Here is a 54,980-nt window from a genome sequence, read left to right as displayed (position 1 = left end):
ATACCCCGCAGCCCTGACGACGAGCCGCTCGAACTGCATGCGTCCGAGCCGGTACCGCACCGCGGCCTCCATCACGCCGAGCACCTCGCCGACGCCGGCCTGTCTGCGCCGGATGCGGTGGCCGGCGTGCGCCGTCGCGGTGAATCCGTCGACCAGGGTGCCGTCGAGGTCGAAGAACGCCCCCACCGTGGCGCCGCCCGGCCCGCCGCCGATCTCGGCCACCGACTCGGCCGGTGACAGCGGCCGGCCCACCACGTCCCGCTTCGGTTCTTCTGAGGAGTTCACGTCCGGCCCAGTACACCACCCCATGCCGACACCGTCGGTCGCCACTCATGGCGGTCGGCTTCCCCGACGCACCTCGCACGGGGTACCGTCGACAGAACTAGAACACGTTTCAGTTCGCTGACCGGTCCACCCTAGGAGCGCCGAATGCACACCGCCCTCTGCGACGAACTCGGAATCGACCTCCCGATCTTCGCCTTCACCCACTGCCGGGACGTGGTCGTCGCGGTGAGCAAGTCCGGCGGCTTCGGCGTGCTGGGCGCCGTGGGGTTCACGCCCGAGCAGCTCGAGATCGAACTGAAGTGGATCGACGAGCACATCGGCGACCACCCCTACGGCGTCGACATCGTGATCCCCAACAAGTACGAGGGCATGGATTCCACCGATCTGTCGCCGGAGGTGCTCAAGAAGACGCTCAACGATCTCGTGCCCGACGAGCATGTGGAGTTCGCCCGCAAGATCCTGGCCGATCACGGCGTGCCGGTCGATCACAGCGACGACGATGCGATGCAACTGCTGGGCTGGACAGAGGCGACCGCGACCCCGCAGGTCGAGGTGGCGCTGCAGCACCCGAAGTGCACGCTGATCGCCAACGCGCTCGGCACTCCGCCGGCCGACATGATCAAGCACATCCACGCCGAAGGCCGCAAGGTCGCGGCGCTCTGTGGTTCCCCGTCGCAGGCGCGCAAGCACGCCGATGCCGGTGTCGACATCATCATCGCCCAGGGCGGAGAGGCCGGCGGCCACTGCGGTGAGGTCGGGTCGATCGTGCTGTGGCCGCAGGTCGTCAAGGAGGTCGCACCGGTCCCGGTGCTGGCCGCGGGCGGGATCGGCAGCGGCCAGCAGATCGCCGCAGCACTGGCGCTCGGCGCGCAGGGCGCCTGGACCGGTTCGCAGTGGGTGATGGTCGAGGAGTCCGAGCACACCCCGGTGCAGCACGCCGCCTACGCCAAGGCATCGAGCCGCGACACCGTGCGGAGCCGCTCGTTCACCGGTAAGCCGGCGCGGATGTTGAAGAACGACTGGACCGAGGCGTGGGAGAACCCCGACAACCCGAAGCCACTCGGAATGCCGTTGCAGTACATGGTGTCCGGCATGGCGGTGGCCGCGACCCACAAGTACCCGAACGAGAGCGTCGACGTCGCGTTCAACCCGATCGGTCAGGTGGTCGGCCAGTTCACCAAGGTCGAGAAGACCGCGACGGTGATCGAGCGCTGGGTGCAGGAGTACATCGAGGCCACCAGTGCGCTCAATCAGCTCAACGAGGCCGCAGGCGTCTGACTCCCCCACCGCGACACGCGTTCGCGCTGCGCGGTTGCCGGCGCCGACCGGGTTAGCCTGATGAATGGCCGAAATGTCATCGTCGGCGCGCATCCGGTGCGGAACCGTCGGCGCATTGCTCTGCCTGGCCGCCGCGGCAGGCGCGACGTGGCCGGCTGCCACGGCGATCGCTGAGCCGGAGTCTGAATTCACCACCGACGAACGGGGTTTCGTCGACACGGCAGCGCACTGCCAGGGTGCCGCGGTGGCGGTCGCATATGGCCGGACCGCGGAGTCGCTGGTGGCGATCTGCGCGGGTGCGGGCGGTCAGCTCCAGTTCCGTGGCGTGCGGCTCGAGGACGACGCGGCGCTGATGCTGGCCGCGGAACCGACGACCGGTGGCTACGTCGCGGTGAACGACGGCGTCACCTACACCGTCACCCCCACCGCGCTGACGGTCGATTCGGGCGTGGACACCGTGATCCGGCAGCCGATGGTCGACTACCGCGGCGCCGGGCAACCCGGGTAGCAGCCCCACTCCTTCCCGTTCCGTCACCCCCGGCGGCGCCGGGTCTGGCGTTGTGCACTCCCGTTATGTAGGTTCACATACATAGCGGCGGAAGGAGCCGGTGTGTCCAGTCCTCGTGAACGCATGGTGGCCTCCGCGGCCCTGCTGATCCGGGAGCGTGGCGCGCACCCGACGGCCATCGCCGACGTGCTCGCCCACAGCGGCGCACCGCGCGGCTCGGCCTACCACTACTTCCCCGGCGGGCGGAATCAACTGCTCTGCGAAGCGGTCGACTACGCCGGTCAGTTCATGGCGGACCGGATGTCGCGGGCCACCAGCGCCGTGCAGATGCTCGACGCCCTGATGTCCGGATATCGCAGACAACTCCTCGACACCGACTTCCGGGCCGGCTGTCCGGTGGTCGCCGTCTCCGTCGAGGCGGGCGACCCCGCGCAGCCGGATCCGCAACGAGCGGTGATCGACCGCGCGGCTGCGGCGTTCGCCCGGTGGACCGATCTCATCAGGACCCGGCTGGAGCTCGACGGCGTGCCCGCGGGGCAGTCGGACGAACTGGCCATGCTGATCCTCACCGCCTTCGAAGGCGCCATCGTCGTCGCCCGTGCCGGTCGCGACGTCACACCGCTGGACCTGGTGCACCGCCGGCTGCGGGCACTGCTGGAGACTGCGACAGGAGACCACCGTGACGACGACTGAATGGCAGCCGACCGCCTGCATCCTCTGTGAGTGCAACTGCGGCATCGTGGTGCACACCGAAGACCGGACGCTGGCGAAGATCCGGGGCGACAAGGACCACCCCGCATCGCAGGGCTACACCTGCAACAAGGCGCTGCGCCTCGACCACTACCAGAACAACGCCGGCAGGCTGACCTCACCGATGCGCCGGCGCGCCGACGGCAGCTACGAGGAAATCGACTGGGACACCGCCATATCGGAGATCGCGGACGGATTCCGGCGGATCCGGGACGACTACGGCGGCGACAAGATCTTCTACTACGGCGGTGGTGGGCAGGGCAACCATCTCGGCGGCGCCTACAGCGGTGCGTTCCTCAAGGCGCTGGGGTCGCGCTACCGGTCGAATGCGCTGGCGCAGGAGAAGACCGGCGAGCACTGGGTGGACGCGCAGCTGTACGGCGGCCACACCCGCGGGGAGTTCGAGCACGCCGAGGTGGCGGTGTTCGTCGGGAAGAACCCCTGGATGTCGCAGAGCTTTCCGCGGGCCCGCGTGGTGCTCAACGACATCGCCAAGGACCCCGACCGCGCCATGATCGTCATCGACCCGGTGGTCACCGACACCGCGAAGATGGCCGAGTTCCACCTACGTGTCCGGCCCGGCACCGATGCCTGGTGCCTGGCGGCGATGGCCGCCGTGCTCGTCCAGGAAGACCTCTGCGACGAGACGTTCCTGGCCGAGCGCGTCAACGGGGTTGAGCCGGTGGTCGCGGTTCTGCGTGAGGTGCCGGTGAGCGAGTACGCCGCCCGCTGCGGTGTCGCCGAGGAGCTGTTGCGCGCCGCGGTGCGCCGCATCGCCGCCGCCCGAAGCGTCTCGGTGTTCGAGGACCTCGGCATCCAGCAGGCGCCCAACAGCACGCTGTGCTCCTACCTCAACAAGATGCTGTGGATCCTCACCGGGAACTTCGGCAAGCGCGGTGGCCAGCACCTGCACTCGTCGTTCGCGCCGCTGTTCGGCGCCGGCGGTGTCGGCCGCACTCCGGTGACCGGCGCGCCGGTGATCGCCGGGCTGGTGCCGAGCAACGTCGTACCGCAGGAGATCCTCACCGACCACCCGGACCGCTTCCGCGCGATGGTGGTCGAGAGCAGCAACCCGGCTCACTCGGTGGCCGACTCCACCTCCTGCCGCGCCGCATTCGAGGCACTCGAGCTGCTCGTGGTGATCGACGTGGCGATGACCGAGACGGCCCGGCTGGCGCACTACGTGCTGCCCGCCGCCACCCAGTTCGAGAAGCCGGAGGCCACGTTCTTCAACCTCGAATTCCCGCACAACACCTTCCACCTCCGCCACCCCCTCTTCCCGCCGCTGCCGGGCACGCTGCCCGAACCGGAGATCTGGGCGCGCCTGGTCCGTGCGCTCGGGATCGTCGGCGACGACGAGCTGCGGCCGCTGCGGCGTGCGGCAGAGGAGGGTCTGGAGGCCTACACCGAGGCGTTCCTGACCGCCGTCGGCGCCAACCCCGGGCTGAGCCGGGTGCTGCCGTTCGTGCTCTACGAGACCCTCGGGCCGACGCTGCCCGAAGGACTCGCCGGGGCCGCGGCGCTGTGGGGACTCGCGCAGAAGACGGCGATGGCCTACCCCGACGCGGTCCGGCGCGCCGGCCACGCCGACGGCAATGCGCTGTTCCGTGCGATCCTGGCCGGCCGCTCGGGTGTCACCTTCACGGTGCACGAGTATCTCGACGACTTCGGTCTGATCGGTCATGCCGATCACCGGATCGCCCTGGAGATCCCGGAGCTGCTCGACGAGGTCCTGGCCCTGCGTCCCGAACGAGACCCGCTGACGTCGGTCGACTTCCCCGTCGTGCTCTCGGCCGGGGAGCGCCGCGCCTACACCGCCAACGACATCCTGCGCGACCCGGCATGGCGCAAACGCGACGCCGACGGGGCCTTGCGCATCAGCCCGCAGGACGCCGTGGCGTTCGGCCTGTCCGACGGCGGACGGGCGAGGATCACCACGGCGGCCGGCACCGCCGAGGCCGGCGTCGAGGTGACCGACATGATGCTGCCGGGCCACGTGTCGCTGCCGAACGGCTACGGCGTCGACTACCGCGACGAGGGCGGCGTCCAGATCCCCGGCGTCGCGCCCAACGCATTGACCTCCACCGACTGGCGTGATGCATTCGCGGGCACGCCATGGCACAAGCACGTTCCGGCCCGCATCGAGCCGGTCGCCGAAGCGGTCGCCGCGGTCGATTAGGCCGGCGGTGAGGGCATCGGCGGCGGCACCGGCGCAGGGGCGGGTGGCGGCACGGCCGCGACAGGGGCCTGCGGGCCTGCGGGCAGATTTGGCGGCGGTGCCGCATTGGGATCGAGTGGCCGCTGGGTCAACAGGAGCAGCGCGTCACGCCCGCTGACCTCCTGCGTCTGCATCGCGTGCCAGAGGTCCTGCAGGTAGGACAGTCCGCGACCCGGCGCCGGGCCGGTGGGGACGTCGGATGTCCCGGGCGGCAGGTTCTCAGGGCTCGGCAGGTGCGGCACGCCTACGGCGGGCGCAGGCGCCGGCGCCGCAGCCGCCACCACGGGTTGGGCCTCGACGCCCGGCGCCGGTGGACCGGGTGGCGCGGGCGGTCCCGGTTGCGCCGCTGCCGGCGCCGACATCACGATGGCCAACGCCGCACCCGCGGCGACGAGCACTGCCCCACGCTCGAAGAGACCCATACCGACCGCCCTTTCCCTGCGTCCCGGTGTCATCTCATTGTCATCCCTGACCTTGATTTTGTTACCAAAGTGGCCGATGTTCTCCGGCGGACTGCGGCACCGACCGTCCACGGTGCGTCCCGGCCGGGATTCCCGGAACCAGGGGTGACCGTCGCATCCGTGGTGTAGCAATGGATTACCGGCCTGTAGACGATGTCGTTTCCGAGGGAGCCGCCCGTGACCATCAGCGTGCCCGTCCCCGGTCTGCCTTCCGGGTTCGACTTCACCGATCCCGACCTCAACCGCGATCGACTGCCGGTGCAGGAGCTGGCCGCGCTGCGGCGCACCGCGCCGATCTGGTGGAACGCGCAGCCCGACGGGATCGGCGGATTCGACGACGGCGGCTACTGGGTGGTGACCAAACACCACGACGTCAAGGAGATCTCCAAGCGCAGCGACGTGTTCTCCAGTCTCGAGAAGACCGCCCTGCCGCGCTATCCCGAGGGGTCGACGGGTGAGCAGCTCGAGACCGGGAAGTTCGTGCTGCTGAACATGGACGCCCCGCACCACACCCATCTGCGCAAGATCATCTCGCGCGGCTTCACCCCGCGGGCGGTCGAACGGCTCCGTGAGGACCTCGCCCACCGCGCCCAGAACATCGCCAAGAACGCGACCGCCGAAGGCACGGGCGACTTCGTCGAGCAGGTGTCGTGCGAGCTGCCGCTGCAGGCGATCGCGGGACTCCTCGGTGTACCGCTCGAGGACCGCAAGAAGCTGTTCGACTGGTCCAACCAGATGGTCAGCGACGACGACCCGGAGTTCGCCCACCACGACAATCGCAACGCCGCGGTCGAACTCATCATGTATGCGATGCAACTGGCCGCGTTGCGCGCCGAGCAACCCGGCGAGGACATCGTCACCAAGCTCATCGAGGCCGACGTCGACGGACACAAGCTCACCGACGACGAGTTCGGGTTCTTCGTGGTGCTGTTGGCGGTCGCAGGCAACGAGACGACCCGGAACTCCATCACCCACGGCATGATCGCGTTCACCGAGTTCCCGGAACAGTGGGAGGCCTACAAGAAGGAGCGGCCGGCCACCGCGGTGGACGAGATCGTCCGGTGGGCGACGCCCGTGACGTCGTTCCAGCGCACCGCACTGGTCGACTACGACCTGTCCGGGGTGCGGATCCAGAAGGGCCAGCGCGTCGTGATGTCCTACCGGTCGGCGAACTTCGACGAGGAGGTGTTCGACGACCCGTTCTCCTTCGACATCTTCCGTGATCCCAACCCGCACGTCGGATTCGGCGGCACGGGCGCGCACTACTGCATCGGGGCCAACCTGGCCCGGATGACGATCGACCTGATGTTCAACGCGATCGCCGACCACCTGCCGGACCTCAAACCGGTCTCACCGCCGGAACGGCTGCGCTCCGGCTGGCTCAACGGCATCAAGCACTGGCAGGTCGACTACACCGGGGGCGGCCCGGGCGCGCGCTGACGGGACGCCGTTGCGGCCGGATAGTCGATGATCGACCGCCAGTAGTCCTCCGGGATCTCGGTGTTCGATCGGAGCACCATCGCCAGGCCGGTGGCCATCGCCAGGCCGAGCACTCCGAGCCACAGTCCGGCGAGGCCGATGACCACCCACAGCGCCGTCGTGACCGCGGGCCACGGGGACACCAGCGTGAGTGCGGGCGCGAAGAAGAAGCCGGCGCCGATGTACCACGCGGAACCCGCGCGGTCGGACGCCAGCACGAAGCGCAGCCACCGCGGGATGGCACGGTCGGCACCGGTGGTGTGCGGCATCAGATCTGGCATCGGTGCTCCTGCGCTCGACGGGACACCGTCAACGGTGCCGCGTCCGGGTAAGCGGGGCAATTACCTCAGAGGTAGTCGCGGTTGGCGGCCTGCGCGGTGACACTGTGGTGATGACGAGCGCGCACACCTCGACACCGCCGTTCGGAACGCTGCTGCGGAGCTGGCGGGAGAGGCGCCGGCTCAGCCAGCTCGATCTCGCGAATGAGGCCGACGTGTCGGCACGGCACGTCAGCTTCATCGAGACGGGCCGTTCGGTGCCCAGCCGGGCGATGGTGCTGAAACTGGCCGACGCCATGGACGTCCCGCGTCGCGAGCAGAACCAGATGCTGACCGCGGCCGGCCTGGCGCCGGTGTACACCGAGCGGGCGCTCGAGGACCCCGACATGTCGGCGGTCCGCGCGGGCATCACCCGGGTGCTGGACGCCTATGACCCCTTTCCGTGCGTGGTGGTCGACCGCCGGTGGAACATCGTGGCGGCCAATGCGGGCGCCGGTGTGCTGCTCGACGGGGTCGCGGCACATCTACTCGCCGAGCCCAACGCCCTGCGCATCGCCCTGCACCCGGACGGACTGGCGCCCAGGATCCGCAATCTGGGTCAGTGGCGGCACCACCTGGTGACCCGGTTGCGCCGCGAGGTGGCCGCAGGCGGCTCCGCCGCGTTGACCGAGCTGCTCACCGAAATCGGGTCCTACGGCGCGGATTCGACGCAGGCACCCGACCTCGGCGGTGTCGCGGTGCCGCTGGAGCTGACCACGCCGCAGGGGGTGCCGCTGACCTTTCTGAGCATGGTGACCACCTTCGGCACCGCTCTGGACCTCACCGCCGCCGAACTGAGCATCGAGGCGTTTCTGCCGGCAGACGAGCAGACCGCCGCCGCTTTGCGCTGACCGACGGGGTTTGTCCGGCGACTGTGCCGGGAAAGCGCCCGTGCGGACGGGACGACGTGGATAAGGTGGCGACGTGGACAGCCGGATCATCGCAGTTGCTGGAGCAGTACTGGTCGCCGGACTCGGCGCGTGCTCGACCCCGCCGGCGGCGGTGGGCACGCATACCGCGCGGGTGAGCATCAACGGCAAGAACATCAGTCCCCCGCCGGCAATCCGATGCATCCAGCAGGGCTGGAACTGGCTCGTCGAGACGCCGGACAAAGAATCGGGTTTCCGTGCCGCGATCTCGACCGGCGACAAGATCACCGCGCAGTCGGTCGAGATCCGGGGACTCGACGGTTTCACCGGCGCGTTCTGGGAAGGCACGAACGGCGACGGCAAGGCGACCGTCGACAACGGCCGCATCACGATTTCCGGCACGGCGCAGGGCGAGTTCGAGGGCAATTCCGACGAGGCGACCGCCACGTTCGACATCGAGACGAAGTGCTGACTGGTCTGACCACTTGACCTCTGGTCAATAGCCATGCCAGGCTGGCAGCATGCCGCTGCAGCCTGTCCACCGCCGATCCGTCCCTGAGGACGTCTTCGACCAGATCATGTCCGGCGTCCTCACCGGCGAGATGGCGCCCGGAGACGCCCTGCCGAGCGAGCGGCGGCTCGCCGAGGTGCTCGGCGTGTCCCGGCCGGCGATCCGTGAAGCGCTCAAACGCCTCGCCGCGACCGGCCTCGTCGAAGTGCGGCAGGGCGACACCACCACCGTGCGCGACTACCGAAGACACGCCGGGCTGGACCTGCTCCCCCGGTTGTTGCTGCACCGAGGTGATGTCGACGTCTCCGTGGTGCGCAGCATCGTCGAGACCCGCCTGCACAACGGCCCGAAGGTGGCCGAACTGGCGGCACAGCGGCGCCCCGACGACCTCCCGGAACGACTCGACCAGGCGGTCCACACGCTGGACGTCGAGGAGGACCCGATCGACCGGCAGCGCCACGCACTGAGTTTCTGGGATCTGGTGGTCGACGGCGCGGACTCCATCGTGTTCCGGCTGATGTACAACACGCTGCGCGCCACCTACGAACCGGCACTGCCCGCGCTCGCCACCCTGATGGCCGACGAGGTCGGGCGTCCCGACGCCTATCGCGCCGTCGCCGACGCCGTCCGCCTGCGTGACCCGGCCGCCGCCGCGGAGGCGGCGCACCGGCTGCTCGAGCCGGCATCCACCGCCCTGCTGACCGCTCTCGACGCCCTGGAGGAGACACGATGAGCACCACCACCGGCCGCCGCCCGCGCAACGGGTTCACCCTCTCCGACGCCGCGCGGGAGTTCACCAGACATCCCTCGCCGTGGATGATCTCGGCGCTGCTGCTGTGCGCGGCCGTCGCCCGCGTCTCGACCGGCGACTGGCGGATCACCGACGCGGTCGTGCCCGTCGTGATGGTCGCGCTCTTCCCGTTCCTGGAGTGGGTGATCCACGTCTGCGTCCTGCACTGGCGGCCCAGGCGCGTGGGCCGGCTCGTCGTCGACCCCCTGCTGGCGCGCAAACACCGTGAGCACCATGTCGATCCGCGCGACATCCCTGCCGTCTTCATCCCGTGGCGCGCACTGCTGTGGGTGCTGCCCGCCGCCATCGCCGTCGCGCTGCTGGCGTTCCCGCGGCTCGGGATGGGGCTGACGTTCCTGGCCTGCCTCGCGGTGCTGGGCATCGGTTACGAGTGGTGCCACTACCTGATCCACAGCGATTACAAGCCCAGAACGGCCGTCTACCGGGCGATCTGGCGCAACCACCGCCAGCACCACTTCAAGAACGAGCACTACTGGTTCACGGTCACCAGCACCGGCACCGCTGATCGCCTGCTCGGGACGTATCCCGATCCGGCAGGCGTGCAGACGTCACCGACAGCCAAGAACCTGCACGCGCAGCGTGACGAAAGCGTCAGGCCTGCACGATGATCGGGTCGCCGATGCGGACCATGTCGAAATACCACGCGGCGTTGTCCGGGCTGAGGTTGATGCAGCCGTGGCTCACGTTGCTGTAGCCCTGCGATCCGACCGACCACGGAGCGGAGTGCACATACACGCCGCCCCAGGTGACCCGGACGCCGTACTCCCCCTTGATCAGGTAACCCTCTTCATCGTCGAGAGGAATGCCGATCGTGCGTGAGTCGAATGTGACGTTGCGCTGTTTCTCCAGGGCCGTGAACGAACCGACGGGCGTGGAGAATCCCGACTTGCCCATCGAGGCCGGCATCTCCCGCAGCACCTCGTCGTCCATACTCACGGTGAACGTGTGCGCATTGATGTCGGCGACACCCACCACCGCGGCCGCCGTCTCGAAGCTCATCGGCGCACCGCCCACGGAGAGCGAGATGGTGGAGTGCGCCGGCCAGAAGCCCTCCGGCTCCCAGGACACCACACTGTTGCTCCGCCAGACGAAATCACCTGAGGGAGTGCGCGGCGAGTCGAACACGATGGAGCGCTCCGCCGCCCGGCGGTCGGTGACCGGGGCATTGAAGGACACGACGACCGGATGCGCCACGCCGACCACGGCGCCGGGCGCGGGTTCGACCTTGGCGACCCGCAAGGTGGTGTCGACCGCCGCTGAACCGACGGAGACCGATCCGGCCAACGTGGTGATGGCAATGCCGGCAACCACGGCGAATCGTCGGACCGCTCTACGCACCGTCATGCGCCCAGTGTAGTTCGTCACGGGCGGCCCGGCCGAGAAGCGCTGGCCCGCACGTGGGTACACGCCCGCGGCGACGACATCAGATTCATCCACGTCTCCTTCATCGGCACACGCCGTCGAATCGTTTCACCCGGACCGCAACCGTGCTGGTGGCGCGGTGCGGCCGAGCGCCATCACGCCGTATCCCAGAGCCAGGAAAACGGCGGCGAGCAGGGCGATGTTGGCGACCACGATCGACAGCCCGACGCTCTGCGGGTCCAGGAAGTAATAGGGCGCGCGCCGGCCGGCGTGGTTGAGCACCGCGAGCGCCACGACCACATACACCGCCGGATAACCCAGCCAGACCAGCGGCTGCCACCACCTGATCCCGGACCGCGCCAGCAGCCACTCGGCCAGCACCAGCACCGGCACCACCACATGCAGCAGGAAGTTCGCCGGCGTGTAACCCATGCTGTAGTCGGTCAGCACGAGATTCCACACCAGCCCGGCGACCACCACGTAGACCACGACGGCGCCGCGCAGTCCGGCGCGGGCGTCGGCACGCGCCGACACCAGGGTGCACAGATAGAACGCCGCCGCCAGCAGGTTGGCCTGGTAGGTGAAGGTGATCAACCGCCACAGGACACCCGAGCGCGACGACAACTCCACCACGACCACCGCGGCCACCACGGCCGCCACGATGGCCACCCGCAGGACAAGCCGCACGATCTGCGGTCCGTGCCGTGTTCTGGTGCCCTCCACCCCAGCGAGGTTAGCGGCTGCCCGGCGTCACCCGCCGCCGCCGGGAGCGGGTTCCGATTCCCGCGCCCACCGGCCGGTGCCGTGGCAAGGTGTCGGCATGACAGCGGTGGACGAGGCCCAGGAGCGGCCGGCCGGACGGACGCTCTTCGGGCACCCCGTCGGCCTGGCCAATCTGTTCGGCGTCGAACTGTGGGAGCGGTTCTCCTACTACGGAATGGTCACCATCCTCGGCTACTACCTCTACTACGAGGTCACCGAGGGCGGGCTCGGCCTGCCGCAGGCCACCGCGACCGGCATCGTCGGCGCTTACGGCGGATTGGTGTATCTGTCCACCGTGCTGGGCGGCTGGGTCGCCGACCGGCTGCTCGGCATGGAGCGCACCGTCTTCTACGGCGGTGTGGTGGTGATGCTCGGGCACATCGCGTTGGCGCTGCTGCCCGGTCTCGCCGGGGTCGGGACCGGTCTGGTGTTCGTCGCACTCGGGTCGGGAGCGCTCAAGGCCAACGCCTCGTCGCTGCTCGGCACGCTGTACGCGAAGGGCGATCCGCGCGCCGACGGCGGGTTCACTCTCTTCTATCTGGGCATCAACCTCGGCGCATTCATCGGCCCGCTCATCACCGGCCTCCTGCAGAACAACCTCGGTTTCCACTACGGCTTCGGAGCCGCGGCGATCGGGATGGCCCTCGGGTTGATCCAGTACGTCGCCTTCCGCCGCAACCTGGGCACGCATGGACGTGACGTGCCGAACCCGTTGCCGCACAGCTCCATCTGGAAATTCGTCGCTGTCCTGGCCGTCGTGGCGCTCGTGGTCGCAGGCGCGTTCGTCGTAGGCCTGGTGACACTGGCGAACCTGTCGCAGGTCACCACGGTGGTCATCGTGGTGGCATCCGTCGGCTACTTCGTGGTGATGCTGACCAGTAAGAAGGTCGAGCCCATCGAGAAGACCCGGGTCCGGGCCTTCATCCCGCTGTTCATCGCCAACGCGGTGTTCTGGTCGCTGTTCCAGCAGATCTTCACTGTGCTCGCGGTGTACTCCGACGAGCGGATGAACTGGTCGATCTTCGGGTGGACCGCACCGTCGAGTTGGATCGGCTCCATCGAACCTGTGTGGATCATCCTGCTCTCACCGCTGTTCGCGGTGATGTGGACCCGGTTGGGCACCCGAGCGCCGACCACCCCCCGCAAGTTCGCCTACGGCGTGATGGGGATGGGCCTGGCGTTCCTGTGTTTCCTGCCGATGGCAGGCACCACTGGCCGGACGGTCCCGGCGCTGTTCGTGGCCGGAGTCCTCGCCGTGTTCGCGGTGTCGGAGCTGCTGCTGTCGCCGATCGGCTTGTCGGTCACCACGAAGCTTGCGCCCGAGGCGTTCCGGGCGCAGATGATGGCGCTGTACTTCTTCTCCGTCGGGCTCGGCACCGCGATGTCGGGCGTGCTCGCCGGATATTACGACCCGGCACGCGAATTCGCGTACTTCGGGATCCTCGGGTTGGTGGCGATCGCGGTCGGGGCGGTCGTCTTCGCCGTGTCAGGTCCGATCAGCCGGCTGATGGAGGGTGTGCACTAGCGGTCAGCCGGCCAGGATCTGTTGCAGCGCGGCGGGTTCGATGTTGCCGCCCGACACGACGACGACCGTCCGCCCGGGTGGCGCCACACGGCGGCGATGGGCGGCGAGGGCGACCGCGCCGCTGGCCTCGGCCACCAGGTGCGCCCGGAACGTCAGTTCCCGTACGGCGGAACGGATCTCGTCCTCGGACACGGTGAACACGTCGTCGAGTACGTGCTGCAGATGAGCGAAGGTGAGCTCGGAGGGCTGGGAGCGCAGACCGTCGGCGATCGTGCGGTTGCGGCGCTCGATGGGCCAGTCGACGCGGTGGCCCAGCCGCAGCGCCTCGGCCGTGTCGGCGGCCAGTTCCGGTTCGACGCCGAACACCCTGGCGTGCGGGCAGAGTGCCTTGATGGCCGTGCCGATGCCCGACGCCAGCCCGCCGCCGCTGACCGGGACGAGCACGTTGTCGACCTCGGGCAGGTCCTCGGCGATCTCCAAGCCGATGGTGCCCTGGCCGGCGATGATGTCCGGGTGGTCGAACGGCGGCACCAGCACGCCGCCGGTGCGCTCGACCAGCTCGGCGGCGACCGCCTCACGCCGGCCCGGTCCGCACAGCACCACCTCGGCGCCGTGGCCGCGGGTCGCCTCGACCTTGACCGCCGGCGTCTCCTCGGGCATGACGATGTGCGCCGGGCAACCGAATCGGGCGGCGGCGAACGCGACCGCCTGCGCGTGGTTGCCGCTCGAGTAGGCCACCACACCGCGGGCCCGCACGTCGGGGTCGAGGCGGCCGATGGCGTGGAAGGCGCCACGAACCTTGAACGCCCCTACGGCCTGCAGGCTCTCGGGTTTGAGCCACAGTGGGCGGTCCGGGTCGCCGGCCCAGCCGGCCGGCACCAGCGGGGTACGGAGGACGGCGTCACGGATCCGGTCGGCCGCGGCGCGGATGTCGTCGATGGTGACGAGTTGCACCCACCCAGTGTGCCCGCGACCCGGATCGGCCCGTGCGGCGGGCGTGAAGCCCGTGCCACGGCCAGGTCCCGTTGTCGCCGGAATGCCCGCCGGACCACGCGGTTAGGGTGAGCCCCGTGTCCACCGATCCTTCGCCACCGGGCTTCTCACTGCCGATCGTGCCGCGCTACGCGGAGGTCGACCAGCAGGGCGTGGTGTTCAACGGTCACTACCTCACCTGGTTCGACGAGGCATGTACGGGTTTCCTCGACCACCTCGACGCGACGGAGTCCGCACTGTTCGGCACGGGCCACGACCTGCAGGTGGTGCACACCGAAATCGACTACCTCGCGCCGATCCGGTGGCGCGACCGCGTCCGGGTGGCCGTGCGCTGCGATCGCATCGGTACGACGAGCTTCACGCTCGCCTTCACGGTGTTGCACAGCCGGCCGGATCTGGCCGAGCGGGCCGCCGTGCTGGGTCGCACCGTCTATGTCGTGGTGGCGACCCGGGATTGGGCCAAGCGGCCGGTTCCCGACGAACTGCGGGCCGCGCTGACGTGATCGGGCGCCGGCGCGCCGTCGTAGCGGTACCGTCGTCGAATGGGCGATGCCGGTTCCGGTGGCGGGCCGCGGCGCGAGCTGCCGCCCGGAATGGTCGAACAACTCGAACTCGCTTACTCGGGCATGGTGTCCTTCGGTCAGCGGCCGGTGCTGACCGAGACCGGTCAACTCGAGGAATGGCGACCAGACGTCGCCATCGTGGGGGCGCCCTTCGACATCGGCACCACCAACCGCCCCGGCGCCCGGTTCGGCCCGCGCGCCATCCGGTCCACCGCCTACGAGCCCGGCACCTACCATCTCGATCTGGGGCTGGAGATCTTCGACTGGCTCGAGGTGGTCGACTTCGGTGACGCGTACTGCCCGCACGGTCAGACCGAGGTGTCGCACAACAACATTCGAGAACGGGTGCACGCCGTCGCGTCCCGCGGGATCGTGCCCGTGGTGCTGGGCGGCGACCATTCGATCACCTGGCCGGCCGCCACCGCGGTGGCCGACGTGCACGGCTACGGCAACGTCGGCATCGTGCACTTCGACGCGCACGCCGACACCGCCGACGACATCGAGGGCAACCTCGCCAGCCACGGCACACCGATGCGCCGCCTGATCGAGTCCGGCGCGGTGCCGGGCACGCATTTCGTCCAGGTGGGCCTGCGCGGCTACTGGCCGCCGCAGGACACCTTCGAGTGGATGCTCGAACAGGGCATGACATGGCACACTATGCAGGAGATCTGGGAGCGGGGTTTCAAGGACGTCATGCGCGACGCGGTCGGCGAGGCGCTGGCCAAGGCCGACAAACTCTATGTGTCGGTCGACATCGACGTCCTGGACCCGGCACACGCGCCCGGCACGGGAACCCCTGAACCGGGCGGCATCACGAGTGCCGACCTGCTGCGGATGGTGCGGCAACTGTGTTACGAGCACGACGTGGCGGGGGTCGACGTGGTCGAGGTCGCGCCCGCCTACGACCACGCCGAACTCACGGTGAACGCGGCCCACCGGGTGGTCTTCGAGGCCCTCGCCGGGATGGCTGCGCGCCGCCGCGATGCCGCAGGCGCGACGCCGGGCCCGCCGTCGAGGTGAGCCGGTGGTGACCGTGCGCCCGGCGGTCGAATCCGACCTCGCCGCCGTCGCCGAGATCTACGCCCGGCACGTCCTCGACGGCGTCGCGACGTTCGAACTGGAACCGCCCGACAGCGCCGAATGGCGACGACGCCTGCGGACGGTCCGCAGCGCCGGTCTGCCGTTCTTGGTCGCCGCGGCGGCCGGGGAGGTCGCCGGGTACGCGTACTGCGCGCCGTGGAAACCGCGTCCGGCCTACCGGCAGACCGTCGAGGACTCGGTCTATCTGGCGCCGGAAGCAGCCGGTCGCGGCATCGGCGGCCGGCTGCTCGATCATCTCCTCGCCGACTGCTCGGCTGCGGACATCCGCCAGGTGATCGCCGTCATCGTCGATGCGGATGCGGCGGCTTCGGTTGCGCTGCACCGCAGCCGGGGCTTCGTCGAGGCCGGCAGGCTGACGGCGGTGGGCTTCAAGCACGGCCGGTGGCTCGACACCCTGCTGCTGCAGCGCGATCTCGGCGGGTGAGACGGCCGAACCTGGGTACTCCTGGCCTCGTCTCACCAACGACGGCAGGAGGCGGCCATGGGTTCGGGCACGATCACCACCGAGGTACCGGGACGGCTGGATCGCCTGCCCTGGTCCAAGTTCCACTGGCGGGTGGTACTCGGTCTGGGCGGGGTGTGGGTTCTCGACGGGCTCGAAGTCACCATGGTCGGCAACGTCGCCTCGCGGCTGACCGAGGAAGGCAGCGGCATCGAACTCGGCGCCGGTCAGATCGGCGTCGCCGCCGCCCTGTACATCGCGGGCGCCTGCCTGGGTGCGCTGTTCTTCGGTCAGCTCACCGACCGGTTCGGCCGCAAGAAGCTGTTCATCCTGACGCTCGCGGTCTACCTCGCCGCCACCGTGGCGACGGCGTTCTCGTTCGCGCCGTGGTACTTCTTCATCTGCCGGTTCCTGACCGGCGCCGGAATCGGCGGTGAGTACGCGGCGATCAACTCGGCGATCGACGAGCTGATCCCGGCCCGGGTGCGGGGCCGCGTGGACCTCGTCATCAACGGTTCGTACTGGCTGGGCGCCGCCGGCGGGGCGCTGGGGGCGCTGTTGCTGCTCAACACCGACATCTTCCCCGCCGACATCGGCTGGCGGATCGCGTTCGGGATCGGCGCGGTGTTCGGACTGGTGGTACTCGTCGTCCGCCGCCACGTGCCGGAGAGCCCGCGCTGGCTGTTCATCCACGGCCGCGAGGACGAGGCCGAGCGCATCGTCGGCGACATCGAGGCCGAGGTGGAACGCGAGACGGGACAGCAACTCGCCGAACCCGAAGGCTCGCTGCGCATCCGGCAGCGCAAGACCATCTCGTTCGCCGAGATCGCCCGGGTGGCGTTCACCCGCTACCCCAGGCGCGCTGTTCTCTGCCTGGCCCTGTTCGTCGGTCAGGCGTTCCTCTACAACGCCTTCACGTTCAATCTCGGCACACTGCTCAACGGGTTCTACGGCGTGGCCTCCGGTTCGGTCCCGGTGTTCTACGCCCTGTGGGCGGTGAGCAACTTCGCCGGACCGGTGCTGCTCGGGCACTTCTTCGACTCGGTCGGACGGAAACCGATGATCGCGGTGTCCTATCTCGGATCGGCCGCGGTCGCCGTGGTCCTCGCGGGTCTCTTCGTCATGGAGATGGGCGGCGTCTGGGTCTTCCTCGCCGTGCTGATGGTGTGTTTCTTCCTGGCCTCGGCGGGCGCAAGTTCGGCCTACCTCACGGTGAGCGAGATCTTCCCGATGGAGACGCGGGCCATGGCGATCGCCTTCTTCTTCGCGGTGGGCACCGCCGTCGGTGGCATCACCGGACCGCTGCTGTTCGGGCAGCTCATCGAGTCATCCGACCGCGGTCTGGCGGCCATCGGATTTCTCGTCGGCGCGGCGGTGATGGCACTCGGCGGCATCGCCGAACTCGTCCTCGGTGTGAAGGCCGAAGGCCGGCGACTCGAGGACATCGCCGCGCCGCTGACCACCGCCGACGACTCGCCCGAAGGGGCTACCGAGGGGGCACGCGCGTGACCGTCGCCTGCCGCGTCTTCGGTCACAACCCGAGCTTCAACGCCGAAGGACCGGTGATGCGCTGGGCGTGTGCGCGCTGCGGCGGCGATGCGGGCGAGAAGGAGTACCCGACCGCTGCGCACGCGACGCGGTACGCCACGGCGTTCAACCGGCGCGACGCCGACGACCTCGGTAGGCGCGCGCCGCTGCTGGGCCTGCTGCCGCTGCGGCTGTGGCGCAGGTTGCGCCGCCGCGACGGAACGGGTGGTTAGCCCTTGGTCAGGGTGAACTGGCAGACGTCGGTGTAGCCCTCGCGGAACAGGTCGGCGCATCCGGTGAGGTACTTCATGTACCGCTCGTAGACCTCTTCGGACTGGATGGCGATCGCCTCGTCCTTGCGGGACTCGAGTGCGGCCGACCAGATGTCCAGCGTGCGGGCGTAGTGCAGCCGCAGCGGCTGCACCAGCTTGACCTCGAAGCCGGCCTTGCGGGCCCGCTCCTCGACCGCGCTGACCTGGGGCAGGTCCCCGCCCGGGAAGATCTCGTCCATGATGAACTTGAAGAACCGCAGCTTGTTCATCGTGATCGGCAGCCCGCGCTCGGCGAACTCCTCGTTGCTGGGCTTGACGATGGTGTGCAGCATCATCACCCCGTCGGCGGGCAGCGCCTCGTAGGCCATCTTGAAGAACTCGTCGTAGCGGTCGCGGCCGAAGTGCTCGAACGCGCCGATGGAGACGATCCGGTCCACCGGCTCGTGGAACTGCTCCCAGCCCTGCAGCAGCACGCGCCGGTTCCTGGCGGTGTCCAGGCCGTCGAGCACCTTCTGCACGTGGGCCTGCTGGTTCTTGCTCAGCGTCAGTCCGACGACGTTCACGTCGAAGCGCTCGAGGGCACGCTTGATCGTGGTGCCCCACCCGCAGCCGACGTCGAGCAGCGTCATGCCGGGCTCAAGCCCGAGCTTGCCCAGCGACAGGTCGATCTTCGCGAGCTGCGCCTCTTCCAGAGTCATGTCGTCGCGCTCGAAGTAGGCGCAGCTGTAGGTCTGGGTCGGGTCGAGGAACAGCCGGTAGAACTCGTCGGACAGGTCGTAGTGGTGCTGGACGTCCTCGAAGTGCGGCTTCAGGTCCTGGGTCTCACTCGGTGTTTCTGGCAAGGTGCAACCTCTGAACGTTTGGTCTTCGTGATGTTGTCCGGCGCTCCGCTTGTCTCGAGAGCCGCCCCCGTTGACAGCGCAGTCTACGCACAGCACCCTCGGCGACCTGCATCGGTGAGCCGCGGCACTATCGTGGAGGCACGTCAGAGCAGACCGTTCGCAAGGTGAAGGGGGAACTGACCATGACCGATCCCGCATTCGACCGCGATGCCGCGGAAGCCGACGTCGCCGAACAGTCGATCCCCGTCGAGGTGAGCGACGACGATCCCGACCTGGCCGACGCGCGCACGGCGATCTCGCGCGACCAGGACGGAAGCGAGGCCGACCTGCTGGATCAGGCCCTCGCGGTCCCCCTGACCGACGACGAACCGGACGTCGACCGCTGACCGCCCGTACCGCGGCCGCGGGCCGCAGTCTCCGAATCGGCCTGTGCGCGGTCATGGTCCTACCGGTGGCCTGCGGGCTGTGGCCCGTCGCCACTGCGTCGGCGGACCCCAGGTCGCCGTTGACCGCCCTGGTCGACACCGCGGCGCAGCGGCTGGCGGTCGCCGAGCCGGTGGCCGCGAACAAGTGGCACACCGGTGGGCCGATCACCGACCCCGCCCGCGCACAGCAGGTGCTCGACCAGGTGGCCGCCGACGCCACAGCCCGGGGCATCGATGCCACCAGGGTCCGCCGCATCTTCACCGACCAGATCGACGCCACCGAGGCGATCGAGTACAGCCGCTTCGCCCAGTGGAAGCTCGACCCGGTGTCGGCTCCCGGGCACAGCCCGGACCTGGCGGCGTCGCGCGCCACGATCGACGGCTTCAACCGCGCGATGGTCGCCGAGTTGGCCACCCACTGGACGCTGCTGCGCTCCCCTGACTGCGCCGCCCGGCTCGGGGAGGCCAGGGCCGGAGTCGGCGACGCCCGCGGGCTGGACGGGATGTACCGGCAGGCCCTCGACGCCGCCACCCGGTCGTACTGCGACCGCTGAAGGCCTGGGCTCGCTCAGCTCAACGAGCGGGCGCCCGCGACGTCGTACTCGGCCACCGACGCGGACAGCATCGCCGCGCCCTGCGCCTCGCTGGGGCCGCTGCCGCGGAACGCCTCGACCGCCTCCTGCGATTCCCATCGTTCGTACACGTTCACCCGGCCGGCGTCGACGAGGTCCGCCGAGATCACGAAGTCCAGGCAGCCCGTCGCGGCACGGGCCTGTCTGACCACGTCGAGGCATCCGGCCAGGTAGGTGTCACGCTGCCCGCGCTGCACCGTCAGGTGTCCTGCCACGATGACCATGCGTCCTCCTCTGTTGCCGTCCATGTGCAGACCACGCTGCCGGGGCCGGCTCATCGGTGCCAGGATGATCTCCGACAGCGAGGTCGACACGGCGAGGAGCGGACGGATGCCGGCAGCGGAGAAGTCGATATTCATCACCGGCGCCGGTAGCGGGATGGGCCGCGAGGGCGCAAAGCTGTTCCACCGCGAGGGCTGGCGGGTGGCCGCGGTGGACCGCAACGAGGACGGGCTGTCGTCGCTGCGTGCCGATGTGGGTGCCGACCGGCTCTGGACGGCGAGGGTGGACGTCACCGACAGGTCGTCCCTGGACGCGGCGCTGGCCGAGTTCTGCGGAGGCAACCCCGACGGCGGGCTCGACATGATGTGGAACAACGCAGGCATCGGCGAGTCGGGGTGGTTCGAGGACGTGCCCTACGATGCCGCGATGCGGGTGGTCGAGGTGAACTTCACGGCCGTCCTCACCGGCGCCTACGGATCACTGCCCTATCTGAAGAGGCGGCCGGGCAGCCTGATGTTCTCGACGTCGTCGTCGTCGGCCACCTACGGCATGCCGCACATCGCCGTGTACTCCGCGACCAAACACGCCGTGAAGGGCCTCACCGAGGCGCTCAGCGTCGAGTGGCAGCGCCACGGGGTCCGGGTCGCCGACGTGCTGCCAGGGCTCATCGACACCGCCATCCTCGCCGAGACCCCCAACCACTCGGCCAACGGCCGGACCTCGACGCCGCAGGACGTGACCGCCTCCGCGCCGAAGAAGGGCATGTTCCGGCTGATGCCGGCGTCCAGCGTCGCCGACGCGGCATGGGCGGCCTACCGGCATCCGCGTCGGCTGCACTGGTACGTGCCCGACAGCATCCGCTGGATCGACCGCCTCAAGGCCGTCAGCCCGGAGTGGGTGCGCGGCCGGATCGTCAAGGAACTCCCGACCATCACCGAGCGGTAGACCCGGTGACCCTGCAGGCCGGGCTGTCCGCGGTGTTCGGACTCCGAGATCCGGAGTCGTGGCGCAGGCATGCCAACCCGTTCAGCGTCTACACCAGGATCCCGATCACCGTCGCCCTCGCGCTCGCGGTGTGGAGCCGGGTGTGGCTCGGCTGGTGGGCGCTCGTCCCCGTCGCCGCGGTGGTGGTGTGGACGGCGGTCAATCCGCGGGTGTTCCCGGCGCCCCGGACGTTCGACAGCTGGGCGTCGCGGGCGGTACTCGGCGAGAAGTACTGGGGCGAGCGGAAACTCAGGCCAGTCCCGAAGCGGCACCGGACGGCGCCGCTGGTGCTCGGTGCGCTCAGCGCTGCCGGGCTGCCGTTCCTGGTGTGGGGTCTGCTGGTGTACGACCCGTGGCTGACGGCCTTCGGCGTCGCCGTCCAGACGGCAGGCAAGCTGTGGTTCATGGACCGGATGGCGCTGCTCTGCGACGACATGACGGTCGTCGACACCGACGCCGGATAGCGGCCGCTCAGTTCTGCCGGGGCAGGAGTTCGGCGGCGAACCGGTCGACGAACGATGCGAGGTCGCCGCCGCCCGAGGGCCGGATCACGAACTTGCTCAACCCGGCCGCCACGTAGTCGTCGAGCTGGCGGTGCAGCTGCGGCCAGTCGGCGGCGATCAGCGCGGCCGGGTCGACGTCGGGCCTGCGCTTGCGCACCATCGCCGCCACGTCGTCGGGTATGGCGCCGTCGCACACCGCCAGGCTGATGCCGAAGTGGTCGGGTTCGATCTCGCGGCCGGCGGCCGCCGCGGCGCGCTCGATCTGTTCGCGGGCCTCGCGCGCCTCCGACGCGGTCACGAAGCTGCCCAGCCAGCCGTCGGCGAGCCGGCCGATGCGGCGGAAGGCCGCGGGGGCCGAGCCGCCCAGCCAGATGTCGAGCGGCGGGTCCGGCAGCGGGGCCACCGCCAGTGCACGCACCGTGTAGTGCTCGCCGTCGAAGGCGCCGCCACCCCGGAGCGCGTTGCGCAGCAGCAGCAGCGCCTCGTCGAACACCTCGGCGCGCTTGCCCTCGGGCACGACGAACAGGTCGCGCTCGGCGGGGATGGCCGATGTCAGACCGAATGCGGGCAGCACCCGCCTCGGCGCCAGGGCCGCCAGCGACGCCAGCTGCTTGGCGACCAGCACCGGATGGCGGCCGGGGAGGATGGCCACCGACGTGCCGACCTTGAGCCGGGTGGTGCGCCCCAGCGCGTAGGCCATCCCGACGAACGGGTCGACCGCCGCGGTGTAGACGAGTTCGGAGAACCACAGGGAGTCGATCCCGACGGCCTCCAACTGGTCGACGACGCCGGCAAGCCGGCCGGGGCCGGTGTCGGCGCCCAGCCCGACGCCGAAGCGGATCTTCACAGCCACCCCGACGATGCTACGGAGAGGGCACCGGGTCGTCTGGCACGCTGACTCTCGAACCGTCGACGAACACGCCTGGAGGGAAAGTCATGCACGCTGCTGTGACCGTGACGATGTCCGCACCTGCCGACCGGATCTGGGAGCTGGTCGCCGACGTCCGCAACACCGGCCGGTTCTCCCCCGAGGTGATGGAGGCCGAGTGGCTCGACGGCGCCACCGGCCCGGCGCTGGGCGCCCGCTTCCGCGGGCACGTCAAGCGCAACGAGATCGGTCCGGTCTACTGGACCGTCTGCCGCGTCACGGCCTGTGAACCGGGCCGCGAGTTCGGCTTCGAGGTGCTCATCGGTGACCGGCCGGTCAACAACTGGCACTACCGGTTCGACCCGGTCGACGGCGGCACCGACGTCACCGAGTCGTTCCGGATGACCGAGGGACCGCTGGCGACCGTATTCGGCATCTTCGGCGGTCAGCTCCGCACCCGGCGCAACAAGCGCGACATGCGCAAGACGCTGGAACGGATCAAGGCCGTCGTCGAAGAGCCCGCGACGTAGCGGAGCCGGGAGCGGCGCGATTGGCCGACGCGCGCACGGGTATCCGAACCGCTGTGAGCGAGCAGCCCGACACCCCCGCGGACATCGACCGAAGGCCCTCCGGGGTCAGCGACGACACCATCGAAGCGGTCGGGTCGGTCTCCGAGGCGCTGGAATGGGTGGAACGGGCCCGCGGCCACCTGTATGAGTTCCACCAGCTGATGGGGCATGCGGACCTGCTTCTCGGCGAGGCGTGCGACAAGCTGCGCGACGCCGGGCACGACGAGGTGGCCGACCGGCTGAGCACCGAGATGGTCGGCCGCAACGTGCTCTACGGCCGGTGGACGTTCCAGATCGTCGAGGACTTCGATGACAACTACTGGTCGGTGATGCGCGAGCACGAGCGCCGGGTCCGCGACGAGCTGCAGCAGGGCATGCGGCACGTCTTCGAGGCCAGGATGAAGGAGGACCGGCGCACCCGAGGCAGGTCCGGTCACGAGGGTCGTCCGCAGGACTAGGCTCGGTGCGGGACTCCATCATCGAGCGGCGGGCGACGTGAAACTGGGTGAAGCGCAGGTACCGGAGCGGGTCAACGGGGCGGCGCCACCGGACATCCCGCTGGCCGACGTCAACCTGGGTTCGTGGGATTTCTGGTCGTATGACGACGACATCCGTGACGGCGCATTCGCGACGCTGCGTCGGGAGGCACCGATCTCGTTCCATCCCTCGTTCGTCCTGCAGAACGCCGACCCCATCGCCGGCCACTGGGCGTTCACCCGCCATGACGACGTCTTCCACGCGAGCAGGCATCCCGAGGTCTTCAGTTCGGCGGGCGGCATCACCGTCGGCGACCAGTCGCCGGAACTCGCCGAGTACTTCGGTTCGATGATCGCGATGGACGACCCGCGGCACACCCGGCTGCGCAACATCGTCCGCAGCGCGTTCACCCCGCGGGTGCTGACCCTCATCGAGGACGCGGTGCGCGACCGCGCGCGCCGGCTGGTCGCGGACATGGTCGCGGCTCATCCCGGCGGCGAGGCGGACCTGGTGAGCGAGTTCGCCGGTCCCCTGCCACTGCAGATCATCTGCGACATGATGGGCATCCCCGAGAGCGACCATCAGCGGATCTTCCACTGGACAAATGTGATCCTCGGCTTCGGCGACCCTGACATCACCAACGACTTCGACGAGTTCGTCACGGTGGCGATGGACATCGGCGGTTACGCCACCGCACTCGCCGACGACCGGCGCAGCCATCCGGGTGAGGACCTGACCACCAGCCTGGTGCAGGCCGAGGTCGACGGCGAGCGGCTGACGTCGAGCGAGATCGCGTCGTTCTTCATCCTGTTGGTCGTCGCGGGCAACGAGACCACCCGCAACGCCATCAGTCACGGGGTCCTGGCGCTGAGCCGGTATCCCGAACAGCGCCGGATCTGGTGGGACGACTACGCATCGGTGGCGCCGACGGCGGTCGAGGAGGTGGTGCGGTGGGCGTCGCCGGTGGCCTACATGCGGCGGACGCTCACCCGGGACGTCGAGATGCGCGGGGTGCGGATGGCCGCCGGGGACAAGGTGACGCTCTGGTACGGCTCGGCCAACCGGGACGAGGCCAAATTCACCGACCCGTGGATGTTCGATGTGCGCCGCCACCCCAACCCGCACGTCGGATTCGGCGGCGGCGGCGCCCACTTCTGCCTCGGCGCCAACCTCGCGCGGCGTGAGATCACCGTCGCGTTCGAGGAACTGCACCGTCAGGTGCCCGACCTCACCGCCACCGCCGAACCGGACCGGCTGCATTCGGCGTTCATCCACGGCATCAAGCGGTTACCGGTGGCCTGGGCGCCGACGCGCTGACAGAGTTCGGCGAGCTCGGTCCGCGTCGGCCCGTCCGGCACATCGGGGCGCCAGCCGGACGCGAAGATCTCCCTCGCGCGCGGCTCCACCCGCGTCAGCGTCGCGGGCAGCGCGCGCATCGACTGATACGGCGCGACCACGTCGCGCAGCCGCGGGTCGGCGTCGGCGGCAGCGACGATCAGATCCGACGGCAGCCGGCTATGCAGGTCGACGTCGCCGCTCTTCCAGCGGCGCACCCGGGCGGCGTCGCAGAGCCGGTGGTCCTCGAACCACGGCCTGATGTGTTCGGTGCACCAGCTATCGAAATCCACTGTGGCCGAATCGATGTCGATGCCGTTCTGGTCGATCGCGGCGACCAGACGCCGCACCTGCAGCATCGCCAGTGCGACACCGCGCCCGGCCAGCGGCGTGGTGGTGCACACCGCGTCGCCCACCGAGACGAGTCCGGGCAGGACCGGACGGCCGACGTCGTCGAGTTGGCCGCGGTAGGCGTTGTACAGCCGGCCTCCCGCCAGGGCCGGCGAAAGGGGTTGTGCGCGTTCATCGTCGATCCACTCGGCGAGCCGGGGAATGGCGCGCACGGCTTCTTCGAACACGGCGTCGTGGCGGAGCAGCCGCAACCGCCGGTCGCCGCCGTCGTGGGTGACGGTCACCGAGAACGTGCGGTCGTCGTGCACGAAGGCGATCGCGAAGTGGGTCGGAAAGTTCAGTGACAGCCCGATCGGCGAGTTCGTCGCCCCCGGTGGCGCCCCGTCGCGCAGCCGGTACTGCCGGGTGACGTAGACGGCGCCGCAGTCCTCGCCCTCGGCGGGCGGACGGATGCCCTCGGTGAAGCGACTCGCCCGACCCGACGCGTCGACCACCACGTCGGCCGACACCACGCGACCGTCCACGACCACCCCGGCGGCCCGTCCCGAGCGGCGCCACACGGCATCGACGTGCCCGGTGCGCAGGGTCACGGCCGGCTCGGCGACGGTGTGGCGGCGCAGCACCCGCTCGAACGTCGAGCGGCGGCATCGCAGTGCGGCGGGACGGCCGTCGGCGTCTGCTGGCACCGACGCGCCTCCCGCCAGGAGGGTGGCGAGCACGTCGGGTGCCTCGTGCGAGAGGGCCTCGACGACCTGAGGCCGGAAGGTGTGGGCGTGTTCGAACTGCATCACTCCGCGGCGGCGCCACGGTCCGGAGGCCGGCGGCCCCGGATCACGGTCGACGACGGTTACCCGGAGGCCCCGCCGGGCCAGCGTCAGGGCGGTGAACAGACCGGTGGGACCCGCCCCGACCACGAGGACGTGCATTGGGCATCTCACTTCAGGTAACGTCTGGTGTAATGAATACACACAGAGTCACCTGAAATGGCCGGCGCTGTCAAGCGGGGCTATCACTCGGAGGTTCGCGCCGCCCAGGCACGCGAAACCCGCCGCGCCGTGGTCGCCGCCGCCGACCGACTGTTCGTGGAACGCGGTTACGGGGCGACGACCGTCGACGCCGTGGCCGCGGCGGCCGCCGTCAGCCGCAAGACGGTGTTCACCGCCGTGGGCGGCAAACTCGACCTGCTCAGGACGGCGATCGAGTGGGCTGTCGCCGGGGACGACCTGCCGGTGGCCGTCGCCGACCGCGCCGGCCTGCGGGATGTGTTGAACCACTCCGACCCCCGTGCGCTGCTGTGGGGTTGCGCACAGGTGAGTACCCAGATCAACGGCCGGGTGGCCGCCCTGAGCCTGGTGCTCGACGGTGCGGCGGGTGCTGATCCCGAGGCGCGGGCACTCGCCGACGAGGGCCACGCGCACCGCCTCGAGGACGCACGGACCGTCGTCGATCGGCTGCGCACCCTCGGCGCGCTGACGGGGCGCCTGCCACCGGAGGAAGCCGTCGACGTGGTCTGGTTGGCGATCGACCCCGGGCTGTACGACCGGCTGGTACGGATCCGCGGGTGGGCGCCCGCGCGTTTCGAGAGTCGGCTCGCCGACAGCCTGGTGGCCGCACTGCTCGACGAGTGACGGTTTGCCCCACGGTGTCGCGGGCACCCAGATTCGGAGACGAACAGGACGGAGGACCATGCACGCCGAGAGTTTCCGCACACTGACCGAGTCGAAGGGCCCGTTCGCATCGGTCTACTTCGACGACTCGCACGACACCGAGGACGCCGCCGCTCAGCGAGAGTTGAAGTGGCGCGCGATCCACGAAGAACTCGAACAACAGGGCGCCTCGACCGATGTGGTCGGCACGCTGCAACGCGCCATCCTGGACACCCCGCCCGCCGTCGGCCGCAGCGGCAGAGGTGTGGTGGCCAGTGCCGACGGTGTGCTGCTCAACGAGCACCTGATCCGCCCCGTCGAGACGCCGGTGGTGCGGGTGTCGACCCTGCCCTTCGTGGTGCCCGTGGTCGAACACGGGGCGCTGCACCCGACCTACGTCATCGTCGCGGTCGACCACGCGGGCGCCGACATCGCCGTACACCGCGACCGCACGGTGCAGTCGGACAGCGTCGACGGCGGTGGCTACCCGATCCACAAGGCGTCCGGCGCGGAGACGCCCGGCTACGGGGACCCCCAGCGGCGGAGCATGGAGGCAGGGCGCAAGAACCTGCGTGCGGTCGCCGACCGGCTGGCCACCCTGGTCGACGAGCTGTCCCCCGACGTGGTCTTCGTCGTCGGTGAGGTGCAGTCCCGCTCCGACCTCATGCCGACGCTCGAGCAGCGGGTCGCCGAACGGATCGTCGAACTCGAGATCGGCGCCCGGCACAGCGGCTTCGACGACGCCGAGTTGCACCGCGCGATCGACCAGGAATTCCTCAAGCGCCGGGTCGAGGTCATCGACCATGCAGCGCAGCAGTTCTCACAGGCCATCGGGCAGCAGTCCGGGCTGGCGGTCGAAGGACTGGCCGCGGTGTGCGCGGCGCTGCGCGCCGGCGCGGTGGAGACGTTGATCATCGGCGATCTGGGCGACGCGACGGTGGTGGCCGGAGAGGAACTCCTGACGGTCGCACCGAACGAGAACGTGCTGTCCGAACTGGGCACCGCGCCGACTCAGACGCTGCGCGCGGACGAAGCGCTGCCGATGGCGGCGATCAGCACCGCAGCGGCGCTGGTCCGCACCGACGAACGGATCACCCCTGACGACGGCGTCGCCGCGGTACTGCGCTATCCGCTGCCCTGATCCGTCAGCGTGGCGATGGGACTCCGGTCGATCTGCGCGAGCAGGTCGGCCGGATTCTCGAATACCGCACGCGCACCGGAGTTCTCGAGTTCCTCGCGGGAGACGCCGCCGCTGAGCAGACCGATCGCGGTCACCCCGGCCCGTTCGCACGCCACGATGTCCCAGACCGCATCGCCGACGAACACCGCCCGGTCGGCGTCGACTCCCGCTTTTTCGAGCGCCACCGCCACGATGTCGGGCTTGGGCTTCGCGGTCTCGACGTCCTCCGAGGATGTCACGGCGGACACCACGTCCTCGCTGTCGAGGACGTCGCGCAGGATCTCCAGTTCGTCCTCCGGAGCCGACGTGGCGAGCACGACCTGCAGGCCGAGCGCCTTTACGCGGTCGAGGAGGTCGCGCGTACCGGGCAGCATGCGCAGCAGCCCGGTGGTCTCCTTGTAGTACTTCGAATGCAGTTCCTTGGCCCGCTTGCGGGTGTCGTCGTCGACGTCGCCGGCCAGGGACTCGAGCAGCGTCGCGCCGTCCATCCCGATGCACCGGTGGATCCGCCAGGCCTCGACGTCGACCCCGGCCTCGGTGAAGGCCCGGATCCAGGCGTGCACGTGCAGATAGTTCGAGTCGATCAGCGTGCCGTCGATGTCGAAGAGCACCGCCGGCGCGTTGTCCCCCGCCGTCACCGCGGGCGGTGTTCGGCCGGCGTGCGGCCCTGGTCGGGCCGGCCGAACCGGTCGGCCTGCGTGGGACCGTCGTGATGCGGGCCCGCGGTCGTCGCGTCGGACTGGTTCCAGGAGTCCGGCTGCTTCTCCGCGACGGGGGCGTCGGGCTGCATGTCCTCGGCCTTGGGCGTGTGCGGGTCGAGTGCGTCGGCGTGCTCGCGGCGGGCGTCGAGTTCTTCCCGTGAGGTCGTCACCGCATCCCGGTGCGACGACGCGACGTCGCGCAGCCGAGCGGCTTCGGCGGCCTTGGCCTCGGCTTCGGCCGCGGCCGCACGGGCCTTCGCCTCGGCCTCGTCGGCGACGATGGCACGCTTCTCGACCCGCTGGCTCTTCTCGGCGACCTCTTCGCGGATCTGTTCGGCCTGCAGATGCCGCCGTTTGTGGCTTTGCTTGCGGGCCAGCACCGCGAGCAGCGCGATGACGGCCACGGCCACCACGACGGCGACGACGATCCAGATGACGGTGTTGGTGGCCACCACGGGCTCCTTCGTTCGGTGCGGGCGTGGTCACCGAATCTGACGATCCCGCTATTTCGCCGGGAGTGCCCCTCGTGGCGGCCCGCTAAACCGGCGCAGCCGTCAGGCGACGATCAGCGAACCCGTCATGTTCGGGTGGTACGTGCAGAAGAACTCATAGGTTCCTGGCTCGGTCGGCGCGGTGAAGGTGGCCTTCTCGTTGCCGTCGACGTGCACGTCGAACCGGTCCGGCGTCCGCGAGGTCACCGAGTGCTCCGCCCGGTCGGTGTTCGCCACCGAGATCAGCGCACCGGGCGGCACGGTGATCGGTTCGCCGAACGCCATGCCGCTGATGGTGATCGTCGGCGCGGTGCCCGCGCTGGCGTCGGTGGTCGCCGTCGCACTGGCGGTCCCCGCGTCGCGTTCCGCGGTCGAGGTGTCGCCGCTGGGACTCTCGGACTGCCCGCACGCCGCCGTCAGTGCGATCAGGCACCCGATCAGCAGGATCTTGATGGTCTTCATGGTCCGCCCCTCACTCGTGGACACTGATTGTCCTCGCCGTGCGGGGAGCCCGGGCGGCTTCGGCCGATCAGCGCAGCGCACGCCTGTCGACGATGAAGAGCACGAGCGTCACCGCCAGGAACGCCGCGGGCAACCAGACGGCGTGCACACCCAAGGCCCGGCTGGCGACCGCACCGGCCACGGCGCCCGTCGCGAAGGCGGCGATGAGCGCCCCGTACACGCCGAACGCCCGCCGCGATGCGGCCTGGCGCTCGACGAGTCCGTCGTACCCGGCCTCGACGAAGCGGTACAGGTTCCCGGTCGTCGCCACCGGAAGGTAGGCCAACTCGCCGATGTTGCGGAACAGGCCGATCTGCACGGCCGCCAGGAACGAGATCGGCACCGTCACATAGCTGTGCGGAACTGACGCGGGGACGAACCCGATCACGGCCAGCGCCACGGCCTGCACGGCCATGGTCCACCGCAGCGGGTGCGGGACGACGCGTTCCACCCGCCCGGACTTGATGTGGGCGGCGAGCACGATGCCGGCGATGAAGGCGAGCAACGGCCACACATGGGCCATCGCGGCCGCCCGATGATCGTGGGCGACGTCGATGGCGAAGAAGATCACGTTGCCGGTCTGCACATTGGCGAACACCCCGCCGCGGGACACATAGGTGTAGGCGTCGAGGAACCCGTTGGCGGTGGTCAACAGCAGTGCGAACCACAGCGTCCTGGACCGCTCGGTGTCTGCGGGTCCCGCTTCGACCATCCGGTCACGTTAGCGTGCGGCGCGTCCCGTCACCGGGCGCCGAGCGCGTCGAGCATCCCCGCGGCGGCGCGCGGCCAGGTGAACTGCTCGGCGCGGCGCCGGGCGTTGTTGCGGCGCAACGGTTCCGGTGTGCCGATCACCGAGGACACCGCGGCGGCGATGGCATCGGGGTCGTTGTCGGCGGTCGCGCCGCTGTCCGAGGTGAGGATCTCGGCGAGTGCGGAGGTGCGCGACACCACGGCGGGCGTTCCGCACGCCAGTGCCTCGAGTGCCGCGAGGCCGAAGGTCTCGTGGGGGCCCGGGGCCAGGGCGACGTCGGCGGAGGCCAGGATGGCCGCGACGGTGTCGCGGCAGCCGATGTAACCGGTGAAGGCCACCGGCAGCCGCGCGGCCTGACGCTCGAGCCGCGCCCGCATCGGCCCCTCCCCCACGACGACGAGCCTGGCGTCCACGCCGGAACGCCGCAGCGATGCGACCGTGTCGATGCTGCGGTGGGCGTGCTTCTCCACCGACAGCCGCCCGCAGTGCACCAACAGCGTCTGCCCCGGGTTCGCCCACTGCCCGCGTACCTGAACGGATCGCCGGCTCGGATGGAACTGGTCGAGGTCGACGCCCAGCGGAACCGTGACGACGTTGCGGGCGTCGATGCGGTCGAACTCCTTGCGCGCGAACGCCGTGGTGCACACCACCGCGTCGTAGCCGGCGGCGGTCCGGCGGTTCGCGACGTTCGCGACGGCACGCGCCATCGGGCCGGGCAGCAGCTGGCCGACGAGCCGGTCGAGCCGTTCGTGGGAGATCATCACGCTGGCGACGTTGTTGCGCCGTCCCCACCCGCCGAGCGAGCGCAGCGTCAGCCGGTCGGAGACCTCGATCGCATCGGGCGCCAGGTCGCGGAGCAGTCTGGTGACGGGGCCGGGCAGCACCGCCCGGTAGCCGCCGGTGAACGGAATCAGCGGCGCGGGCAACGAGATCCGGGTGACACCCGACGGCAGCGTGTGCTGCTCGGGATGGCGTCCGGGTACCACGAGATACACGTCGTGGCCTGCGGCGCTGTACTCCGCGCCGAGCCTGTCGACCGCGGTGCGCAACCCGCCCGACCGTGGACCGTAGAAGTTCGCCACCTGGACAACCCGCATGACACCGATGCAAATCGCAGCGCATGTGCGGTCAACAACGGCACCGGGACCGTTGTCTGAACGACGCGTGAACTCGGCGGCTCAGTCGACGTAGCGGGTGAACCAGTCCTGCACCCTGCGCCAGGCGTCGGCCGCGGCGGCGGGGTTGTAGCGGTCGCCGGTGTCGTTGAAGAACGCGTGGTTGGCTTCGGGTTCGGTGACGAGCTCGAACACCAGCCCGGCCTTCTCGAGCGCCGCGCGGGCGACCGGTTCCGTCGCGTTGACCCGCTGGTCCTGTGCCGCGTAGAGGCCCAGCACGGCAACGTCTTTGGAGCCGGCGAAGTCCGGGTTGTCCGGGGTGGGCCCGTAGAACGGCACCGCCGCCGCGAGCCGGGGTTCACCCGCTGCCAGCAGCCGCCAGACCATGCCGCCGCCCATGCAGAAGCCGACGGCGGCCAGCCGCTTTCCCGGCGCCCGGCGCGCGAGTTCGTCGAGTCCGGACCTGAGGTCGGCGACGGCCTCGGCCGGGGGCAGCTTGCTCAGGGCGGCGGTCGCCTCGGCCGGGTCGGCGAACGTCGCGGTGCCGCCCTGCCCGGACAGCAGGTCGATCGCCAGCGCGGAGTAGCCGATGCCGGCGAAGCGCCCGGCCACCGAACGGATGTAGTCGTTGAGGCCCTTGTTCTCGTGGATCACCAGCACGGCGCCGCGGGCGCCCTGCGCCTCGGCCCACGCCGCCTGCAACTCGCCGCGTGGCCCTGCCCAGGTGACCGGTGTGGTGGGCACGGCCTTGTCGGCTCCCGGAGGCGGCGCACTGGCGGTGACGGCTCCGCTCGACGTGACCGGTGCCTCGGCCGTCGGTTCCTTGTTCTCGCTGCACGCGGCGATCAGCGAGGTCGCTGCGGCGGTGCTCAGGCCGAGCAGTCCGAGCCTGCGCACGGCTTCACGTCTGGACACCAGGCCGTCGACGTGGTCGGTGGCGATTTCCTCGGCGATGTAGCGCTGCAGTGGAGTCACCCTGGCGAGTATGCGCCCGCGGTGCGAGCCGCGGCAGCGAGACCCGCCACGCGCATACTCGGCTGATGAGCGCCTGGACGCCCGATCCCGATGTGCTGCGCGGCCGCGTCGCCGTGGTCGCCGGTGCGACCCGCGGTGCGGGGCGGGGCATCGCCGCGGCGCTCGGCGAGGCCGGCGCCACGGTGATCTGCACCGGTCGCAGCAGCAGGTCGGGATCGGCCGGTCCCGGTGGTATCCGGTCGGACTACGACCGCCCCGAGACCATCGAGCAGACCGCGGAGTTGGTGACACGGCTCGGCGGCGTCGGCGTGGCCGTCCAGGTCGACCATCTCGACATCGCGCAGGTGCGCGCGCTCGCCGACCGGATCGCCGAGGACCACGGGACGATCCACGTCCTGGTCAACGACATCTGGGGCGCGGAACTGCTCAAGGGGCCGCCGCCGAGTTGGAACCGGCCGGTGTGGGAGCACGACCTCGACGCGGGGCTGCGCATCCTGCGCCTGGGTCTCGACACCCATCTCATCACCTCGCACTGCCTGCTCCCGCTGCTGGTGCGAGCGCCTGGCGGACTTCTCGTCGAGGTCACCGACGGCACGGCCGAACACAACGCCGACCGTTACCGGCTGTCGGTGTTCTACGACCTGGTCAAGACGGCGGTCAACCGGCTGGCCTTCGCCCACGGCCACGAGTTGTCGCCGTTCGGCGCCACCGCCGTCGCCGTCACACCCGGATGGCTGCGGTCGGAGATGATGCTCGACAACTACGGCGTGACCGAGGACGACTGGCGGGTCGCGCTGGAATCCGACCGTCCCGCGGGTCGCCCGACCGCACCGCCGGGCTTCTCGGACTCCGAGTCGCCCCGCTTCGTCGGGCGCGGGGTGGCCGCCATCGCCGCGGACGAGAACCGGGCGCGGTGGAATCAGCGCTCCGTCAGTGCGGCAGACCTGTCGCGCGAATACGGCTTCACCGACCTCGACGGTCGCAGGCCCGACCCATGGCACAGCGCATAACCACTGGTCGAAGCCGTTTCAGCCTGATCAGTAGACAAACATCGAAATCTGTTCACTGATTTCGTTGACAGTTCGCGACCGCGGGCGGTTCTATGACGAGGTGACCTACGACACGATCATCCGCAACGGCCGCTGGTTCGACGGCACCGGCGCCGCGTCCGCGGTGCGCGACATCGGCATCCGGAACGGCCATGTCGTCGCGATCTCGCCCGATCCGCTCGACGACGCGGACTGCCCGCAGGTGATCGACGCCACCGACCGCTGGGTGCTGCCGGGCATGCTCGACATCCACACCCACTACGACGTGGAGGTGCTCGACGGCCCCGCCCTGTCGGAGTCGCTGCGCCACGGCGTCACCACCGTGATGCTGGGGTCCTGCTCGCTGTCGACGGTCCACGTCGACGGGGAGGCCGCCGGTGACCTGTTCGGCCGGGTGGAGGCGATCCCCCGCGACCATGTGATCGCTGCGGTGGAGCGGCACAAGACGTGGTCCTCGTGCGAGGAGTACGTGTCGGCGCTGGAGTCGCGGCCGCTCGGGCCCAACGTCGCCGCGTTCCTCGGGCACTCCGACATGCGAACTGCGGTGATGGGCCTCGACCGCGCCACCCGCAGCGACGAACGCCCCACCCGGGCCGAGCAGGCCGAGATGGAACGGATGCTCAAGGCGGCGCTGGACGCCGGTTTCGTCGGGATGTCCTCGATGCAGCTGCTCTTCGACAAGATCGACGGTGACACCTGCCGTTCGCGGACCCTGCCGTCGACCTATGCCAAGCCACGCGAACTGCGCAGGCTCAAGTCGCTGCTGCGCAGGACCGGACGAATCCTGCAGTCCGGCCCCGACATTCAGAATCCGTTCAACCTGGTTTCACAGCTGGCCCAGTCGCTGGGCGTCTTCCGCAATCCGCTCAAGACCAGCCTGCTGTCGGCCGCCGACGTGAAGTCCAACCCGTACGCCATCGTGGCACTGGGGCCGATGGCGCGCGCCGTCAACGCCCTCGGCGGTGATTTCCGCTGGCAGCACCTCCCCGTGCCGTTCGAGGTGTACGCCGACGGCATCGACCTGGTGGTGTTCGAGGAGTTCGGATCGGGTGCGGCCGCACTGCATCTGCGCGACGAGGTGGAGCGCAACGAGCTGATGCGCGACGAGTCCTACCGCAGGCAGTTCCGCAAGGACTACGAGAACAAGATGGGCCTGCGGGTGTGGCAGCGCGACTTCTTCGACGCCGAGATCGTCGGCTGCCCGGACGCCTCGGTGGTCGGCAAGTCCTTCGGTGACGTCGGACTCGAGCGGGGCCTGCACCCGGTCGACGCGTTCCTCGACCTCGTGCTCGCCCACGGCACCGCGCTGCGCTGGCGCACCACCATCTCCAATCACCGGCCGGATGTGCTCAAGAAGCTCGCCCGCGACCCCGGCATCCAGCTCGGCTTCTCGGACGCCGGCGCGCATCTGCGCAACATGGCCTTCTACAACATGGGCCTGCGGTTCCTGCGCCACGTCCGCACGGCGGAACGGGCCGGGCGCCCGTTCATGAGCGTCGAGGCCGCGGTGCACCGCCTGACCGGCGAGCTCGCCGACTGGTATCGCCTCGACGCCGGGCACCTGCGCATCGGTGACCGGGCCGACGTCGTCGTCCTCGACCCGGCACGGCTCGACGACACGCTCGACGCCTACGCCGAGAATCCCGTCGACCACTACGGCGGGCTGTCGCGCATGGTGAACCGCAACGACGACACCGTCACCGCGGTTCTGGTCGGCGGCACCACGGTGTTCCGCGACGGGGTGCCGACCGACCTCGTCGGCAGCCAACGGACGGGCCGCTTCCTGCGGGCCGCCCACCGCGCCCCGGCGGCCGCCGCGACCGAGAAGGAGTTGTCCAGTGCCCGTTGACGAAACGGTGCTCGGCATGTGGAAGGCGTTGTCGGCGCGGGACTGGGAGCTGCTCAAGACCCACCTGGCCGACGACTGCATCTACGCGGACATGCCTGTCGGCCCGGCGCTCGCGGCACGCGGCCCCGACGACATCGTCAAGCGACTCAAGGTCGGCCTCGAGCCGCTGGCGAGCTATGAGAACCACGACGGCACGCTGGTGAGCAACGGCGCCGACGTGATGTACGAGCATTCCGAGACCTGGGGATGGCACAGCGGGGAGACCGCGGTGCTGCGCTTCGTGACCGTGCACCGCGTCGAGAACGGCAAGATCACGGTCTGGAAGGACTACTGGGACATGTCCGGGCTGACGGCCACCGCGCCGCCGACCTGGATGGAGGAGCTCATGAGCGCCGACACGTCGTGGGTGTTCGACGCGACCGGGCTCATCTAGAACCTAGACGCTCCAGGCCATCCGGAACTTGTCGCACAGCTCCTCGGGTGACAGGCCGCCGAAGTTCTCCTGCTCGTAGCGCCGGACCGCCAGCACGGAGTCGACCACTTCGTCGCCGAGGATGCCGCGCAGCAGCGCCGACCGGTCCAGCCGGTCGAGTGCGACGTGTTGCTCGGCGGCCAGCAGCACGGTGCCGTCGCGGTCGCGTTGCTCCTCGCTGAGTGTCGCGGGGTCGACGGTCGTCTCGGTCGGCAACGCCAGCTCACGCTCGATGCCGTCGAGTGCCAGTCCGAGGATGGCGGCCGAGGCCAGATAGGGGTTGGCCGACGGGTCGATCACCTTGACCTCGACGTTGCCGCCGTGCGGGTTGCCCGGTCCCCCGGTGAGGAAACGCACTGCGGCTTCCCGGTTCTCGGTGCCCCAGCAGACGTAGGCGCCCGACCAGTGGCCGGGTTGTACGCGCAGGCCGGACAGCACGGATCCGCAGAGCGTCGCCTGCGCATCGGGCAGGCCGGCGACCAGGCCCGCGACGGCGGATTCCCCCGTCGGTGTCATCCCGTGCGCGCCGGGCCCGCCGGAGAACACCGGCGAGTCGCCCTCGCGCAGCGAGAAGTGTTGGTGGGCACCGGATCCCACGCTGTCGGCGAATGGCACCGGCGACAGGCTGACCCGCAGCCCGTACCGGCGGGCCACCCGGCCGACGATGATCCGCATCAGCACCAGGTGGTCTGCGGCGGCGACGGGAGACTGCGGGGCGAGCGAGATCTCGAACTGGTTCGGGCCGTACTCGGCGTGGAACTGTTCGATGGCCACCCCGGATCCGGTGGCCGCCTCGGTGACGTCACGGACGAACCCCTCGTACTCGAGCACGCCCGCCAACCCGTACTGCGCCCAGGAGTGCGCCGGCAGCCGGGCGCCGTCGGGCCCGACCAGAAGGAACTCCAGTTCGTGTCCGACCGCCGCGGTGAGCCCCGCGTCTTCCAGCCGCTGTTCGACGCGGCGCAGCGCACCCCTGGTGCAGTAGGGATCGGGCGCGCCGTCCTGATCGAAGAACGCCCCCGGGGCCCAGGCGAGTCCGTCGCCGAGGATGCGCAACGCGCCGAGGTCGATGCGGATCCGCTGATCGCCGACGGGACCGATGGCGTCACTGACCGCGATGCCGACCTGGTCGATGGTGAAGGCGTGCCAGACGGGGCTGGCGCCGAGACCCGGGTCCGCGAACGCGCCCATCCTGCGCAGCGGCACCGTCTTGGCGTGCGTCAGTCCTGCGGGATTGACGACGGTGCCGATCAGGGTGGCGACTCCGTCGGACTCGAGCTGGGCGATGGCCGCTGCGGCCAGCGGTTTGGCTGCCATGCCCGTCATTGTGCATGGCGCGGGTGCACCACGGCGGGGGGAACTGCGCCGCGGTCAGATGTTCGGCTAGCGCCTTCTACAGCGTGATCCGGCAGGACTGGCCGATGTCGAGGGTGCGCAGCACCCGGCCCATCCCCAACCACATGGCGCACGAGATGGCGAGGTCGGTGATCAGATCGCCGTCGAAGTGCTCGCCTGCCCGCTGCCAGAAGTCCTCGTCGTCGCGCAGGCCGGTGTGGTCGGTGACGAACCGGTGGGCGAACTCGGCGGCGATCCGTTCGGCCGGGCTGTAGCCGGGCCACGTCCGCCACTCCGACGCGTGGGTGTAGAGGTCCTCATCGACGCCTGCGGCGGCGCCGTCGGAGTCGCGGGTGTTCAGGCAGACGACGCACTCGTTCGAGTCGGCGATGACGATCCGCGCCAGTTCGCGCACGCGCAGCGGCAACCGGCCCTTGGCGTACACCGCCTGGGTGAAGTTCGCCATCGCCGAGCCGAGGTCGGGTGACCGGACCGCGAAGGCGGTGACGTCATCGTCGGCGAAATCTCCGATTCGGCTCATGGACGGATCGTACGGCGCATCGGCCGGAATTGGAACGCGTTCTAGTTTGTCGGCGCCGCGGGTCCGGCCGGGACGAGTTCGGCGGGCTCGTCACCCCACTCACGCTGCACCAGCATGCGGTGCGCGATGCGCTCCAGCGCGGCCTCGACCTGCAGCCGGTCGGGCCGTCCCTCGAATGTCGGGGACTGCGCCAGCTTGTCGACGATGAGGCTGACGAGCGCGGCGGAGGCGGCATCGACCTGCCGCGCGCCGCGCTGGGTCAGCCACAGCCGGTTGCCCGTTCGCAAGGCGTATCCCGTGTCGACGAGCCGGCCGAAGATCGGTTCGATCACCTCGCACGGAATGCGCAGCCGGTCGGCGATCGTGGTCAGCTCGGCGGTGCCGAAGGCCTGGTTGTGCCGGTAGATCTGCAGCAGCGCCCACAGCCGGGCGACGTCCAGTTCACAGCCCTGGCAGCCGGCGACGTTGCGCAGCCGGATGTCGGGAGAGTTGCGCATCAACCTGCCGATGGTGCTCTCCAGCAGCTTCTCGGGTGTCTCGGTACTGGGCATGCCGAAGCCCTCGCCGAGGTCGACCGCGACGCCGGTCTCCATCTCGCGCAGTGGCACCTCCTTGAGCAGCAGCGCGACGAAGAACCCGACCAGTGCCACCGGTGCGGCGCACAGGAAGACCAGCCCGAGCGAGTCCGCGTACGCCGTGACGATCGGCGCCGCCTGCTGCGTCGTCAGCGCGTGCAGCGCCTGTGGTGACTCGGCGGCGGCGGGCGGCGCTCCGCTGGCCGCGATGGCCGCGACGATGCGGTCGTCGAGGAAGTTGGCGAACAGCGAGCCGAAGATGGCCGCGCCGAACGAGCTGCCGATGGTGCGGAAGAAGGTGACGCCCGAGGTCGCGACGCCGAGGTCGTCGAACGCCGAGGTGTTCTGCACGGTCAGCACGAGCACCTGCATGCACAGCCCGATGCCGGTGCCGAGCACGAACAGGTAGAGCGACTGCAGCAGCAGCGGGGTGGCGGCGTCCATCCGGGACAGCAGCACGAAGGCCACCGCCATCACGGCGGTGCCGACGACGGGGAAGATCTTGTACCTGCCGGTGCGGCTGACGAGGATGCCGCTGCCGGTCGACGTGATGAGCAGGCCGGCCACCATCGGCAGTGTCCGCAGACCCGATTCCGTGGCCGACACCCCGTCGACGAACTGCATGAACGTCGGCAGGAACGTCAGCGCGCCGAGCATCGCGAAACCCACGATGAACGACAGCACGCAGCACACCGTGAAGACCGGACTCGCGAACAGGCGCATCGGCAGGATCGGCTCTGCGGCCCGCCTCTCCGCCCACACGAAGGCGGCCAGCGCGACGGCCGAGCCGGCGAACAACCCGATGATGACCGGTGACGACCAGGCGTACTCGCCGCCACCCCAGCTGGTGGCCAGTGTCAGGCCGGAGGCCCCGAGGCCGACCAGGACGATGCCGGCGTAGTCGATCGCCGGCCGCGCGCCGCGGGCCAGGGCCGGGATGGCGGTGGCGGCGACGATGAGCACGACGATGGCGACCGGCACGTTGATCCAGAAGGCCCACCGCCACGTGAGGTGGTCGGTGAAGAATCCGCCGAGCAGCGGTCCCACCACCGTCGTCACGCCGAACACGGCACCGAGGGCGCCCTGGTAGCGGCCGCGGTCGCGCAACGGGATGACCTCGCCGATCAGCGCGGTCGCGGTGACCATGATGGCGCCGCCGCCGATGCCCTGCAGCGCACGGGAGGCGACGAGCATCGTCATCGACTCCGACATCCCGCACAGCACCGAGCCGCCGAGGAAGAACAGGATCGCGGCCTGGAACACCAGCTTGCGACCGAACAGATCGCCGAGCTTGCCGACGATCGCCGTGGCGATCGTCGACGCCAACAGATAGCTCGTCACCACCCAGGACTGGTGCCCGGCGCCGCCGAGATCCGCCACCACGGTGGGCAGGGCGGTGGCGACGATGGTCTGGTCCAGGGCCGCCAGCAGCATCCCGAGAAGCACGGCGACGAAAACCAGGTTCCGGCGCCGGGCGCCGAGCATCACGCTGCGGTCCTCGGGATCTGCAGCCGTTGTGGTCGCGGTGGTGGTCGTCATACCTGCCTTTCTCGCCGCCCGACGCTTTATCGTTAGCTAGGCTAGAAAAGTTACGGCCGACGCAGATCGGCCGCAGGACGGGGCTTCCCGTTCCTGCGGCCGGCTACCCGGACAATCCGGTGTGAGATGTGGCGGGCGGCGCCGCCGGTGGCTACTCCGCCGTGCTGCCCGGCGGGCGGGACACGCACTGCGCCGCGTACAGCTGCTCCCCGAGCCTGTCCATCAGCTGCAGTTGGGTCTCGAGGTAGTCGATGTGCTTCTCCTCGTCGGCGAGGATGTACTCGAAGAGGTTGGCGGTGGTGTGGTCTTCCTTCTCCCGGCACAGCGTGATCCCCGGCTTGAGCCGGGCCATCACCTCGTACTCGACCGCCAGGTCGGCCTCGAATTGTTCACGCAGCGTCTGCCCGACGCGCAGCGAGAACAGTCGCTGGTAATTCGGCAACCCGTCGAGAATGAGAATTCGATCGGTGATCGACTCGGCGTGCCGCATCTCTTCGAACGATTCCGCCCGAGTGTGCGCAGCCAATTCTGTGAAGCCCCAGTTGTCCTGCATCTTGGAATGCAGGAAATACTGATTGATTGCTGTCAATTCGCTCGTCAACTGCTCATTGAGCAATTTGAGGACTTCGGCATCGCCTTGCATGTTCGCTCCTAAACACCTTGAGGGCCGATCAACGTGTCGCCATCTGCGTCGCGCCTTCAATCTAGTGCAGAAGTCGCCGGATCGGCACCTCATTACGCCTGTCCGGGGCGTGTTTTCGGACCAGCCGGCGTCGTTCGGAAGGCAGCCTCACCTTCCAAGTGGGGGCTCTCTGGACTGCCTGTCCTAACTAAGGTTAGACTGCGCTAACGCGTCGGCCGGTATCTCGGACAGGTGGAAATCAATGGGTGAGTACGACCTCCACTCGCTCATTCTCGCGTGCGATTTCAGGGTCGACGACGTCGATCGAATGTGGCGATGGCTACAAAAACACGAATCCGGCCTGGATACGATCGGCGCACACCACGTCGTTCTCTACAGGTCGATTTGGGAGCCCGGCCGTGTGTTGGTGACGATCGGTCTGCGCAACCCCTTGTCGATGCGCGAGATATTGCGATCTCCGACCATTTTCGAATGGTTCGACATCTCCGGGGTCGAGGACATCCCGCCGATCTTCGGCGGTGAGGTGGTCGAGAAGATCGATCTGTGCGGACCGACCTCGGAGGAACACGTCGGCCGCACCGTCGTCGGCGTCATGTCCTCGGTCGACGACGTGCCGGCCCTGATGGTCAAGATCCACGAGGGACTTGACCGGTTCAAGCGTGGCGGTGTCCGCAAGATCTGGGTGTACCGGGCGCTCGACGACGGGCAGGAAGTGATGATCCTGCAGGAGATCCAGGACGAGGCCAGCGCGCGGCACTGGATCGAGCATCCCGACGCCGCGGCGGAGTGGATGTCGCACGCCGGCCTCGGTGCGTACCCCACCCAGTTCGTCGGGCGCTTCGCGGGCCTGATGAGCATCGACGGCGGAACGAACGGGTGAGCTGATGTTCGTCTGCCTGTGCCTCGGCGTCACCAGTCATGTGGTGGACGACGTGGTGTCCGCGGGGGCGACGACGACCAAGCAGGTCGCCGAGGCCTGCGGCGCGGGCAGCGACTGCGGCCGGTGCCGGCGCACGCTGCGCGCGATCATCGCCGCGCACCAGGTCAACGACTCCGCGACCCCGGCGGGACGCTGACCTACTCCCCCTGGTCGCGCCGGTCGGCGAAGGCTGCCAGCGCCTCGGAGTTGGCGACGGAGCCCAGCAGTTCGGCGAACTGGTCGTACTCCCGGGCGATCGCCTCACGGACCGCGGCCCGGGTGGGCTCCACCATGGTGTGTTTGACCGCCATCAGGCTCGTCAGCGGGCGCGACGCGAGCAACTCGGCGTGCCTGCGCGCCTCCGCCAGCAGCTCCTCGGGCTCGCACACCCGCCATGCCACGCCCATCCGCTGCGCCTCGGCGGCGTCGATCCACTCCGAGGACAACAGGATCCACGCCGCGTTCTGCCTGCCGACCAACTGCGGCAACAGGTAGGACGACGCCGCCTCCGGCGCCACACCCAGGCTGGTGAAGGGGCACTTCAGCCGCGCCGCGCTCGACATGAAGACCAGATCGGCATAGCCGAGGATGGTGGTGCCGATACCGACCGCCAGGCCGTTGACCGCGCACACCAGTGGCTTGCGCAGGGTGAGCAACGCCTCCATCATTCCCGGGAAGCCGTACTCGCCCGACTCGAAGTCCGGATCGGTGACCCGGGCGGCCATCTCGTTCAGGTCGTTGCCTGCACTGAACGCCCGGCCCGCCCCGGTCAGCAGCACCACCGACACCTGCGGGTCCGCGTCGGCCTCGCGCAACGCGATCGTGGTCGCGTCGTAGAGGGCCTCGTTGAACGCGTTGAGTGACGCCGGCCGGTCGAGGGTGATCGTGCGGACCGGGCCGTCATCACTGATCTGCAGTGTCACGGCGAGCAGAGTACGCAACCGCGCCGTGGGCGGGTGCGCTCAGGTGGTCGCTGCGAACGGCGTGCGGAACACGTAGCGACTGGTGGGCACGGTGTCGACCGTGCGATCGGCGCCGAATCGCCCGGTGCTGGCGAGCATCCGCCGCATCCGGTCGCCGAGATCGGCGTCGTCCGCGGCGCCGAAGAAGGCGTGCAGGTCGGACACCGCCTCCAGCGGGAAGGTCTCCTCGACCAGCGCGGCGATCTCCGGCGCGGCCGGCGTGAGTGCCCGCACCACCGTGTTCTGCACGTAACCGGACGTGGCCTGGGTGGCCAGCGCGACGGGCGTGTGGTCGACGTGCCAGCGGGTCAGCCAGGTCGCCTCGTCGAGATCGGCCGGGCGGCGCAGCAGTGCCACGTTGACCAGTCCGGCCGCCCGCTCACCCGGCGCGGGCGTCGGCGGCGCCAGCGGCACGGACTCGGTGACCAGGTACGCCGCCGCCTCGGTGCACTCGTGCGACAGGCGCTCGAGGACCGCGCCCAGCTGGCCGCCGTAGTACTGCTGCGTCCAGACACTGACCACGGCCATCACGGGAGGATCCATGGTGGTCAACGTCATCAGCGAATCCCGGACCACCGCGTCACGCACCTGCACCGCCAGCCCCGGCACGCCCGTGTCCAGGAGCTCCGCCGCGACCTCGCCGCGCAGCCGCTCACACCACGCCTCGTCGACCTGATCGGACCGCAGCGTGATCATGACCTTCTCCACGAGGGTGAAACCTACATTTCGTTGCCGAACCGAGGTCGCGCCCTGCCGCGCGACGCGCCGCCCACGGGTGAGAATGGGCGGGTGCATCTTCGGTCGCTGACGCTCGAGCGGGCGGCGCCCACCTGGCCGCTCGACCTCGGGGCGGTGCTCCGAAGCCTGGCCGGCGTGCTGCTGGTGGCCGCTGTCGCGCTGCGGTTCGGCGCGATCGGGGCGGCCACCGCGGCGGCCGGAGCGGCCGCGATCGCCGGCGGCACCGCACTGCAGGACGAGCCGCGCGGTCCCGGAGCGCGGGTCGTACTCGTCTCGCTCGCGATGGGCGTCGCGGTCGGCCTCGGCGGCCTGACGTCCGGGCTACCGGTCGTGTTCGTCGCCCTCGTTGCCGTGTGGTGCTGGCTCGCCGGGCTGATGTGGACGTTCAGCGCGAACACCGGCCTGCTCGCCACGGCGACGGCGGTGCTGCTGGTCGTCGCGCCGCCCAGCCCGCCGGTGGACGCGGCGGTGGCGGCCGGCCTGGCCGTGGCGGGCGGCCTGGTGCAGGCGGTGTTGATCGCCGTCCGGCCGCGACGGCGGTGGCGGACGCAGCGGGCGGCGTCGCAGCGGGCGTACCGCTCGCTCGGTGAGAACTGCCGCGCGCTGTCCGAGGACGCAGGCGCACGCGTCGACCCGGCGCCGCTGCGTCATCTGCGCGACGCCTTCACGCTGTCGGACTATCAGGCGCGGCGCCGCCCGCTGGCGTATCGGCAGTGGTACGGGTTGCCCGAGCGCATCGCGGCGGCGGTCACGGCGGCGGCGAAGGCCGCCGACCCCGCCGTCCGGAGCCGCCTGCTGGCTGCGGCCGCCGAAACCCTGCAGGCGATCGCCGTGCGCGACCGTGACGACGCCGTGCACGCCGTAGCGGCCGTTCTCGCCGCCGCCGACATGGCCGTCGGACCCGAAAGGGCGGTGGCGCAACGCCTCGTGTCGTCACTGCGGGAGGCCGTCGCCGTGCAGTTCAGCGAGATCGCCTCCACGCCGTCGGACCTGCGCCGGCTGACCCGCGCCGACGTCGAGGCGGCGGCGCGCACCCGGATCAGGGCGGTGCGCGGCCAGCTCGACCGGACCTCGTCGATCCTGCGGCACGCGATCCGGCTGGGCGCCGCCGCGGCGGCCGGGACGGCATTCGCGCGCTGGGCCGAGTTCCCGCACGGGCACTGGGTGGCACTCACGGTGCTGCTGGTGCTTCGTCCGGAGACGGCGCACACGTACACGCGGTGCGGGGGCCGCATCGCCGGGGTCCTCGCCGGCGTCGGCGTCGCGTCGGTGGTCACGGTGATGTGGCACCCGACAGGTCTGGTGGCGGCGGCGCTGGCCGTGCTCTGCCTCGGTCTCACCTACGTGATGTCGACGTACGGATACATCGCCGTGAGCGCGGGGCTGGCCGCCTCGATCGTGTTCCTGGTGGACGTCTCGGCCGTCGCAGGCGCCGCAGCGCTCACCGACCGGTTGACCGCGGTGCTGGTCGGCGGCGCGTTCGCCGTGCTGGGTCACGTGCTGCTGCCCGACGACGGCCTGGTCCGGCTGCGGCAACGGGCCGGCGAGCTGTTGCGTGCCGAGGTCGACTACGCGGCCGCGGTGATCCGGGCCTTCGTGCACGACGTCGACCGGCCCGCGGATGCGGTGTCGGCCGCGTGGCAGCGGGCCTTCCGGTCGCGCGCGGCGTTCGAGGCGGCATGTGGGACCACCCGTGTCGCGGCACGCGAACTGCGGTTGTGGCTGCGCACGTACCGGTCGGCGCTCAACGCCGTCACCGCGTCGTGTACCGCGCTGGAGAACAACCTGCCCGGTCAGCTGCCCGCGGCGATGACCATCGAATTCGTCACCGTCGTCGACGATTACGTCGACGTGCTGCGCGGCGGTTTCCCGGATCCGACGGCGGCGTGGACGGTCGACGGCGAGGCGCTCGCCGCTGCCTACGCGAAGGTCCGCGAGGTGGCCGCGTCGTTGCCGTCCGATCTCGCGGCGGCCCGGGTGCTGGTCGCCGAGATCGGCGTGATCACCGCGCAACTCGCCCGGTTGTCCGAGGGCGACAAGGCGCTGCCCTGAGGCTCAGCCGCGCGCCCACCGCGGCAGGATGAACACGCCTTCGGCCTCCGCGGTGACACCGTCCGCGTCGGCGATGTGGCCGGCGGCGTAGGCCTTGATGCCGTCGATCCGTTCCACCCTGCCCTCGGCGCGAAGCGGCCCGAGCGGGGTGGCGCGCCGGTACCGGACGCTGATGGTGCCGGTGAAGCGCGGGCTCTCCGGATCGTTGGCGGCCACCTCGCCGAGCACGTGGTCGAGCACCATCGCCACGACGCCGCCGTGCACGTGTCCGGGCGGCCCTTCGTAGGCCGCGCCCAGGTGGAAGTCGGTGCGGACCGCACCGGTGTCGTCCCTGTCGATCACCAACGGCGGTGCGACGGGGTTGCGGACGCCGATCACCGGGTTCCCCCACGGCATCCGGTCACCGTGCGAGGTGATCCGGACGCCGAACGCGCCGTCGACCTGGTTCGATCGCAGCAGCGCGGTGGCGGCGTCGATCTGGGCGCGCGCCGTGGCCACCGCATCCGCGTCGACCTCGGTGCGGATGGTGGCGTCGACGAGTTCGCGCACCGAGTCGGCGAGTGCGCCGTAGGTGGCCCGCATCTGCGCCACGTCGTCCGGAGTGAGGTGCTCGACGTGGGTGAAGCGCGGCATCCCAGCACTAGAACACGTTCTCGTCGCCGGTGTCGAGTCGCGGGCCGAGCAGTCAAGTCATCGGCTGTTGACTTGACCACCCGCTGCCGCCTACGGTTGAAGTCATCGCCTGTTGACATGAGGAGTGGTGGACATGAACGATCCGACAGTGCTGATCGTCGGCGCCGGCCCGACCGGGCTCGCCGCCGCGCTGGAATTGTCGCGGCTCGGCGTCGACGTGCGGATCGTCGACAGGGCCGGCGTGCCGTCGGCCACCTCGCGGGCACTGGGCATCCAGGCCAGGACCGTCGAACTGCTGCGCCCCCGCGGGGTGGGCGACGAATTGCTGCGACTCGGGAACCGGGCGAGGGCCACCGCGCTGTACGCGAGAGGCGGCAAGCTCGCCGAGATCGAACTGCACCGGATGGCCAGTGATTTCAACTACGTACTGCTGCTCGACCAGTCCGAGACCGAACGCGTGATGACCGAACAACTCGGCCGCCAGGGCTGCAAGGTCGAGCGAGGCGTCGAGGTGACGGCGCTGCACCAGCACGACGACTCCGTCGCGGTGCACCTGCGGACAGGCCAGGGGCGCGCCGAGATCGTGCGGCCCGACTACGTCATCGCCGCGGACGGCGCGCACAGCGTCATCCGCAAGGCGACCGGAGTGGCCTTCGAGGGCAGGCAGCTGTCGCACTCCTACGTGCTCGGCGACCTGTCGCTCACCGGCGAGGTGCCCGAGGACCAGCTGTCGATCTTCCTGGGCCGACGCGGATTCCTCGCCGTGTTCCCGATGGGCGCCGGCCACTTCCGGTTCATGGCCACCGACCCCGACGGGCTCACCGGCGACGCCGCGGAACCGACCCTGGCCGGCATCCAGCAGCTCTACGACCGCACGGCCGCCATCCCGGCGCGGCTGGTGGAGCTGCGGTGGAGTTCCCGCTTCCGGATCAACAGCAGGCACGCCGCCCATCTGCGCGCGGGGCGGGTGTTCCTCGGCGGCGACGCCGCCCATGTGCACAGCCCGGCGGGCGGCCAGGGGATGAACGCAGGCATCCAGGACATGGTCAACCTGTCCTGGAAACTGGCACTCGTGCTCGCCGGCCGGGCACGGCCCGAACTCCTCGACACCTACGAGTCCGACCGGTTACCCGTCATCCGCGACCTCGTCACCATGACCGAACGCGCCACCGCCGCGTTCAACTCCACCAGTCCGTTGGCACACGCGGCGCTCACCCGGCTGGCGCCGCTGGTGCTCCGACGAATTCAGGTGCAGCGCAAGGCTGCCGACCGGCTCGGCCAGCTGAGCGCCGGCTACCGCGGGGCGCCGCTCAGTGCCGACGGCGGCCGCATCGGCGACCTGCGCGCCGGCGACCGTGTCCCCGACGCCGCCGTGGTCACCGCCGACGGTGAGCACCGGCGCCTGCACGACCTGATCGACCTGGCGGGCCCGACGCTCTTCGTCTTCGCCGACGACGAACACCTGCACACCGGCCGGTCGGCCGCCGTGACGGTGCGGCGGCTCGCCTCGGCCCCCACCATCACCGGCGATCCCGCCGCCTGGCTACTGGTCCGCCCGGACGGCTACCTCGCCGCGGCGGGCACAGCGACCGATGCCGACCGGCTGCGCCGCTGGGTAAAACGCTGGTTGACTCCCGATCCGCACTGACGCAGCCGATCAGAGCACCGATCGCCCTGCCGCAGAAGCGAATCCGAGCCAAGTATGCCGGTTGCCCGCCCAGCACCAGCCGACCTTGGGGGCATCGCGACGCCCCGGTCCGTCACGTCCGGTGCCATTGCTGATCCACAGCGCCGGGGTGCGCGCGTCGAGCTTTCCGTCCGGCTTGCGCCGACGGGAGCCGACGGTCATGAAGCAGCGGCCGCGCTGCAGGGCGTCGGGCTGCTGGATCAGCCAGTGCAGTCCCTCGGCCAGGGTCAGCGGCGTGCGGCCGGCCGCCTCGATCGCCGGGAGCGCCTCGTCCGGACTCCAGTTCGCCATCTCGTCACCGCGGTCGACATCACGCACCACGTACAGCGGTCCGCCGGGCGGAATCGCGGTGGTCAGCGGCACGAACTCGTCGACGTCGGCCATGTCGGTGACCACGAAACCGGCCTTGTCGCGCCTGCGGAGCAGCGGGGCCAGCACCGAGGGCGGCAGTCGCACCGGGTCGACCGCGAGCAGGACGCCGTCGCCGCCTGCGCGTTCGGCCGCCTCGCGCAGTGCGTCCGCGGGCAGGCCGGCCAGCTCGTGCACCCCGACGGCAATGAGTCGTTCGGCCTGCACGCGGGGGTTCGGAAGGGTCGCGGTGAGAGTCGGCATGGGCGCACAACGAAGCGGACCCGGCGGCGAGTTCCTACCATTGACCGCCATGGCCGCACCCCGGGTCGACGCGTCGCGCCACGCGCTGCCCCCGACACTCGTCGACGTCGCGGGTGAGCGGCTGCGCGACGCCATCCTCAGCGGCGCGCTGCGGCCGGGAGAGAAGCTCGTCGAGGAGCGGCTCTGCACGGAGTTCGGGATCAGCCGGGCGCCGCTGCGCGAGGCGCTGCGCCTGCTCGCCCAGCAGGGTCTCGTCGAGCAGATGCCGCGGCGCGGATCCCGGGTCGTCGACTGCTCCCCCGCCGACATTAGGGCCCTGTTCGCGCTGCGTCATGTGCTGGAATGCCACGCGATCGACACCGCACTGCCCCGGCCGGACCTCGAATCGGCCCTGGCTCCCGTCCGGGCGGCACTCGACGACATGCAGTCGGCCGCCGACGAGTTGACCCGCGACGACGCTCATCGCCGGTTCCACGCCACGGTGACCGGGCTGGCCGGGAACCGCCAGCTGGACCTGACGATGGCGCCGATCCTGCTCAAGCTGCAGCTGCCGATGGCGCGGAACCTGCGCACCGAGGCCCGGCACACCGCCAGCGACGGCATCGCGCGCCACCGGGCGATCCTGACCGCGCTGCAGTCCAACGATCCGGCGGTGGTCGTCGCCGCCCTGGCCGACCACGGACATCTCAGGTACGTCGACCTTCCCGACGACCTTCCCGACGACCTTCCGGACGAGCGCTAACACGATCGACACACCAGCGACCCGTATCCGCCATCATTCTGTCGACAATCGACGGTTATGCCAGTGGAAATGCGCGGCCCGACTGCCGGTCCGTCGGTGGCCGAGATCCTGTCCTCCCACGCCGGCGGGACCGGTTCCCCCAGCAGGACCGCAGCGCGGGTGGCCGACGCCATCGCAGCACAGGGTGACGACGGCACGTGGTTGTCGACGATGCCGCGCGAGGAGTTGCTCGCCGCCGCCGCCGAGATCGAGAGCCGCACGGGGGCACGGACGTTGCCGCTCTACGGCGTGCCGTTCGGGGTCAAGGACAGCATCGACGTCGCAGGCGTGCCGACCACGCTGTCGTGCCCGGACTACGCCTACGTCCCGGACCGGACCGCACCCGCCGTGCAGCGGCTGCTCGACGCAGGCGCCCTGTACGTCGGCAAGACCAACCTGGACCAGTTCGCCACCGGCCTGAACGGCACCCGCACCCCGTACACCGTGCCGCGCAGCGTCTACGGAGACGAGATGATTTGCGGCGGATCGAGCTCGGGGTCCGCACGGGCGGTGGCGCTGGGCCAGGTCCCGTTCGCGGTCGCCACCGACACCGCGGGCTCCGGCCGGGTGCCCGCCGCGCTCAACGGCGTCGTGGGCTTCAAGCCGTCGCGCGGGCTGATCAGCACCGTGGGTCTGGTGCCTGCCTGCAGGTCGCTCGACTGCCTGAGCGTGATGGCGGGGTGCGTCGACGACGTCGACCGCGTCATCGCGGTGATGGCCGCGCCTGACGACGACGACCCGTGGTCGCGCGACCCCGGCCCGCGTTATGCCGGCGCCGAGATCCGCGTCGGACTGCCCGGCGCGGACGACCTCGAGTTCTTCGGCGACACCGCGATGGCCGACGCGCACATGGCGTTCCGTGATCAGCTGTCCCGCCGTCACCACGTCGTGGACGTCCCGCTCGCGCCGTTCCTGGCCGCAGGCGCCCTGCTCTACCAGGGCCCGTGGGTGGCGGAGCGGCTGGTCGAGTTCGGCGAATTCCTCGCCACCGCAGCCGAATCGATCCACCCGGTGGTGCGGGACATCCTGCGCGGCGGACAGGCTTACACCGCCGTCGACGCGTTCTCCGCACTGCAGCGGCTGCAGGAACTCAAGGCGACCGCGGGCCGCATCTGGGAGCGGATCGACGTGCTGGTGGTGCCCACGGTCGGAACGACGTTCACCGTGGCGCAGGTGCTCGACCAGCCGATCGACACCAACACGATGCTCGGCCACTACACGCACTTCGGCAACCTGCTCGACCTGCTCGGCGTGGCGGTACCGCTCGGCGTCACCGCCGACGGCAGGCCGCACAGCGCGATGCTGCTCGGCGGCGCTCTCACCGACGACACCGTGCTGCAGTTCGCCGCGCAGATCCTCGACGAGCCGCGCGCCGCCGTCACCGCCCACGCCAGAGCCGTTGTGACCACCGAGGAGCACGTGTGATCCAGTCAGCCGAGATCGCCGCCGCGCCAGGCCCGTTCACCGCGGTGGCCGGCAAGATCGCGCTGATCGTCATCGACATGCAGCGGGACTTCCTGTTGCCGGGCGGGTTCGGGGAGAGCCTCGGAAACGATGTCGGCCGTCTGCAGCGGGTGGTCGCTCCGCTGGCCGCCCTCATCGCTGCGGCACGCTCGGCCGGGGTCATGGTGATCCACACCCGCGAAGGGCACCGGCCCGACCTGTCGGACTGCCCGCCGGCCAAACTCAATCGCGGCGCCCCGTCCCAGCGGATCGGCGACCCGGGCCGCTACGGCCGCATCCTCATCCGCGGCGAATACGGCCACGACATCGTCGACGAGCTGGCGCCACTGCCCGGCGAGACGGTGATCGACAAACCGGGCAAGGGCGCGTTCTACGCCACCGCACTGCAGGAGGTGCTGACGTCGGCCGGTATCAGCCAGCTGCTGATCACCGGCGTCACCACCGAGGTGTGCGTGCACACCACCACCAGGGAGGCCAACGACCGCGGTTACGAGTGTGTCGTCGTATCCGATTGCGTCGGTTCGTATTTCCCGGAATTTCAACGGGTCGGACTGGAGATGGTCGCCGCGCAGGGCGGCATCTTCGGCTGGGTCGCCGACACCGCCGCCGTGATCCCCGCCCTCGACGCCCTGTCCACCCCCGCAGCCCAGGAGATCGCCACGTGAGCACCGACCTCGAGCACACCCCTGCCGATCCGCCCGCCGAGGCGGCGCCGCCGAACCCGTGGTGGACGCGCGGCGATCTGAACGCCTTCTTCGGGCTGGGCTTCAACATCCTGGTCAACGTGCTCACCCTGACCGGCCTGATGATCGGCGTCATCGCCGTACCCGCCGCCGATGTGCTCGGCACCGTGCTGCCCGCGCTCGGCGTAGCGCTGATCCTCGGCAACCTGTACTACACCTTCCTGGCGCGGCGCCTCGCCCGCCGGGAGAACCGTTCCGACGTCACGGCGCTGCCGTACGGACCGAGCGTGCCGCACATGTTCATCGTCGTCTTCGTGGTGATGCTGCCCGTCTATCTCAACACCGACGACCCGGTGCAGGCGTGGCAGGCCGGACTGGCCTGGGCGTTCCTGATCGGCGTCATCGTGATGATCGGCGCCTTCGTCGGGCCCTACATCCGCAGGCTGACACCGCGGGCCGCGATGCTCGGCACCCTGGCCGGCATCTCCATCACGTTCATCTCCATGCGGCCGGCCGCCCAGATGTGGGAGGCCGCGTGGATCGGCCTGCCCGTCCTGGCGATCATCCTGATCGGCTTCTTCACCGATGTCCGCCTGCCGGGCAACATCCCGGTCGGGCTGGTCGCACTCCTGATCGGCACCGCCATCGGGTGGGCGGGCGGCTACATGTCGGCCCCCGACGTCGGGCAGGCGGTCTCCGACATCGCGCTCGGCGTTCCCGACCTCCGGCTCGACCTGTTGGTCAACGGCCTCACCGACCTGGCGCCGCTGCTGGGCACGGCGATCCCGCTCGGTGTCTACAACTTCACCGAGGCGATGAGCAACGTAGAGAGCGCCGCGGCGGCGGGCGACAACTACAACCTGCGCAGCGTGTTGCTCGCCGACGGCGCGGGCGCGGTCGTCGGCTCGGCGTTCGGATCGCCCTTCCCGCCCGCGGTCTACATCGGGCACCCGGGCTGGAAGGACGCCGGAGGCCGCGCGGGCTACTCGCTGGCCAGCGGGGTGGTGATCGGGGTGTTCTGCTTCATCGGGCTGTTCGGAGTGCTCGACGCGCTGCTGCCGGTACCCGCGATCGTGCCGATCCTGCTCTACATCGGCCTGCTCATCGGGGCGCAGGCGTTCCAGGCGGTGCCCCGGTTGCACGCCGTGGCCGTGGTGGCCGCGCTGCTGCCCAACCTCGCGCAGTGGGCGCACGGCCTGATCGACAACGCCCTCAACGCCGCGGGCACCAGTGCGGACGCGGTCGGGATGGAGGCGCTGAACGGGGCAGGGGTGGTCTACGAAGGACTCAAGACGCTCGGCGAGGGGGCGGTGCTGGTCGGCCTGATCCTGGGCACCATGGTGACGTTCATCCTGGAGAAGAAGTTCCTCTACGCGGCGGCAGCCTCGGCGGTCGGCGCCGTGCTGTCCTTCGTCGGGCTCATCCACGCCCCGCAGGTGGCATGGGCGGCCAGCCCCCAGGTGGCACTCGGGTACCTGTTCTTCGGCGCCATCTGCGCGGCGTGCACGCTGCTGCGCGGCGCGAGAGACCCGGTGACCGTGGACGAGTCGGACGTCGTCGCGGGTCACTGAAGCCGGCAGGTCAGTCCGCGACGAACGCGACCTCGGTGGTGTCGGCGAGCACGACGTACAGCCTGCGCCACGGCTCGGAACCCTCGAGCCGCCACTTGTGCCCGGATCCGGCGGTGTCCTCGGCGAGCAGCACGTCGCCCGCGCCGAGGGCGAAGTCCTCGCCGTCACGGGTGGAGAACACCAGGCTGCCCGCGAGCGTCACCACCAGTTGACGGACCGGCGCGGTGTGCCAGGCCAGCGCGCCGCCGACCGCGGTCTCCTCGACCGTCACGTGGGTGGACGGCATCACCGCGGACACCAGGTCGTCGTTGCGGCCCGGGCGCATCTCCAGGCGCCCGATCTGGAACCGAGACGTGTCGTCGTCGCCCGTCCACAACCGCACGCACCGGATCATCTGGTCACCGTAATGGTGTTCGCGCAGCTCCGCGCGTCCAATCGGCCATCCGTCATCGGGGCGGCGCACGCTGCGTAAACTGCGCGTGGTGATCAGTGACGACGACCTCGGCAGGCTGCACCGCTGCGTCGAACTCGCCCGCACCGCGCTCGACGCCGGCGACGAACCCTTCGGCTCACTGCTCGTCGACGAGGCAGGCGAGATCCGCTTCGAGGACCACAACCGCGTCAAGGACGGCGACGCCACCGCCCATCCCGAATTCGCCATCGCCCGCTGGGCCGTCGACCACCTCAGCCCCGCCGAGCGGGCGCGCGCGACGGTGTACACCTCCGGCGAGCACTGCCCGATGTGCGCGGCCGGTCACGCCTGGGTCGGACTGGGCCGCATCGTCTATGCGACGTCGTCGGCCCAGCTGGCCGGCTGGCTCGCCGAATGGGGTGCCCCGCCACCCCCGGTGGCCACGCTGCCGATCACCACCATCGCGCCCGCCGTCGCCGTCGACGGGCCCGCACCCCAACTGGCCGACACCATGAGGACGCTCTACGAGGCGAAGTTCCGGCCGGCGGGAACCCCGGCATGACCGGGCCGGACTGGGTGCGGCACGCGATCTGGTGGCAGGTCTACCCGCTGGGGTTCGTCGGCGCGCACCCGGCCGACCCCCCGCCAGGACCCGACGAGCACCGGCTGCGGCGCATCGTGGACTGGCTGGATCACGCGATCGCGCTCGGGGCCTCCGGCCTGGCGCTGGGCCCGGTGTTCGCCTCGCGCACCCACGGCTACGACACCACCGACCACTACCGCATCGATCCGCGCCTCGGTGACGACGCCGACTTCGACCACCTCGTCGCCGAGGCGCACCAGCGCGGGCTGCGGGTGCTGCTGGACGGCGTGTTCAACCACGTCGGCACCGACTTCGACCGCTACCGGCGGGCTGTCGACGGCGACGCCGACGCCCGGGGGTTCTTCCGCACGCGCGGCGGCGAGTTCGGCACCTTCGAGGGGCACGGCGAACTGATCGCGCTGGACCACCGCAATCCCGAGGTGGTCGGTTACACCGTCGACGTGATGCGGCACTGGCTGGCGCGCGGCGCCGACGGCTGGCGGCTCGACGCCGCGTACGCGATGCCCGACGACTTCTGGGCGCAGGTGCTGCCCGCCGTGCGGGAGTCGTTCCCCGACGCGTGGTTCGTCGGTGAGGTGATTCACGGCGACTACGCCGCCCAGGTGGCGGGGGCCGGGTTCGACTCGGTGACGCAGTACGAGCTCTGGAAGGCGGTCTGGAGCAGCCTCAACGACGGGAACTTCCACGAGCTGGACTGGGCGATGCAGCGCCACAACGACTTCCTCGCGTCGTTCGTCCCGCTGACCTTCGTCGGCAACCACGACGTCACGCGCATCGCCAGCAAGCTGGAGAACCCGCGCCACGTCGAGCACGCGCTGGTGTTGCTGTTCACCATCGGCGGCACCCCCAGCGTCTACGCCGGCGACGAACTGGCCTATCGGGGCGTCAAGGAGGAGCGGTTCGGCGGCGACGACGCGATCCGCCCCGAATTCGGTTCTCCACCGCCGCTTTCCGACGATGCCGCAGGCGACTCCTACCGGCTGCACCAGCATCTCATCGGGCTGCGCCGGCGCCACCCGTGGTTGCACGAGGCGACGACCTCCGCGCTGGCGCTGACCAACACCCACTACGTCTACCAGACCGCGCGCGACGGAGAGCGGCTGCTGGTGGCGCTCAACGTCGACCCGGCCAAGCCGCTGCAGGTGTCGTTGTCCGAGTTCGGATTCGGCCACGGCCGGGTGATCGCCGGTTCCGGGGCCCCGCCGTCGGAGGAGATCGAGCACACCGAGGTCGCCCCGGACGGCTGGGTGATCATCG

62 protein-coding genes (2 of these 62 only partly in view) are annotated in these 54,980 nt (G+C 70.1%); 37 read left to right on the top strand and 25 right to left on the bottom strand.

Features of this window, described 5'->3' with window-relative positions; translation table 11 throughout:
* A protein-coding gene (locus AB0K11_RS25755; protein WP_364984197.1) for an HAD-IB family hydrolase crosses the window boundary here: on the bottom strand, positions 1 to 255 show its beginning. Its footprint begins 495 nt before the window's first position; only the first 255 of its 750 coding nucleotides appear in the window; the start codon lies at positions 253 to 255; the stop codon falls past the left edge of the window.
* A gap of 174 nt (positions 256 to 429) precedes the next feature.
* On the opposite strand from AB0K11_RS25755, the gene AB0K11_RS25750 reads away from it, so the two are divergent.
* The 4 genes from AB0K11_RS25750 (at position 430) to AB0K11_RS25735 (ending at position 5,000) form a co-directional block, all read left to right on the top strand.
* Positions 430 to 1,563, top strand: a complete 1,134-nt coding sequence (locus AB0K11_RS25750) for a nitronate monooxygenase family protein (protein WP_364983903.1) — start codon at positions 430 to 432, stop codon at positions 1,561 to 1,563.
* Positions 1,564 to 1,627: 64 nt separating this feature from the next.
* Positions 1,628 to 2,071, top strand: a complete 444-nt coding sequence (locus tag AB0K11_RS25745) for a hypothetical protein (protein WP_364983900.1) — start codon at positions 1,628 to 1,630, stop codon at positions 2,069 to 2,071.
* 102 nt (positions 2,072 to 2,173) lie between these two features.
* Positions 2,174 to 2,764, top strand: coding sequence for a TetR/AcrR family transcriptional regulator (locus AB0K11_RS25740; RefSeq protein WP_364983897.1), 591 nt, complete (start codon positions 2,174 to 2,176; stop codon positions 2,762 to 2,764).
* Positions 2,751 to 5,000 (top strand): molybdopterin-dependent oxidoreductase, encoded by a 2,250-nt coding sequence (locus AB0K11_RS25735; protein ID WP_364983894.1) that lies wholly within the window; start codon positions 2,751 to 2,753, stop codon positions 4,998 to 5,000. The genes AB0K11_RS25740 and AB0K11_RS25735 overlap by 14 nt, the downstream gene beginning before the upstream one ends.
* Here AB0K11_RS25735 and AB0K11_RS25730 read toward each other — a convergent pair.
* Positions 4,997 to 5,461 (bottom strand): hypothetical protein, encoded by a 465-nt coding sequence (locus AB0K11_RS25730; RefSeq protein WP_364983891.1) that lies wholly within the window; start codon positions 5,459 to 5,461, stop codon positions 4,997 to 4,999. The two genes, AB0K11_RS25735 and AB0K11_RS25730, sit on opposite strands and share 4 nt — an antisense overlap.
* A 228-nt stretch (positions 5,462 to 5,689) precedes the next feature.
* Here AB0K11_RS25730 and AB0K11_RS25725 point away from each other — a divergent pair, with 228 nt between their 5' ends.
* The gene (locus tag AB0K11_RS25725) at positions 5,690 to 6,940 is read left to right on the top strand and encodes a cytochrome P450 (RefSeq protein ID WP_364984194.1); all 1,251 of its coding nucleotides are present in this window, start codon (positions 5,690 to 5,692) and stop codon (positions 6,938 to 6,940) included.
* On the opposite strand, the gene AB0K11_RS25720 is transcribed toward AB0K11_RS25725, so the two are convergent.
* Positions 6,910 to 7,260 carry a hypothetical protein gene (locus AB0K11_RS25720; RefSeq protein ID WP_364983888.1) on the bottom strand — a complete coding sequence of 117 codons (351 nt, stop codon included), beginning with the start codon at positions 7,258 to 7,260 and terminating at the stop codon, positions 6,910 to 6,912. The genes AB0K11_RS25725 and AB0K11_RS25720 overlap by 31 nt on opposite strands.
* A 110-nt stretch (positions 7,261 to 7,370) precedes the next feature.
* Here AB0K11_RS25720 and AB0K11_RS25715 point away from each other — a divergent pair, with 110 nt between their 5' ends.
* The 4 genes from AB0K11_RS25715 to AB0K11_RS25700 all read left to right on the top strand — a co-directional run bounded on the left by AB0K11_RS25715 (position 7,371) and on the right by AB0K11_RS25700 (position 10,095).
* Entirely contained in the window at positions 7,371 to 8,147 is a 777-nt protein-coding gene (locus tag AB0K11_RS25715) for a helix-turn-helix transcriptional regulator (RefSeq protein WP_364983886.1), read from the top strand.
* A gap of 73 nt (positions 8,148 to 8,220) precedes the next feature.
* The gene (locus AB0K11_RS25710) at positions 8,221 to 8,637 is read left to right on the top strand and encodes a lipoprotein LpqH (RefSeq protein WP_364983883.1); all 417 of its coding nucleotides are present in this window, start codon (positions 8,221 to 8,223) and stop codon (positions 8,635 to 8,637) included.
* Between the two features lie 49 nt (positions 8,638 to 8,686).
* Entirely contained in the window at positions 8,687 to 9,409 is a 723-nt protein-coding gene (locus tag AB0K11_RS25705; RefSeq protein ID WP_364983880.1) for a GntR family transcriptional regulator, read from the top strand.
* Positions 9,406 to 10,095, top strand: a complete 690-nt coding sequence (locus AB0K11_RS25700; protein WP_364983877.1) for a sterol desaturase family protein — start codon at positions 9,406 to 9,408, stop codon at positions 10,093 to 10,095. Before AB0K11_RS25705 ends, AB0K11_RS25700 begins: the two co-directional genes overlap by 4 nt.
* On the opposite strand, the gene AB0K11_RS25695 is transcribed toward AB0K11_RS25700, so the two are convergent.
* Entirely contained in the window at positions 10,079 to 10,831 is a 753-nt protein-coding gene (locus AB0K11_RS25695; protein WP_364983874.1) for a L,D-transpeptidase, read from the bottom strand. The two genes, AB0K11_RS25700 and AB0K11_RS25695, sit on opposite strands and share 17 nt — an antisense overlap.
* Before the next feature lie 126 nt (positions 10,832 to 10,957).
* On the bottom strand, positions 10,958 to 11,572 hold the full coding sequence (locus tag AB0K11_RS25690) for a Pr6Pr family membrane protein (protein ID WP_364983871.1): 615 nt from the start codon (positions 11,570 to 11,572) through the stop codon (positions 10,958 to 10,960).
* 97 nt (positions 11,573 to 11,669) lie between these two features.
* Between AB0K11_RS25690 and AB0K11_RS25685 the strand changes: the two genes are divergently transcribed.
* Positions 11,670 to 13,136, top strand: a complete 1,467-nt coding sequence (locus AB0K11_RS25685; RefSeq protein WP_364983868.1) for a peptide MFS transporter — start codon at positions 11,670 to 11,672, stop codon at positions 13,134 to 13,136.
* A gap of 3 nt (positions 13,137 to 13,139) precedes the next feature.
* Here the strand turns inward: AB0K11_RS25685 and AB0K11_RS25680 are convergent, their stop codons facing one another.
* The gene (locus AB0K11_RS25680; protein WP_364983865.1) at positions 13,140 to 14,090 is read right to left on the bottom strand and encodes a threonine/serine dehydratase; all 951 of its coding nucleotides are present in this window, start codon (positions 14,088 to 14,090) and stop codon (positions 13,140 to 13,142) included.
* Between the two features lie 116 nt (positions 14,091 to 14,206).
* On the opposite strand from AB0K11_RS25680, the gene AB0K11_RS25675 reads away from it, so the two are divergent.
* From AB0K11_RS25675 to AB0K11_RS25655, 5 genes are all read left to right on the top strand, one after another.
* Positions 14,207 to 14,632: a thioesterase family protein gene (locus AB0K11_RS25675; RefSeq protein ID WP_364983862.1), complete on the top strand. Its 426-nt coding sequence runs from the start codon at positions 14,207 to 14,209 to the stop codon at positions 14,630 to 14,632.
* 90 nt (positions 14,633 to 14,722) lie between these two features.
* On the top strand, positions 14,723 to 15,712 hold the full coding sequence (gene speB, locus AB0K11_RS25670) for an agmatinase (RefSeq protein ID WP_364984191.1): 990 nt from the start codon (positions 14,723 to 14,725) through the stop codon (positions 15,710 to 15,712).
* 4 nt (positions 15,713 to 15,716) lie between these two features.
* Positions 15,717 to 16,217, top strand: coding sequence for an N-acetyltransferase family protein (locus tag AB0K11_RS25665; RefSeq protein WP_364983859.1), 501 nt, complete (start codon positions 15,717 to 15,719; stop codon positions 16,215 to 16,217).
* Between the two features lie 57 nt (positions 16,218 to 16,274).
* Positions 16,275 to 17,744: an MFS transporter gene (locus AB0K11_RS25660; RefSeq protein WP_364983856.1), complete on the top strand. Its 1,470-nt coding sequence runs from the start codon at positions 16,275 to 16,277 to the stop codon at positions 17,742 to 17,744.
* Complete coding sequence (locus tag AB0K11_RS25655; RefSeq protein WP_364983853.1) at positions 17,741 to 17,995, top strand: hypothetical protein; 255 nt, start codon at positions 17,741 to 17,743, stop codon at positions 17,993 to 17,995. The genes AB0K11_RS25660 and AB0K11_RS25655 overlap by 4 nt, the downstream gene beginning before the upstream one ends.
* Here the strand turns inward: AB0K11_RS25655 and AB0K11_RS25650 are convergent.
* On the bottom strand, positions 17,992 to 18,876 hold the full coding sequence (locus AB0K11_RS25650) for a cyclopropane mycolic acid synthase family methyltransferase (protein WP_364983850.1): 885 nt from the start codon (positions 18,874 to 18,876) through the stop codon (positions 17,992 to 17,994). The two genes, AB0K11_RS25655 and AB0K11_RS25650, sit on opposite strands and share 4 nt — an antisense overlap.
* Before the next feature lie 182 nt (positions 18,877 to 19,058).
* Here AB0K11_RS25650 and AB0K11_RS25645 point away from each other — a divergent pair, with 182 nt between their 5' ends.
* Positions 19,059 to 19,262: a hypothetical protein gene (locus AB0K11_RS25645; protein WP_364983846.1), complete on the top strand. Its 204-nt coding sequence runs from the start codon at positions 19,059 to 19,061 to the stop codon at positions 19,260 to 19,262.
* A 35-nt stretch (positions 19,263 to 19,297) separates the two neighbouring features.
* The gene (locus tag AB0K11_RS25640) at positions 19,298 to 19,855 is read left to right on the top strand and encodes a chorismate mutase (protein ID WP_364984188.1); all 558 of its coding nucleotides are present in this window, start codon (positions 19,298 to 19,300) and stop codon (positions 19,853 to 19,855) included.
* Between the two features lie 14 nt (positions 19,856 to 19,869).
* Here the strand turns inward: AB0K11_RS25640 and AB0K11_RS25635 are convergent, their stop codons facing one another.
* The gene (locus AB0K11_RS25635; RefSeq protein WP_364984185.1) at positions 19,870 to 20,157 is read right to left on the bottom strand and encodes an antibiotic biosynthesis monooxygenase family protein; all 288 of its coding nucleotides are present in this window, start codon (positions 20,155 to 20,157) and stop codon (positions 19,870 to 19,872) included.
* A 106-nt stretch (positions 20,158 to 20,263) separates the two neighbouring features.
* Here AB0K11_RS25635 and AB0K11_RS25630 point away from each other — a divergent pair, with 106 nt between their 5' ends.
* Positions 20,264 to 21,100, top strand: a complete 837-nt coding sequence (locus tag AB0K11_RS25630; RefSeq protein ID WP_364983843.1) for an SDR family oxidoreductase — start codon at positions 20,264 to 20,266, stop codon at positions 21,098 to 21,100.
* 5 nt (positions 21,101 to 21,105) lie between these two features.
* A complete protein-coding gene (locus AB0K11_RS25625; protein ID WP_364983840.1) occupies positions 21,106 to 21,603 on the top strand; it encodes a DUF6653 family protein in 498 nt (165 codons plus the stop codon).
* Positions 21,604 to 21,610: 7 nt separating this feature from the next.
* Here AB0K11_RS25625 and AB0K11_RS25620 read toward each other — a convergent pair whose 3' ends face one another.
* Positions 21,611 to 22,489 carry a TIGR03854 family LLM class F420-dependent oxidoreductase gene (locus AB0K11_RS25620; protein WP_364984183.1) on the bottom strand — a complete coding sequence of 293 codons (879 nt, stop codon included), beginning with the start codon at positions 22,487 to 22,489 and terminating at the stop codon, positions 21,611 to 21,613.
* Positions 22,490 to 22,578: 89 nt separating this feature from the next.
* On the opposite strand from AB0K11_RS25620, the gene AB0K11_RS25615 reads away from it, so the two are divergent.
* The 3 genes from AB0K11_RS25615 to AB0K11_RS25605 are packed head-to-tail and all read left to right on the top strand — an operon-like array spanning position 22,579 to position 24,873.
* A complete protein-coding gene (locus tag AB0K11_RS25615) occupies positions 22,579 to 23,040 on the top strand; it encodes an SRPBCC family protein (RefSeq protein ID WP_364983837.1) in 462 nt (153 codons plus the stop codon).
* A gap of 53 nt (positions 23,041 to 23,093) precedes the next feature.
* Positions 23,094 to 23,537, top strand: a complete 444-nt coding sequence (locus tag AB0K11_RS25610) for a hypothetical protein (protein WP_364983834.1) — start codon at positions 23,094 to 23,096, stop codon at positions 23,535 to 23,537.
* A 43-nt stretch (positions 23,538 to 23,580) separates the two neighbouring features.
* Positions 23,581 to 24,873 (top strand): cytochrome P450, encoded by a 1,293-nt coding sequence (locus AB0K11_RS25605; protein ID WP_364984180.1) that lies wholly within the window; start codon positions 23,581 to 23,583, stop codon positions 24,871 to 24,873.
* On the opposite strand, the gene AB0K11_RS25600 is transcribed toward AB0K11_RS25605, so the two are convergent.
* Positions 24,771 to 26,168, bottom strand: a complete 1,398-nt coding sequence (locus tag AB0K11_RS25600; protein WP_364983830.1) for an FAD-dependent oxidoreductase — start codon at positions 26,166 to 26,168, stop codon at positions 24,771 to 24,773. The genes AB0K11_RS25605 and AB0K11_RS25600 overlap by 103 nt on opposite strands.
* Before the next feature lie 57 nt (positions 26,169 to 26,225).
* On the opposite strand from AB0K11_RS25600, the gene AB0K11_RS25595 reads away from it, so the two are divergent.
* Both AB0K11_RS25595 and AB0K11_RS25590 read left to right on the top strand, forming a co-directional pair.
* The gene (locus AB0K11_RS25595; RefSeq protein ID WP_364983827.1) at positions 26,226 to 26,870 is read left to right on the top strand and encodes a TetR family transcriptional regulator; all 645 of its coding nucleotides are present in this window, start codon (positions 26,226 to 26,228) and stop codon (positions 26,868 to 26,870) included.
* Positions 26,871 to 26,928: 58 nt separating this feature from the next.
* On the top strand, positions 26,929 to 28,029 hold the full coding sequence (locus tag AB0K11_RS25590) for a hypothetical protein (protein ID WP_364983824.1): 1,101 nt from the start codon (positions 26,929 to 26,931) through the stop codon (positions 28,027 to 28,029).
* On the opposite strand, the gene AB0K11_RS25585 is transcribed toward AB0K11_RS25590, so the two are convergent.
* The 6 genes from AB0K11_RS25585 to AB0K11_RS25560 form a co-directional block, all read right to left on the bottom strand.
* Entirely contained in the window at positions 28,014 to 28,706 is a 693-nt protein-coding gene (locus AB0K11_RS25585) for an HAD family hydrolase (RefSeq protein ID WP_364983821.1), read from the bottom strand. The genes AB0K11_RS25590 and AB0K11_RS25585 overlap by 16 nt on opposite strands.
* Positions 28,703 to 29,221 carry a hypothetical protein gene (locus tag AB0K11_RS25580; protein WP_364983818.1) on the bottom strand — a complete coding sequence of 173 codons (519 nt, stop codon included), beginning with the start codon at positions 29,219 to 29,221 and terminating at the stop codon, positions 28,703 to 28,705. The genes AB0K11_RS25585 and AB0K11_RS25580 overlap by 4 nt, the downstream gene beginning before the upstream one ends.
* Before the next feature lie 102 nt (positions 29,222 to 29,323).
* On the bottom strand, positions 29,324 to 29,722 hold the full coding sequence (locus AB0K11_RS25575) for a cupredoxin domain-containing protein (protein ID WP_364983815.1): 399 nt from the start codon (positions 29,720 to 29,722) through the stop codon (positions 29,324 to 29,326).
* A 67-nt stretch (positions 29,723 to 29,789) separates the two neighbouring features.
* The gene (locus AB0K11_RS25570) at positions 29,790 to 30,473 is read right to left on the bottom strand and encodes a YoaK family protein (RefSeq protein WP_364983812.1); all 684 of its coding nucleotides are present in this window, start codon (positions 30,471 to 30,473) and stop codon (positions 29,790 to 29,792) included.
* A gap of 29 nt (positions 30,474 to 30,502) precedes the next feature.
* Entirely contained in the window at positions 30,503 to 31,609 is a 1,107-nt protein-coding gene (locus AB0K11_RS25565) for a glycosyltransferase (protein ID WP_364983809.1), read from the bottom strand.
* Positions 31,610 to 31,690: 81 nt separating this feature from the next.
* Positions 31,691 to 32,602, bottom strand: coding sequence for a dienelactone hydrolase family protein (locus AB0K11_RS25560; protein WP_364983807.1), 912 nt, complete (start codon positions 32,600 to 32,602; stop codon positions 31,691 to 31,693).
* A 65-nt stretch (positions 32,603 to 32,667) separates the two neighbouring features.
* Between AB0K11_RS25560 and AB0K11_RS25555 the strand changes: the two genes are divergently transcribed.
* The 3 genes from AB0K11_RS25555 (at position 32,668) to AB0K11_RS25545 (ending at position 35,933) form a co-directional block, all read left to right on the top strand.
* Positions 32,668 to 33,612 carry an SDR family oxidoreductase gene (locus AB0K11_RS25555; protein WP_364983804.1) on the top strand — a complete coding sequence of 315 codons (945 nt, stop codon included), beginning with the start codon at positions 32,668 to 32,670 and terminating at the stop codon, positions 33,610 to 33,612.
* A gap of 100 nt (positions 33,613 to 33,712) precedes the next feature.
* Positions 33,713 to 35,500, top strand: coding sequence for an amidohydrolase family protein (locus AB0K11_RS25550; RefSeq protein ID WP_364984177.1), 1,788 nt, complete (start codon positions 33,713 to 33,715; stop codon positions 35,498 to 35,500).
* Complete coding sequence (locus AB0K11_RS25545; protein ID WP_264011878.1) at positions 35,490 to 35,933, top strand: nuclear transport factor 2 family protein; 444 nt, start codon at positions 35,490 to 35,492, stop codon at positions 35,931 to 35,933. Before AB0K11_RS25550 ends, AB0K11_RS25545 begins: the two co-directional genes overlap by 11 nt.
* Positions 35,934 to 35,936: 3 nt before the next feature.
* Here the strand turns inward: AB0K11_RS25545 and AB0K11_RS25540 are convergent, their stop codons facing one another.
* From AB0K11_RS25540 to bfr, 4 genes are all read right to left on the bottom strand, one after another.
* On the bottom strand, positions 35,937 to 37,298 hold the full coding sequence (locus AB0K11_RS25540; protein WP_364983801.1) for a glutamine synthetase family protein: 1,362 nt from the start codon (positions 37,296 to 37,298) through the stop codon (positions 35,937 to 35,939).
* Positions 37,299 to 37,365: 67 nt separating this feature from the next.
* Positions 37,366 to 37,848, bottom strand: a complete 483-nt coding sequence (locus tag AB0K11_RS25535) for a carboxymuconolactone decarboxylase family protein (protein ID WP_364983798.1) — start codon at positions 37,846 to 37,848, stop codon at positions 37,366 to 37,368.
* Between the two features lie 41 nt (positions 37,849 to 37,889).
* A complete protein-coding gene (locus AB0K11_RS25530) occupies positions 37,890 to 39,908 on the bottom strand; it encodes an MDR family MFS transporter (RefSeq protein ID WP_364984174.1) in 2,019 nt (672 codons plus the stop codon).
* 205 nt (positions 39,909 to 40,113) lie between these two features.
* Entirely contained in the window at positions 40,114 to 40,605 is a 492-nt protein-coding gene (bfr, locus tag AB0K11_RS25525) for a bacterioferritin (RefSeq protein ID WP_364983795.1), read from the bottom strand.
* Positions 40,606 to 40,846: 241 nt separating this feature from the next.
* Between bfr and AB0K11_RS25520 the strand changes: the two genes are divergently transcribed.
* Complete coding sequence (locus AB0K11_RS25520; RefSeq protein ID WP_364983792.1) at positions 40,847 to 41,485, top strand: fatty-acid--CoA ligase; 639 nt, start codon at positions 40,847 to 40,849, stop codon at positions 41,483 to 41,485.
* 4 nt (positions 41,486 to 41,489) lie between these two features.
* Positions 41,490 to 41,681 carry a (2Fe-2S)-binding protein gene (locus AB0K11_RS25515; protein WP_364983789.1) on the top strand — a complete coding sequence of 64 codons (192 nt, stop codon included), beginning with the start codon at positions 41,490 to 41,492 and terminating at the stop codon, positions 41,679 to 41,681.
* A gap of 1 nt (position 41,682) precedes the next feature.
* Here the strand turns inward: AB0K11_RS25515 and AB0K11_RS25510 are convergent, their stop codons facing one another.
* Positions 41,683 to 42,447, bottom strand: coding sequence for an enoyl-CoA hydratase-related protein (locus tag AB0K11_RS25510; protein ID WP_364983786.1), 765 nt, complete (start codon positions 42,445 to 42,447; stop codon positions 41,683 to 41,685).
* 39 nt (positions 42,448 to 42,486) lie between these two features.
* Positions 42,487 to 43,194: a hypothetical protein gene (locus tag AB0K11_RS25505; RefSeq protein ID WP_364983783.1), complete on the bottom strand. Its 708-nt coding sequence runs from the start codon at positions 43,192 to 43,194 to the stop codon at positions 42,487 to 42,489.
* 81 nt (positions 43,195 to 43,275) lie between these two features.
* Here AB0K11_RS25505 and AB0K11_RS25500 point away from each other — a divergent pair, with 81 nt between their 5' ends.
* Positions 43,276 to 45,276, top strand: a complete 2,001-nt coding sequence (locus AB0K11_RS25500) for an FUSC family protein (RefSeq protein ID WP_364983780.1) — start codon at positions 43,276 to 43,278, stop codon at positions 45,274 to 45,276.
* A gap of 3 nt (positions 45,277 to 45,279) precedes the next feature.
* On the opposite strand, the gene AB0K11_RS25495 is transcribed toward AB0K11_RS25500, so the two are convergent.
* The gene (locus AB0K11_RS25495) at positions 45,280 to 45,909 is read right to left on the bottom strand and encodes a PaaI family thioesterase (RefSeq protein WP_364983777.1); all 630 of its coding nucleotides are present in this window, start codon (positions 45,907 to 45,909) and stop codon (positions 45,280 to 45,282) included.
* Positions 45,910 to 46,042: 133 nt separating this feature from the next.
* On the opposite strand from AB0K11_RS25495, the gene AB0K11_RS25490 reads away from it, so the two are divergent.
* The gene (locus AB0K11_RS25490; protein ID WP_364983775.1) at positions 46,043 to 47,557 is read left to right on the top strand and encodes an FAD-dependent oxidoreductase; all 1,515 of its coding nucleotides are present in this window, start codon (positions 46,043 to 46,045) and stop codon (positions 47,555 to 47,557) included.
* A 9-nt stretch (positions 47,558 to 47,566) separates the two neighbouring features.
* Here AB0K11_RS25490 and AB0K11_RS25485 read toward each other — a convergent pair whose 3' ends face one another.
* A complete protein-coding gene (locus AB0K11_RS25485) occupies positions 47,567 to 48,208 on the bottom strand; it encodes a DUF5701 family protein (protein ID WP_364983773.1) in 642 nt (213 codons plus the stop codon).
* Between the two features lie 49 nt (positions 48,209 to 48,257).
* Between AB0K11_RS25485 and AB0K11_RS25480 the strand changes: the two genes are divergently transcribed.
* From AB0K11_RS25480 to AB0K11_RS25465, 4 genes are read left to right on the top strand one after another with little or no spacing between them, the layout of a single operon-like run.
* Complete coding sequence (locus AB0K11_RS25480; RefSeq protein ID WP_364983771.1) at positions 48,258 to 48,950, top strand: GntR family transcriptional regulator; 693 nt, start codon at positions 48,258 to 48,260, stop codon at positions 48,948 to 48,950.
* Between the two features lie 57 nt (positions 48,951 to 49,007).
* Entirely contained in the window at positions 49,008 to 50,414 is a 1,407-nt protein-coding gene (locus AB0K11_RS25475; RefSeq protein WP_364983768.1) for an allophanate hydrolase, read from the top strand.
* Positions 50,414 to 51,118 (top strand): cysteine hydrolase, encoded by a 705-nt coding sequence (locus AB0K11_RS25470; protein WP_364984171.1) that lies wholly within the window; start codon positions 50,414 to 50,416, stop codon positions 51,116 to 51,118. Before AB0K11_RS25475 ends, AB0K11_RS25470 begins: the two co-directional genes overlap by 1 nt.
* The gene (locus AB0K11_RS25465) at positions 51,115 to 52,707 is read left to right on the top strand and encodes a regulator (RefSeq protein WP_364983765.1); all 1,593 of its coding nucleotides are present in this window, start codon (positions 51,115 to 51,117) and stop codon (positions 52,705 to 52,707) included. The genes AB0K11_RS25470 and AB0K11_RS25465 overlap by 4 nt, the downstream gene beginning before the upstream one ends.
* 10 nt (positions 52,708 to 52,717) lie before the next feature.
* Here the strand turns inward: AB0K11_RS25465 and AB0K11_RS25460 are convergent, their stop codons facing one another.
* A complete protein-coding gene (locus AB0K11_RS25460; RefSeq protein WP_364983762.1) occupies positions 52,718 to 53,101 on the bottom strand; it encodes a cupin domain-containing protein in 384 nt (127 codons plus the stop codon).
* 85 nt (positions 53,102 to 53,186) lie between these two features.
* On the opposite strand from AB0K11_RS25460, the gene AB0K11_RS25455 reads away from it, so the two are divergent.
* Entirely contained in the window at positions 53,187 to 53,681 is a 495-nt protein-coding gene (locus tag AB0K11_RS25455; protein WP_364983759.1) for a nucleoside deaminase, read from the top strand.
* A protein-coding gene (locus tag AB0K11_RS25450) for an alpha-amylase family protein (RefSeq protein ID WP_364983755.1) crosses the window boundary here: on the top strand, positions 53,678 to 54,980 show its 5' portion. 11 nt of this gene lie beyond the right edge of the window; the window shows 1,303 of its 1,314 coding nt (coding positions 1-1,303); it begins with the start codon at positions 53,678 to 53,680; its stop codon lies off the right edge, out of view. Before AB0K11_RS25455 ends, AB0K11_RS25450 begins: the two co-directional genes overlap by 4 nt.

Source organism: Mycobacterium sp. NPDC050551 (assembly GCF_040674075.1).
In the GTDB taxonomy this organism is placed as follows: domain Bacteria; phylum Actinomycetota; class Actinomycetes; order Mycobacteriales; family Mycobacteriaceae; genus Mycobacterium.
The sequence above is the reverse complement of the archived record's forward strand: the minus strand, read 5'-3'. Positions and strand labels throughout refer to the sequence as shown.

Coding starts and splice junctions, on each gene's coding strand:
- AB0K11_RS25715 (WP_364983886.1), top strand. CDS start 7,371: ATGACGAGCGCGCACACCTCGACACCGCCGTTCGGAACGCTGCTGCGG.
- AB0K11_RS25490 (WP_364983775.1), top strand. CDS start 46,043: ATGAACGATCCGACAGTGCTGATCGTCGGCGCCGGCCCGACCGGGCTC.
- AB0K11_RS25570 (WP_364983812.1), bottom strand. CDS start 30,473: ATGGTCGAAGCGGGACCCGCAGACACCGAGCGGTCCAGGACGCTGTGG.
- AB0K11_RS25720 (WP_364983888.1), bottom strand. CDS start 7,260: ATGCCAGATCTGATGCCGCACACCACCGGTGCCGACCGTGCCATCCCG.
- AB0K11_RS25565 (WP_364983809.1), bottom strand. CDS start 31,609: ATGCGGGTTGTCCAGGTGGCGAACTTCTACGGTCCACGGTCGGGCGGG.
- AB0K11_RS25685 (WP_364983868.1), top strand. CDS start 11,670: ATGACAGCGGTGGACGAGGCCCAGGAGCGGCCGGCCGGACGGACGCTC.
- AB0K11_RS25700 (WP_364983877.1), top strand. CDS start 9,406: ATGAGCACCACCACCGGCCGCCGCCCGCGCAACGGGTTCACCCTCTCC.
- AB0K11_RS25745 (WP_364983900.1), top strand. CDS start 1,628: ATGGCCGAAATGTCATCGTCGGCGCGCATCCGGTGCGGAACCGTCGGC.
- AB0K11_RS25660 (WP_364983856.1), top strand. CDS start 16,275: ATGGGTTCGGGCACGATCACCACCGAGGTACCGGGACGGCTGGATCGC.
- AB0K11_RS25535 (WP_364983798.1), bottom strand. CDS start 37,848: ATGAGCCGAATCGGAGATTTCGCCGACGATGACGTCACCGCCTTCGCG.
- AB0K11_RS25480 (WP_364983771.1), top strand. CDS start 48,258: ATGGCCGCACCCCGGGTCGACGCGTCGCGCCACGCGCTGCCCCCGACA.
- AB0K11_RS25575 (WP_364983815.1), bottom strand. CDS start 29,722: ATGAAGACCATCAAGATCCTGCTGATCGGGTGCCTGATCGCACTGACG.
- AB0K11_RS25635 (WP_364984185.1), bottom strand. CDS start 20,157: ATGGTCATCGTGGCAGGACACCTGACGGTGCAGCGCGGGCAGCGTGAC.
- AB0K11_RS25540 (WP_364983801.1), bottom strand. CDS start 37,298: ATGACGGGCATGGCAGCCAAACCGCTGGCCGCAGCGGCCATCGCCCAG.
- AB0K11_RS25555 (WP_364983804.1), top strand. CDS start 32,668: ATGAGCGCCTGGACGCCCGATCCCGATGTGCTGCGCGGCCGCGTCGCC.
- speB (WP_364984191.1), top strand. CDS start 14,723: ATGGTCGAACAACTCGAACTCGCTTACTCGGGCATGGTGTCCTTCGGT.
- AB0K11_RS25645 (WP_364983846.1), top strand. CDS start 19,059: ATGACCGATCCCGCATTCGACCGCGATGCCGCGGAAGCCGACGTCGCC.
- AB0K11_RS25630 (WP_364983843.1), top strand. CDS start 20,264: ATGCCGGCAGCGGAGAAGTCGATATTCATCACCGGCGCCGGTAGCGGG.
- AB0K11_RS25730 (WP_364983891.1), bottom strand. CDS start 5,461: ATGGGTCTCTTCGAGCGTGGGGCAGTGCTCGTCGCCGCGGGTGCGGCG.
- AB0K11_RS25705 (WP_364983880.1), top strand. CDS start 8,687: ATGCCGCTGCAGCCTGTCCACCGCCGATCCGTCCCTGAGGACGTCTTC.
- AB0K11_RS25460 (WP_364983762.1), bottom strand. CDS start 53,101: ATGATCCGGTGCGTGCGGTTGTGGACGGGCGACGACGACACGTCTCGG.
- AB0K11_RS25475 (WP_364983768.1), top strand. CDS start 49,008: ATGCCAGTGGAAATGCGCGGCCCGACTGCCGGTCCGTCGGTGGCCGAG.
- AB0K11_RS25515 (WP_364983789.1), top strand. CDS start 41,490: ATGTTCGTCTGCCTGTGCCTCGGCGTCACCAGTCATGTGGTGGACGAC.
- AB0K11_RS25750 (WP_364983903.1), top strand. CDS start 430: ATGCACACCGCCCTCTGCGACGAACTCGGAATCGACCTCCCGATCTTC.
- AB0K11_RS25595 (WP_364983827.1), top strand. CDS start 26,226: ATGGCCGGCGCTGTCAAGCGGGGCTATCACTCGGAGGTTCGCGCCGCC.
- AB0K11_RS25590 (WP_364983824.1), top strand. CDS start 26,929: ATGCACGCCGAGAGTTTCCGCACACTGACCGAGTCGAAGGGCCCGTTC.
- AB0K11_RS25485 (WP_364983773.1), bottom strand. CDS start 48,208: ATGCCGACTCTCACCGCGACCCTTCCGAACCCCCGCGTGCAGGCCGAA.
- AB0K11_RS25530 (WP_364984174.1), bottom strand. CDS start 39,908: ATGCTCGGCGCCCGGCGCCGGAACCTGGTTTTCGTCGCCGTGCTTCTC.
- AB0K11_RS25615 (WP_364983837.1), top strand. CDS start 22,579: ATGCACGCTGCTGTGACCGTGACGATGTCCGCACCTGCCGACCGGATC.
- AB0K11_RS25495 (WP_364983777.1), bottom strand. CDS start 45,909: ATGCCGCGCTTCACCCACGTCGAGCACCTCACTCCGGACGACGTGGCG.
- bfr (WP_364983795.1), bottom strand. CDS start 40,605: ATGCAAGGCGATGCCGAAGTCCTCAAATTGCTCAATGAGCAGTTGACG.
- AB0K11_RS25520 (WP_364983792.1), top strand. CDS start 40,847: ATGGGTGAGTACGACCTCCACTCGCTCATTCTCGCGTGCGATTTCAGG.
- AB0K11_RS25695 (WP_364983874.1), bottom strand. CDS start 10,831: ATGACGGTGCGTAGAGCGGTCCGACGATTCGCCGTGGTTGCCGGCATT.
- AB0K11_RS25600 (WP_364983830.1), bottom strand. CDS start 26,168: ATGCACGTCCTCGTGGTCGGGGCGGGTCCCACCGGTCTGTTCACCGCC.